The sequence below is a fragment of the Paenibacillus sp. GCM10027630 genome, from assembly GCF_042676305.1.
Taxonomy (GTDB): domain Bacteria; phylum Bacillota; class Bacilli; order Paenibacillales; family NBRC-103111; genus Paenibacillus_S.
The window spans coordinates 1-56,471 of record NZ_JBHTGY010000054.1 but is presented as its reverse complement, the minus strand read 5'-3'; the positions used below and the strand labels follow the sequence as shown (position 1 = coordinate 56,471).

The window sequence follows — 56,471 nt, the reverse complement described above, 5'->3', positions numbered from 1 at the left end:
TGTCAAGTCCTATTTTTCATCTTCAGGCAAAAAAAGAGCGGGCTATCTTTTCGATAACCAGCTCTTTTTTGATATTTAGCCCTATGCCTTAACTTAATGACATTGGCCGAGCGCTTCTCTCTTTTCTGTATGCTGCAAGGACGATGGTCCAAGATGAGCTCTTAGTATGGCAATAATATTCAGCCAACCAAAAGTTTTACAGCTCGTCATGCTAGTCTGCATAATTGTCCAAGTCCCCACATAGACATGTTATCAGTTGCTATTTACTATGTGCTGGAGGGGATTGAAATGCGGCGAGTCACGTGGGTGATTGCCTTAGTGATGTGCTTAAGCCTTGTGTTGGCGGGGTGCGGCAAGAAGGATGCAGGATCAGTAGTTAAGGATTTGGACACGATGTTGAACAAGTTGGACAGTTATCAAGGCAGTGGGCGTATGATCCTGCATACGGGTCAGGAGCCGCAGGAGTATCAAGTGGATGTATGGTATCAGAACCCTCATTATTACCGCATTTCTTTGAAAAATGATAAGAAGGATATCACACAGATCGTGCTGCGCAACGATGATGGAGTATTTGTTTTGACGCCGCATTTGAACAAGAGCTTCCGCTTCCAGAGCGATTGGCCAGAGAATCAAGGGCAGGTGTATTTGTATCAGTCTTTGGTTCAGAGCATTCTACTGGATAATGAACGTCAATTTACAACAGATGATAAAGGGTATGTGTTCGATGTGTTGGCGAATTATCAGAACGGTTCGTTGGCGCGGCAGAAGATTTGGTTGGATAAAAAGACTTATGCTCCTCAGCACGTTGAAGTATCCGACTCCAATGCAAATGTCATGGTAATTGTGGATTTCAATCAGTTTGAGTTTAGTAAGAAGTTTGAAAAGGATTCGTTCGATATGCAGCGCAACATGACAAGCTGGAAGATCGAGACTTTGCCAACTATGGCAGCCGCTCCAGCGGGCGATGCTAAGGCAGCTGATGCCGGCAAAGTCGGAACAACAGCTGCAAATAGCGGCAAGGCCGGGGCAGCTGGCGCAGCGGCAGGTCCAGCAGGCGCCACAGGGGCGGCAGCAGGGCAAGGAGCAAGCGCGGGAACCGCGGGCACTAGTGGAGCCGCAGCGGGTCAAGCTGCGGGAACTGGAGCCGCCGCAGCTACTGGAACGGCGGCAGGCAAGGACGGTGCCGCTGACCAAGGCAAGGCAGCAGGTCCGGCAGCAGCCACCGGCGCCCCAGCGGGCCAAGCGACAGGCGCAGGCACTGCGGCGGCAGGGCAAGCCGCGGGCACCAAGGCAGGAGCGGCAGCGGCACCAGGCACTGGAGCCAACGGTGGAGCGCCGGCAGCAGCTACAACCAGCAATGGAGCGCAGAGCAAGGCAGGAGCTGCTGCTACCGGCACAGCCGTTAGCGGAGCCGCAGCGGTCACTCCTGCAGATGCAGCCAAGCAAAAAGCAGCCGCTCAGAAGCAATTCGGAGTGATAGAGCCTTACTATACACCTAGCGGTGTAAAGCGCCAGGATGTTAATGAGATTAAGCTTGGCGAAGAGAAAGCGGTCATGCTGCGCTACTCCGGCAAATATAACTATACATTGGTGGAATCACATCCTCAGACACAGACGGTGTCAGTTCTTCCAGGGGATATCGTAGACTTGGGCTACACCTTGGCGGTTGTAACGGGTGATGAGAAAAAGACATTAATGTGGACTTACGACGGAGTGGAGTTCAGGCTGTCAACCGGGGATCTCCCGATGACAGAGATGATTAAGGTAGCTCAAGCAGTACAGGGCGAAATGGGCAAGTGAGGGAAATGAGCGGCTCCTTTCAATGGGGTGATCGTTTAATGCCGGAAACAAATTGCTTCTATAAATAAGCCCGCTGGATATCATTACCGAAAATGCAACTAACGTTTCCCTGATAATTTCCTATTCAATATTTTGTACATTGACACTCGTGTGAGATGGGATTACCATAAGTTTATTGAAAAAATCATCATACGGCACGTTGAGGGGGAAGCTCCCTGTACAGGGGGCTTCCCTTGATTGTCATAGAGAAGGTGGACTTATGGATTCGTTTTTTCGGCCAACGAGGGTAGAGATTTCATTGGATGCTTTACGAACCAATTTGAATGAATTTAGGCGGGTATTGCCTGCACATGTAAAAATGATGGCTGTGGTCAAAGCGGACGCTTACGGGCATGGAGCCGTCGAGGTTAGCCGAGAGGCGCTTCGCTGTGGTGTTGAGTACATAGCGGTAGCTTTTTTGGATGAGGGCTTGGAATTGCGCCAGGCTGGTATTACAGCACCGATCTTGGTATTGGGCTATACACCTCCAGAAGGCCTTGAGGCGGCTTGGGAACACGATATAACGGTTAATGTGTACAGCCATGAGGTATTGGATGTTTTTGAACGTTTAGAGCCACGAGAGAAGCCGCTGTCTATTCATGTGAAAATCGATTCAGGGATGAATCGACTGGGCTTATCTACGGAAGCTGAGGCTATTGAGCTTATAGAGAGGGCGCTTGCGATCCCGGGACTGAATATCGAGGGGCTGTTTACCCATTATGCATGTGCGGATGAAACAGATAAAACCTTTACCATAGAGCAGCATCAGAGGTTTGACCGGGTAGTGCAATATTTTCGCGACCGAGGGATAGAATTTGCATATGTGCATGCAGGCAACAGCGCTGCGGCAATTGATTCGCCTGAGCTAACGTATAATATGGTACGTCTGGGTATTAGCATGTACGGGATGTATCCGTCTAAAGAGGTTAATCATGAACTGATTGAGCTGCAGCCTGTACTTAGCATTAAGAGTGGGGTTGTCATGGTGAAAACAATACCGCCCGATTCAGGCATCAGCTATGGGACGATATACCGTACCACTGAAGAAGAAACGATTGCAACTTTGCCTATTGGATATGCTGACGGTTATTCACGCATGTTGACTGGGAAGGCTCAGGTTCTGGTAAAAGGGGAGCGGGTTCCGGTCGTCGGCAGAATTTGCATGGATCAATGTATGGTGAATGTGACGGGGCTTGCCGATATTCATAGTGAGGAAGAAGTAGTTATTCTGGGTATGCAAGGCACGGAACGGATAACCGCGGAGGAGCATGCTGACTGGTTGGGTACGGTCAATTATGAGATTACTTGTATGATTTCGCATCGTGTTCCTAGAATCTATATCCGTGATGGTGTCGTAGTGTCTACAGTCAACCCGCTGCTCCGGCAGGGCTCAAGTTCTCGAGAGTAGCAAGCTTGGTGTAAATTGCCAACCATTAATTTGTTAAAGCTGGAGAGGATTTTCAGGTTCAACCGCGAATAAGTATACTACATACTTCTGTGGAATTGAGATTATGTGGTGAAAACAGGTATAACATAATTGCTATACTTAGTGCATATACTCATTTTGTATAATTTTGCTGTATATTCGCCATAATGGTAATAAGGTTTGTATGTTTTTGGGGGTGCATGCTTGGTGTCCAACGCACATAACACGAAACGAATAATGATTAGCTTACCGGATTATTTATTGCAAGAAGTAGATGGTATCGTGGAAAAGGAAAACTCCAATCGCAGCGAATTTATTCGCCAGGCGATGAAGCTTTATTTGGTGGAAAGAAAGAAACGTCACCTGAGGGAATCGATGCAGCGGGGTTACATGGAAATGGCAAAGATCAATTTAAACATGGCCTCGGAGGCATTTCAGGCGGAGGAAGAAGCAGATAACACTCTGGATCGTTTAGTTAGCGGGGTGTAACTGTGATTGTCAAACGTGGCGATGTTTTTTTTGCGGATCTATCACCTGTCGTTGGATCGGAGCAGGGAGGCATCAGGCCTGTTCTGATTATTCAAAATGATATTGGCAATCGTTTCAGTCCGACGGTCATCGTTGCGGCTATTACAGCACAGATTCAAAAGGCAAAGCTGCCTACGCACGTAGAGATTGATGCGGAGGCGCATGGTTTTGACCGGGATTCTGTCATTTTGCTTGAGCAAATTCGCACGATTGATAAGCAGCGTCTCACAGATAAAATTACTCACCTAGATGAAGAGACGATGCGCAAAGTAGATGATGCATTGCAAATTAGCGTGGGACTGATTGAGTTTTAATGCATTTTATGGATTGAAGCGAGGGGCCGCGTGAGGGGCTTCTCTTTTTTTTGCTTCAGATTGTCGAAAAAACAATGTTTTCCTACTATAGAGGAGGTCTACCCTATATGACGATGTCGAAGGAAGAAGTGTTGCAGTTGGAAGAAACAAAAGACAAGGTAGAGATAACTGACGAAATGAAGGCGGCGATTCAGGAGAGGATTCAAAAGCAAATTGCCGCAGAACTGCAGCTGGCAATAGGCAAGGTGCGCACGACAGTTGGACTGCTGGATGAAGGTAATACCATTCCTTTTATCGCACGTTACCGTAAGGAAATGACTGGGGAGCTGGACGAAAATCAGCTGAGAGATATCGAGGAGCGTTTAACGTATTTGCGTAACCTGGAGTCTCGGAAGCTGGAGGTTATTCGGCTTATTGATGAGCAAGGCAAGCTGACGGATGAGCTAAGGGTATCTATAGAGCAGTCGGTCAAGCTTCAAGAGCTGGAGGACCTGTACCGGCCTTATCGTCAAAAACGCAAAACACGTGCCAGCGTCGCCAAGGAAAAAGGACTCGAGCCGTTGGCCCAGTGGATTTTGTCTCAACCTCGCCAAGGGGATTTACTGGTGGAGGCTGAGAACTATGTGAGCGAAGACAAGGGGGTAGCCACCGCGGCGGAAGCTGTACAGGGGGCTATGGACATAATAGCGGAACAAATCGCCGATGATGCTAAAGTGCGGGCATGGGTGCGTAAATATACATATGATCAAGGACTGATCCGGACTGAAGCAAAGAATGCAGAGCAGGAGTCCGTATACGAAATGTATTACAGCTATCAGGAGCCGGTTCGCAAGCTGCCGCCCCATCGTATTCTGGCAATCAATCGCGGAGAGCGCGAGGATGTGTTGAAGGTGGCGATGGACGTTCAGACCGACCGCATTCATGAGTATATGGGGCGTCAGCTGGTGAAAGGTCCTTCCGTCGTAAAAGATACGTTGACCGCCGTCATTGAAGATGCATACAAGCGTCTGCTGGCCCCGTCAATTGAACGTGAGGTACGTAATGAAATGACGGAAATGGCTGAGGAAAAAGCGATTGAGGTGTTTGCCGAAAATTTGCGTAACCTTTTGCTGCAAGCGCCGGTAAAAGGAAAGGTAGTGCTGGGCGTCGATCCTGCGTTTCGGACAGGCTGCAAGCTGGCGGTTGTTGATGATACAGGCAAAATGCTGGAAATCGCCGTAACGTACCCGACTCCGCCTAACAATAAAGTAACGGAAGCAAAAGCCAAGTTTCGCAAGCTGATTGAAACCTATGGAGTTGAGCTGATCGTAATCGGTAACGGTACGGCATCGAGGGAAACGGAGCAATTCGTGGCTGAGCTTATAAGTGAGATCAAGGATCGCAGCCTGCAATACTTGATCGTTAACGAAGCCGGAGCGAGCGTATATTCCGCCTCCAAGCTGGCAGCAGGGGAGTTCCCGGACCTGGACGTGGCTGAACGCAGTGCGATCTCAATTGCGAGACGTCTTCAGGACCCACTGGCTGAGCTGGTTAAGATAGAACCGAAGGCTATCGGCGTAGGCCAGTATCAGCATGATGTAACGCAAAAGCGGCTGGATGAGAGCTTAACCTTCGTAGTAGAGTCGGCGGTTAACCATGTAGGAGTAGATGTTAATACCGCTTCTCCATCGCTGCTATCCTATGTTTCGGGTATCAACAGCACATTGGCCAAAAATATTGTGAAGTACCGCGAGGAAAATGGCAAGTTTACAAGCCGTGCGCAGCTTCAAAAGGTACCGAGGCTCGGAGCGAAGGCTTATGAGCAATGTGCGGGCTTTCTGCGGATTAGTGATGGGAAAAATCCGCTCGACAGCACGCCGATTCATCCGGAATCGTACGCCGCGGTGGATACTCTGTTTCGCGAGCTGAAGCTCGAGCTTACACAAGTGGGCACCCAGCAGCTCAAGGAGATGCTGCAGCAGGTAGAAGCCGCAGAGCTGGCGACCAAGCTGGGCGTAGGGGTGCCTACGCTGCGAGACATTCTGGACAGCCTCCAGCGTCCTGGACGCGATCCGCGGGATGAGCTGCCAGCGCCGATATTCCGCACCGATGTGCTGCAGCTTGAAGATTTGAAAGCGGGTATGGAGCTTCAGGGAACGGTTCGTAATGTTATTGATTTCGGGGCGTTCGTTGATATTGGGATTAAGAACGATGGTCTCGTCCACATTTCTCAATTGAGTAATACATTCGTCAAACATCCTAAAGATGTCGTGTCTGTTGGCGATACGGTGACCGTATGGGTGTTGAGCGTTGATTTGAAAAAAGGCCGTGTCAGCTTGACGATGAAAAACCCGTCATAAGCTTGCGTTACACGTACACAAAAAAACAGAGCACGAGATAGGAGGGTTACCTTCCAGTCTGCTGCTCTGTTTTTTTCATTAAGGAGTCCTATGCTAATGGAGTTGAGAGGACGAAGATTCCTCCGCATCGCTCCGCCGCGTCCGATAGAAAAACCAACAGTCGTTCAACAGCCTTACTTGTCTGTGGTTTTTGTTGTAGAATGCGCGCATTAGTTGATTGCATAACCATTGTGGCAAACGTAACAGCCCCTTCCCGCTAACCTATTATGCGTGCTTAAAGGCCCTTCTCATGCTGCTCAAACAGGGGGCTTTAAACCGTTATCATAGTATAGGATATGGTCGGGTGGGCTTATGGGTGCAGGTCCTAATTAGCCAGTTCTTCTTCGTCCTCGTACCATTGCTCCAATTGAGCTTGCAGCGCACGAATTTCAGTTAGAAGGGATACTAACGGATAGGCTTCCTCCTTGATGGAGGAAAAGGTTTTTTCCAATTCATTAATGTATTCCAGACCGTGGTGCAGCTTGTGCTCTTCAGTAACAATATCCAGTTCATCACATTCCGCGATGACTTTGGGTAGAGCAGGTACATTGGATGCTGTTAATTTGTCGAGTTCTTTATGCAAACGTTTGTTTAGGGCGGTTAGTTGGTACGTATGTGTTGCAGGCAGCTCAACAAATTCAACGTGGTCGTTAAGCTGTAGAACAGCATATCTCATTTTGGACATGGGTGAGGCTCCTCTCGGGCGTTTGCTTGGGTTTATAGAAATTCCGATAGAAATAATACCTACTTGACAGTGTAGCCTATGATGCGGTTACAATTCAAGTGAGATTATGAAACAGACCGAGGTGGCAAGATCATGAAGGACGAGCAATTGCAGGAGTGGGTGGAACGAGTTTCAATAACATCGTTCGGGCGCCCTTTTGTGCACCAGGCCCGGTTCAATCGCAGGCTTACTTCAACTGGAGGCAGATATTTCACCAAGTCGCATGATATTGAAATCAGCTGGCAGCAGTATGAGCAGTTTGGTGCAGACGATGTCGAAAAAATTATCAAGCATGAACTGTGCCATTATCACCTGCACATACTGAAGCGAGGCTACCAGCATCGGGATGCGGAATTCAAGTCGCTGCTGCAGCAGGTAGGGGGCACACGGTTCTGCAAATCACTCCCGACAGCCAAGCGCCGCGAGCCATATCGTTACAAGCTTGTATGTACAAGCTGCCCGACCGAATATTTGCGAAAAAGAAAGATGGATCCACGAAAATATGCTTGTGGAAATTGTCGGGGTAAATTGAAGCTTCTGAAGCTTGACTTGAAGGAGCATTCATGATAAATTAAAAATTGTCTTTCCCTGATAGCTCAGTTGGTAGAGCACTCGACTGTTAATCGAGTTGTCACAGGTTCGAGTCCTGTTCGGGGAGCCATTTCTTTTTGGAGAGATACCCAAGTGGCTATAAGGGGACCCTCTGCTAAGGGGTTAGACTGCGTAAGTGGTGCGAGGGTTCGAATCCCTCTCTCTCCGTAGAAGAAGAACCGCCTGTGAAGGCGGTTTTTCTGCGTTTAAGGAGAGAGGTTCGAACCCGAGAAGAGGGGGCGTCGGAGCGGCTATGTCGGCCGCGAAGTCTCGCGATCGAAGAGCGAGCATCCCTCTCTCTCCGTAGAAGAAGAACCACCTGTGAAGGCGGTTTTTCTACGTTTAAGGAGAGGGGTTCGAACCCGAGAAGAGGGGGCGTCGAAGCGGCTATGCCAGCCGCGAAGTCTCGCGATCGAAGAGCGAGCATCCCGAATGTAAGAAAAAGCTTGTCATTCAACAGGCATTCCGCTATAATAACACTTGTCGTCAAAAAGAGACAAGATAGATTTAAGCAAATAAGGCCCGTTGGTCAAGTGGTTAAGACACCTCCCTTTCACGGAGGTAACAGGGGTTCGAGTCCCCTACGGGTCACCATATTCCTCGAATGGTAAACCGGCAAGCAATTGTTTTGAATTCATATTACGCGGTCGTGGTGGAACGGCAGACACGCCATCTTGAGGGGGTGGTGTCCCATGGACGTGCGGGTTCAAATCCCGCCGACCGCATACTCTTGGAAACCTTGCACAGTAATTTTTTGGACATTGCTCAATAGAAGAAAGATTATTAGATATTCGCAGTAAACAAGGCAACAACTTGAGAAGCAGTTAATTCGCTTCCTGGGTTGTTGCCTATTTATTTTTGAAAAGCTAATAACGAAGTTTAACTGCTGAAACGAAATGGCTTGAGTTTAAAGAAGACAAACCGGGTAATGACTTCGGTAAGCTTGGAATTATGTTCTTGCTATTGGCTATGGTTATAAAGGCAGTTGAATATGCCTGATTACAGCCATATTCTCATCGAAGATAATCAATGATGGTTATGATTATATAACTTAAATAAATGCGAACAGAACACTAAACCGTGGCAAACCCAGACGCTTTCATCTTTGGTCTCCCTTTCGGCTGTAAGTTTTGGTGTTCAGGTTTGCTCTCAGTATAGGAGTGAAGCGCAGGGGCAGCATATGTTTACTTTCTTCGGGGATGTACATTCTTTTATGATTGCTCCATGGATAATTTTCAGAAAGATGAATAGTTATTGCAAAGTGTGTAGAATGGCAGAGTAATCCTTACAGTCTGTGTTATAATGACATCATTTGGAAAAGGGAGGCTCTGACTTGCATAAGCTCTGGTCTATTCAACGTAACAAAGACAGCTCTGTTTTTATTCTGTCCTTATTCATTCTCGTCACCTTCCTGTATGAAAGCAGCATCCGATCCGAATATATGAAGGAAAGGGAATTTATTTACCAGAAATACCATGAGAAGGCATATTCTTCTCTATACTTATTCACGGAACGGCTGCAAACCTTATACCGTCAGGTACTTATTAAATTGGAGGCGACTGGATATGATTACCGTATTGCATGACCGTTTCAACCAATTCTCGATTGGACCATTTCCTTATGACCCGAAACATTCTGCTATCGGTGAATACCATTATTACCCCTCGGAAGGGAATAAGGGTGGGTGGTATGATCCTGTTGTTTATTATGGATGGCTCGGGCCTACATGGATTGTGACAGAGGATGCAGGCGTCAAGTATATGGAGCAGACTAGGCCTCAGGCGGCAATTACAGCTCATTGGCCACTACTTGTAAAGGGGGATGAAAGCTGGAGTGATTACACGATGGAAGCAACTGTAAGGCCGTTATCGACGGGCTCTCACGTGGGCATTCTATTCCGCTACCAGCATGGCAGACGTTACTACTTTCTAGGCTTTGAAAAGGGCAGGCTTATACTGCTGAAGCGAGATCAACAGCATATTACTGAGTTGGCTTCGATTCCGTTTGCTTATAATAGTGATACGTGTTATAGACTAAAGGTCGCTTGCAACGGCGCTGAACTCACTGCAAGCGTAGATGGCAAGGTATTGCTGCTTGTCGAGGATGCAAGCTATGAGAATGGGAAGATTGGGCTGTCATCACGGATGCCTGCCCAATATAGCGACATTGTCATAACGATGACCGAGCAGCAGCATGCGGACTGGATGACTGCAGTTAATGTCACTTCTTTGAAGCTGGCACAATTACGTAGTGAATACCCGCAGCCGCGCTTATGGAAAACGATTGATTTCAAGAACTTCGGAACCGCTCGCCAGATTCGTTTTGGCCATCTAAAGGGTGGGAATGAGCTTCAGCTAGTACTCGCTCAGCATCAGAAACGGGGTCATAAGGATGCCTATGCACATATTAGCTGCCTAACTGCAATTACGCTTGAAGGTGAAGTCCTCTGGCAGCTTGGAGAGCCAAGTACGTTGACTGACCACTTGTTGCTATCGGCAGATTTGCCTTTCCAAGTATGCGACATCGATGGTGACGGCTTCGACGAGGTGATTGTTGCACGCAACTTCCGTCTACAAATTCTGGACGGACGGACTGGGGAGGTTAAGCGTTCAATTCCGACACCGCTTTCCTCCGAGTCTACCGGAGAGCTGTTCAGTGTACCGTTCAACGAGTACGCCTTTGACCGGATTAATGTGGATATGATTCGGATTGCTAATTTCTCGGGCAAGCAAACACCTACGGATATTGTTATTAAAGACCGTTATAGCCGTGTCTGGGCTTATACCAACGAACTGGAGCCACTCTGGTCATTCCACGAAGGCATAACGGGTCATTTCCCTTATACGGCTGATGTGAACGGTGATGGCAAGGATGAGATGTTTGTTGGTTACCATCTGGTCGACCACGATGGCAAACTAATATTTACCTTACCTGTGGAAACTGATCATACCGATGAAATCTTGATCGGACATTGGGACCCGACCCGCAAAGAGCCGCTCATTGCCATCGCATCGGGAGAAGAAGGCTTTATGATCGCCGATTTACAGGGGAACTTGGTTCACAAGCATATGATCGGCCATGCCCAGCGTGTAAGTGTAGGCAATTATCGTCCGGAATTAGAAGGCTTGGAGTTGTGCGTCAGCACGTTCTGGGGAGAACAGGGCATTGTCTACTTCTTCGACGGTGAAGGACGACTTCTCCATCAATTCGAACCCACCTGCAATGGTAACGTCATTACTCCGGTAAATTGGACAGGTGACGGCAATGATCTTGTTTTGCTGAATGGAAACACGCAGCATGGAGGACTTATTGATGGACATGGCAGGCGAGTTGTTATATTCCCAGAGGATGGCCATCCCGACCTGTGCGCGGAGGTACTTGATCTGACTGGTGACGGGCGCGATGAGATTATGCTGTGGGACTCGCAGCGCATGTACATTTACACTCAGGACCGTGCTGCAACGCATAGCCCTGTTGCCGTGCCAAGCAAGTATCCCCTTTATAACGCATCGAACTACCGTGGAGAGTACCACTATCCTAAGTCTTAAAATGAGAAGCTGCTGTCTCCTTGCAACATGGTGCACTCATTGTAAAGGACATTTTTCAATCCAGGCATTTTGAAGAAGTTGATTTCTGTATTGTTGAACTGTGCCCCGGAGGGTGAACACTTTGAAAAAAAGTGCCCGCCCTCCGGGGTGCCATTCAAGCTTATCTAAAAAGAGAGACTCCCCAGCAAATATTTATTGAGGCTGGATTTCAGTTGTCGATCATAGGCAACCGAAAGCCTAATGAGTGCTTGAAACGTTGGCGGGCAGCTTATTCAGCGCTTGGAGAGAGTGGGCCTCTTGAAGAACGCCGTGATAAAGGTGCAAAGGGGAGAAAACCAGCTGAAGATTTGTCTATGGAAGAACAATTGAAACGTGCTGAAGCACGGATTCAATTGTTTGAAGCGGGGAATGACTTCAATAGAGGAAACATCCATTTTTATAACTCAGAACGTTACCAATGGGAATTAGAAAAGATGATCCCTGACGAATACAGGAATCATCTCTTAGTCGTGTAATGGTCCTAGGCGTTTATTTCAGCGTGTCTACAAACCGGGGCACAGTTCTCATGCAGCCTTTTTATTTCAGTGTGCTTTCAAACGCTCAACTTCCTCAATAGTCAGTCCAGAAAACTCAACAATCTCGTCCATGTCTTTGCCCTTAGCCAGCATCTTCCTTGCTACCTCAATGGCTTTCTTGTAGCGTCCTTCTTCTCGTCCTTTAGCTTCGCCTTCTTCGCGGGCTCCTTCAATCATCGACACCTCGTCATGCAAAGCTTTTTGACGCATTTCGTACAACCGCCGCGCTTCCGCATCCTGGCTTAAAAACTCCAGCGTATTCATCACTTTACGTAAGACTGGTTCGTTCATGGTCAGTACCTCCCAGTTCGATTTACTAGGACCCTTCAAAAACAGCAACCAATTCACTAAGCCACCCTCAATTGGGATAACTTGATCATCCAGTTTGGAGAGCTCTAGCATGTGAATTTCAATATCGTTAGTGAGTGGAATACCGCTGTGGTCTTCGTTTAAATGGAATACATTATGGTAACGATTATTTGGCAGGAAGGAGTAGTTAACAATATTAATTGTCACACACTTCTTCAACAGACGGTATCGTTGCCCTTCTACCAGTTGCCCAGAGTATTGTTTGCTCCAGTAGAACAATGTTCGCTTTTCGATCGTATTGGTTAAAGAGCTGCATCTCAATATTTATAAGTTCGCCCTCGGTTGTCTTTGCTTTAATATCAACGATGGATTGTTTGTCACGTGGTGAATCCTTATCTGTATAAGGATTCATTAGAATGATCTCCGTTAGCGGAGGCTCACCTGCTTCTACAAATGTGGTGTTCAAGAAAGTGAGCAGAACGTCTTTGTTCTCTTCACTGCCGAAAATCCGTTTAAACACGAAGTCATTTTTTGGATCAAGCAAGTCATTCAATATGATCAACTCCAATCCTCACTTATGAATATTATAACATAATAAACTTGTTCTGTTTTGTCACAAGATTGCTGCCGTAGTAGCATTAGCATACTGCAAATTATACTCGGAAATCAGGGTTTCAAAGGGGAAGGAAAACGTCCGAAAGCCTTATGGGAGCTAAGCTCTCGGATATTTACGGGCATCCGAGCCCCCCTTAAGAACGGCTCGACTAAAATCTAGTTATTTTTATTTAAATGCTGCTATTGTATAATATTTATACACTCGAATGGTAGGTGAACCGGATGAATGTAAACCATGCGGCAGTATTGCAGCAAAATTTGAACCTGACTATCACGCCAAAACTCATTCAATCCATGCATATATTGCAATTATCTTCAGCGGATTTAGTTAGCTACTTGCATGAGCAATCCTCTGAAAATCCGTTGCTTGAAGTCAGCTGGACCGAGAACAAGAGCCGTAGAAGCAAGGTAAAGCAAGCAGCTAACAATGGGAATATGGCTTTTGTAGAGCTTACCGCAAACGAACCCGATACGCTGGAGATGGTGCTGATAAGCCAGCTTCGCCTGACTGAGCTCAATAATCGCTCTTATAATATTGCAAAGTTTTTAGCTGGAAGCCTAAATGAAAGCGGTTTATTAGATATTTCACTTGAGGAAGCGGCATATTGCTTGCAAGTGGAGGTCACGGAAGTCGCAGTAGCACTAGAAGCCTTGCAAGCCTTAGAGCCTGCAGGGGTAGCAGCGAGAACGCTTCAAGAATGCTTGCTCATTCAACTCCAGCGGGCTGAGAAGGCCGATCGCTTGGCGGAAGTGCTGATTAGTAATCACATACATGAGCTAGGGTCTGGCAAATGGAAGCACCTGGCTCAAGTCCTGAATGTTTCTTTGGAGCAGGTAAAACAATCACTGGCATTTATTCGAACGCTAAATCCGCGTCCAGGTCTTCCTTACAGACACGAGCGTCAAGTTGATCTAAAACCGGATGCCACGATACAAAAGAAAAGCGACGAGTACGTTATTATGCTGCATGAGGATGGAATGCCTAAAGTGTCTTTAAATACACAAGTCCAGAAGCTTTGTGCTGAGAGCGATTGCAAGGAAACGGGAGATTACGCAAGAAAGCGTATTCAGACCGCGACGTGGCTGATCCAAAGCTTGGACCAAAGAAGGCAGACGCTTTACCGGGTGATTGAGGCGATTACTGAAGAGCAGCAGCTTTTTTTGGATAAAGGGTTATCTTATTTGAAGCCAATGAATTTGAAAACGATTGCTGATAAACTAGAGCTCCATCAATCCACGATAAGCCGCGCTATCCAGAACAAGGTGGTCCAAACGCCGCATGGCATGTTTGAATTGAAATTTTTCTTCGCGACTGGATTAATAACTGCAGATGGAGAAGCTGCTTCCGCTGAACGGATCAAATGTCGAATTCGGGAGCTAGTTGATGCAGAGAATAAAAGCAAGCCGCTCTCGGATCAACTGCTTACCGATACGCTAACCAGGGAGGGCCTTCAAATTTCCCGGAGAACGGTCATGAAGTATAGGGAGGAAATGCAAATTTTGTCTTCGCGGTTACGAGGGGCAGAGAGTGTAAACTAGCAGAGGCTGGAAACGAGAGTTTATTTCCAAAGTAAAGCCTTATCATACAAGTAGGAGGCAGATCAGAATGGCTTATTCTTTTGGAATTTTGACCGTTGATGACGAAGAGGATTTATGCCGTATCATCTCCCATAAGCTGAAAAAGTCAGGTTTTCGAACGTTTCAGGCGATAACTGGGGATGCGGCATTACAAATTGTCAAAGAAGAGGATATAGATGTTGTGATCCTTGATTATATGCTTCCTGACCTTACTGGACTAGAAGTGCTTCAGAAAATTAAAAGCGATTTTCCCCATGTGGAAGTGATAATGCTAACCGCATACGGAAATGTAGAGAATGCTGTTGATGCTATGAGGCTGGGGGCATTTGATTATCTTAATAAACCAAGCGAACTGGAATTGATTAAAGAAATTGTTGGGAAGGCATGCGATAAAAAACGTCTTCAGCTCGAAAATCGGGTTCTAAAGGAGCAGCTTGCGTCAACGAGCGACCACGAAGAGCTGGTATTTCAAAGCGAGAAAATGAAAGGTGTCCGTGAGCTTTTTAATAAAGTGAAGGAGACGGATGCATCCATCTTAATATTAGGGGAAAGTGGAGTTGGGAAAACAGCCCTATCCAAGTGGATACACAAGATTAGCCAACGCAAGGACAAGCCCTTCGTTTCCATTAATTGTGCGGCCATTCCTGACTCATTACTGGAAAGTGAGCTGTTCGGATACCAGAAGGGTGCTTTTACAGGCGCAACAGAATCAAGGGCAGGGAAATTTGAGGCTGCCGACGGCGGTACTATTTTTCTCGACGAAGTTGGGGAAATGCCTCTAGCCATGCAGGCGAAAATGCTCCACATCATCGAGGAAAAAACATTCATGAAGCTAGGGAGCAATTCCTACCGAAGCGTTGATGTGCGAATTATTACCGCAACGAATAAGGACATTAAGAAGCTTGTCAAGGAAGGGCAGTTCCGACAAGATTTGTATTACCGTTTGAATCTGGTTGAAATCGAAGTGCCGCCGCTAAGGGAACGAAGAGAAGATATTCCATACATGATTATTAATTATATCCATAAGCTTAATCATAAATACGGCAAGCAGGTGCAGCTGTCTGACGAAACGATTGCAATGCTTACGGCTCACGATTGGCCTGGGAACATCCGAGAGCTTCTCAATATGCTCGAAAGAATGCACATTGTTCATTCAAGCGGCATGATTCATTTGCATGAGATTTCGGGTGAACTCTTTTTCCCCCAGCATGTAGAGACTGAGCCTGTGGGCACCCGTAAAATAAAATCCGGTCAGTTGAATTTGCAGAAGGCTAGCACATCCTGCTGCTCCATGACCTCCTGCTTGAAAAATTCTCCCGATCGGATAATATTGCTGGTGCGATCATTAGTACAATATAAAATTTTAAGCTGGGGCATAGTACCACTCCCTCATAGTCCGTGATCAAAAGGGGGCTATTTAAACAACCCCTTATACTAATATAGAATATGCAGTAATAGATTGCTTGCTCTATGCTTAAGACTAAATAGAGTAGATTCAGGACATAACCCAGATCCATAACAACTTGCTGGCAAGTGTAAAAACGAAATAAAACCTCCCCCTGCTCATCAAGTAACACTGTAACGGAGTTACGATGTTAAGTGAGCATGGAGGAGGCTATTTGTTCGCGAGAAGAGCTTCAACCGGGTCAACCTGTCTCTGACCGATGAGTACAACTCAAAGTTGAATAAGCTATCAGTCCATTGCAATATGCGTACCATGACTTTGGCTGAGGTTATCGTTCGTCTCTGCCTGAACAACACCAACATCATTCAATATAGCCAACTTAGATGCAATATAAACCTGGAATGCTAAATTTATTAAACAAAATAGGGCTCATATACCTCATGCACCTTCAATAAAGCTTCAGGCTTGCCACTAAACCATGCCCATTCTCCCACACGCGGCTCCCCAGCTGAAGAGTAACGTATGGATTCATCCGGTTGGGACAACAAACGGCAGCGGTATAGAAAGGCGATAAAATGTCCCCTATCCCGTTTACTGATATCCAGATCCTGAACAAATCTGCAAGGCTCCAGATCGAAAGCGAGGTTGGCTCCCAGTTCAATCTGCCCTACTTTAATGATACGGTCCTCGAATCGCTCGTTATGCCGGATAACGCCGCCCGGAAGATGCCAGCCTCTACCGAATATCTCATCATCTCTCCATGTAAACAGCGTTCGATCCTCATCGTCTTTGATAAGCAGGTCTACAGAAATAAGGGGGGTCAACCGGCTCACAAACAAAAATAAATCCTCGGGAAGACCATCCCTGTCTTTAGTAACTTGGTTCTCAAGAAAATATATAGCTTCTTTATTGTTCATACGAGGGTTCCTCCAATGTTATAAAAGCATTCTGGCATCTATGTGAGAAGAATATATAAAAATCTTAATAAACGGAGCCGATATTTGCAATGGGTGGCACAGCTTTTTCATGCAGGTGACTTTTTGCACAACGAAAGATTAGTCTACTATTATTGGAATCCATTAATCAGGTTGTTATAATAAATAAGCAATCCGTAGGAGCAATATCGACCATCCATGATTGGAGGCTTGGCAATGGCAGTACTGGTTACAGGCGGAGCAGGCTATATAGGAAGTCATACATGTGTCGAGCTGCTTAACAACGGTTATGAAATCATAGTTGTGGATAGCCTAACGAACAGCAAGCCGGAAGCTTTGAAACGTATCCGTGAGCTTGCAGGTAAAGACTTTCCATTTCACCACTTGGATCTTTTGGACCGCTCGGCTGTTGAAGAGGTATTCGCTCACAGCAGCATAGAGGCGGTTATCCATTTAGCTGGACTTAAGGCCGTGGAGGAGTCGGTGGAGCTTCCTTTGCGCTATTATTATACTAACATTGCTGGAACGCTCATCCTTTGTGAAACGATGCAAAAGTACGGTGTCAAAAAACTGGTGTTCAGCTCTTCAGCTACCGTATATGGAATGTCGGAAAACGTTCCGATATCAGAGCATTTTCCACTGGCGGCAACCAATCCTTACGGACAGACGAAGCTTATGATCGAGCAGATTCTTCAGGATCTTTACATATCAGATAACAGCTGGAGCATTTCGCTTCTGCGTTATTTTAACCCTATTGGGGCTCATGCCAGCGGAAGAATTGGTGAGGACCCCAATGGAATACCTAACAATCTGATGCCTTATATTTCTCAAGTTGCGGTTGGAAAGCTGAAGGAGCTTATTATATTTGGCAGCGATTATCCGACAATGGACGGAACCGGAGTTAGAGATTATATTCATGTGGTCGATTTGGCTATTGGCCATTTGAAGGCGCTTGAAAAGGTAACGGTCAGCAGTGGAATCGAAGCCTATAATCTAGGTACTGGAAAAGGCTACAGTGTGCTGGAGATGGTTCGTGCATTCGAGCAAGCTTTTGGGGGGATGATTCCTTACCGTTTTGCAGAGCGCAGATCGGGAGATGTGGCCGTATGCTACGCGGACCCGTCTAAGGCAGAAGCGTTATTGGGTTGGGCTGCGGTTAGGGGAATTGAAGAGATGTGCGAGGACTCCTGGCGCTGGCAGGTCAATAACCCTAATGGATACGATGATTAATGCTTAATGGGATGAAAAGGTAACAGGCTAAAATATTAACACTGTAGCTGCAGTGTGTACGATGCCGTTTCTTTAGTAAAGTGTTGAACTATAAAGAGTCGGAATACCGCAGCCGATAATAAAGTGTGGGCCCTTGCTATCCCTTGGTATGCATCCAGAAAAAGAAATGAGTGATGACAATGGAAATCAACAGCGCTTTAGCCGCCGTGAGCAGCGGAGATGCCCTTCAGCAGGCGGTTGGAATCACCTTGCTTAACAAGGTGCAGGATACTCAAGCAGCCCAAGCGGCAGTGATGCTGCAGGATTTTGCTGCCGCACAGCATCCTTACCTGGGCAAGTCGTTGGACATTAAAATTTAATGCCCCTCAGAACCACCCGAAGAGCCTGAATCCCTTGGAAACAAAGGGTTCAGGCTCTTTGGCAATTAAGCTGATTCACGCTTAAAGTAAGTGGCTTACATATATAAATCATGTTCAATTCCACCAGGCTTTCTTGTTATAATAAATACATATAGGTCAGTGACCATTGTTTGTAAATTCGAAGGGCGGGGAACGGACATGAAAACTATTTTGCTGTCCAAATATTTTTCGCGATTGTTTTGGTACAGCGTGTTCATTGTCATCCTTCCCGTCATTGTGCTGGGGAGCTTCTCCTACTACAAGTCATCTGGCATCGCGCTGCAGAAAGTAAATGAAGGCAACTCGCAGATTACGCTGCAAACCGAACTTCGCGTTGAGCAATTTCTGAAAGCGGTTGATGCCGCATCGATGCAGCTCGTCACTTCGCCATTGGTAAATAACTCGCTGGATCGTGAGCTTTCTTACCGTGAGTTTCAAATGATTCAGGAGCTTCGTGAGTTCATGCAGCGTATTCAATCTTATGATCTGGGGATTCAAGATGTTCAACTCATTAACATGTCGCAAAAGTGGATTATTGAAAATAGCGGGATGTACCGTTTTGACGACTATGCAGTGAATATGGATATGGTATATATCAAAAACAGTAAAAACTCCTTCTGGTCTGCCTCATTCTCCAACAATCCCTTAACCTCAACGATCGGGAAAGGCTACGGTATTCATTTGATCCGCAAGCTACCCTTAAATTCCCAAGCTCCCACAATGGTAGTCGTTATTAAAATCGCACCAGGTGAAATCAGTAAATTAGTAGAAAATATTCCGGGAGGCGGCAAAACCTACGTTTTGGATGAGAATAATACCGTCTTGTCCAGTCCGGATGGCTCCATAAATGGACAGCACTTTCCCATGGATGAACCGCTTGGCAATATTATGAATCAACCAAACCCTCCGAACACATTCAAGGCGGTATGGATGGACAAGGATGTGTCCGTTAACCTCCTTCGATCTTCATATAATGATTGGAAATATGTTACCATGGCGCCCATTGTTGAGGTTACCCGCGAATCGAGAGCCATCGGCTGGATTACATTTCTGATTTGTTTAGGCATTGTTGCGGCTGCTTCTGTTATCACTTACCTGCACTCTAGGAGATTGTACCGTCCGATACTCAAGCTGTATGAAGCTGTCAAGGGAGCATCCGATCCAGACTCTGTTCCTCTAAGTGATCTGAGAACGCAGGACGAATTCCAGTTCATCAGCGAACGCTTCCAAACGATGAAGCTGACGCAAAATCAAATGGAAACGCAAATGCAGAGACATCTTCAGCAGTTGAAGGACTATTTTGTTGTCAAGCTGCTTCAAGGTGAGGTTATGACGACAGATATTAGTGAAAGCCTGAAAATGTTTCATTCTTCATCCGCTTGGAAAACCAAAGCTGTATTAGTCACCCAAATCGACACCTTCGAGGGCTGCCGATTTCGCGAATCAGATAAAGATTTATTGCTATTTGCTATCAATAATATGATTAGCGACATCATCCCTGCAGAAAACAGACTGAGCCCGATTCTGATCCATCCGTCACAGGTCACGTTGGTTGGGAGCGATACGGATGACAGGGAGGCATTTAAAAACAGCCTATATGTGACGGCAGAAAACATCCAGGCTACAATTCGTGGCTTCCTCGGACTCAAAATCAGTATCGGCGTCAGCCGGCCATACTCCAAGTGGAGCGATATGCCAAGAGCGTATCAGGAAGGTCTGGAAGCGCTAAAATACCGGATGAGAATAGGGCAGGAAGCGGTTATTTTTATTGAGGATCAACAGCCGGTCCAGCGTGTTAAGCCTAATTATCCGGAAGCTATTGTCGGGGATATGTTGGATGCGATTAAGCTGTTGGAAATCGAGCGGGTTGACGAGCTGCTCAGCCAATTTATTAAGGATGTTTTTTCCAAGGAATGCACCCATCAGGATTATCAGGTTTTTTCTGCAAGGCTTCTCATCGAATTGATCGATTTGGCTAACCAAATGGGAGTTACTTGGGATCTCGCGGGTGAAAGGCATCAATCGCTTTTTGAAAGACTGCTTGAAATGAATTCAGCATCCGAGATCGAGCATTGGTTTCGTGAAGACATTATCGGCAAGGTTGTTGAAGCGGTGGAGCAAGCAAGAGCAGCTCAGGATACAACTATAACCGATAAGGTGCTGAAAATAATCCACGAGTCGCTCGAAACGGACTTGACGCTTGAGGCGTGTGCGGTGCGGCTGCATTTTCATCCAAGCCATGTGAAGAGGGTGTTCCGCCGTGATGTGGGGGTCAGCTTCAGCGAATATGTATCGGCACATAGGCTTCAAACAGCCAAGAAATGGCTCACCCAGACGCAAATGAAAATAAATGAAATAGCGGAAAGGCTGCAGTACAACAATGCCCAGAATTTTATCCGCTACTTTCGCAAAATGGAAGGCATGACCCCAGGCAAGTACCGGGAGCAGTATAAAACCTGGATGTGACGAATGATGAAGGTCAAGGTCAAATAAGAACTGCTGGGATGAATCCGCATGTAAGCTATGTGCGGATTTTTTTCTGTTGAACGAGAGCGTATTTGGCTTCGTTCAATTAGTTACCACCTAATCGGCAGGCTAAAGGAACTGGAGTGCGTTAATTAGCTATGCAGACGCGATTATTCAAGTGAGACGGAACGTTGATCACTTATTTGCTTGAAACGGGGCATTTCGAGCCGGGCGGAGATGAAATAAAGCATTGTAGTTCCGTGTAATTATGAATTTGAAGGCTTGCAGGGCAAATAGAGGAATGACGTTCCGTTAAGAGCTTGAGTCGGAGCGAACGATCCCTACAGAGCAGATCGATTATCGAGGAACTGGTTGAATGTCCATTCCCCACTGGAGAATAAGGAAGCAGCACAGACCGAGTAGAACAAAAGAGGGAATGGGTATGGGGTGGAAAAGCGACAGCGTCCGCCTTTGAAATCGTATGTGTACCGCTAAATAAATTCATAGCATACGATTTCAACAGCGATTGGAACCCCATACCCAATTCCCTCCCAACGCACAAATGTAGGGGTCTGCACCCAAAATTCGATGATCTTCCCGGAAGTTTTTTCGAAATAGACTGCGCTCCTCTCGCACTACCGCTGCATTTATTTCCAAAATGATTAGATGATCTCAGATGATTATTGCTCCCTCCGTAGACTCGAATGATCTCTAGAGATTGTAGACGTTACAGGCGGGAGCCTCTATATTGATGGCAAGCGGCTCACTAATGCAGAATGGAGGGGTTAACCCATTGGATCGTTTGTACCTGCTCTCTTATGTATCCAAATATCGCTGGCTGTATTTGATGCTGGCACCCGGATTTTTTTACTTTGTCATCTTCAAATATATACCGATGTGGGGAGTTTTGATTGCTTTTCAAGATTATCAGGTGTTTCAGGGTTTTTTGGCTAGTAAATGGGTAGGGTTGAAGCATTTTGAACGTTTTTTTGAAGATCCGGTTTTTTGGATGCTGTTTCGCAATACATTCGTGCTTGCCTTCTATAACCTGGTCTTCTTTTTCCCTCTGCCTATAGTGATTGCTTTGATGCTCAATGAAGTGAGAAAAGAGCTGTTTAAGCGTACGGTGCAGACACTTATCTATATCCCCCACTTTATCTCATGGGTCGTTGTAGTCGGAATCGCCTATATCTTCTTCACAACAGAGGGCGGTATCGTAAATGAGTGGATCGCAGCACTTGGATGGGAGAAATTGAACTTTCTTGTTAGTGAAGCCTGGTTCCGTACGATGGTCGTTTCGGAGCTGATGTGGAAGGAAACCGGATGGGGAACAATCATTTTTCTCGCAGCACTAGCCGGGGTTGATCCACAGCTTTATGAAGCTGCACACATGGACGGCGCCAATCGGCTTAGACAGCTGTACCATATTACACTTCCGGCCATCCGCAGCACGATCATTATTTTGTTAATTCTTCGTCTGGGGAGCTTTCTTGACACCGGTTTTGAGCAAATTTTTCTGATGTTAAACCCGCTAAACCGTCAGGTAGGGGAAGTATTCGATACTTATGTGTACAGCATTGGTATACAGCAGGGGCTTTTCAGCTACAGCACCTCTGTTGGATTGTTCAAATCCGTGATCGGACTCGTTTTGGTGCTGAGTGCGAATTACATCGCCAAAAGGTTCGGGGAGGAAGGAGTTTACTAGCGGGTGGAAACTATGCAAAAGCAAGCTAAGGCCGGACAGAGGCCGTATATCGCGGTAAAACGAAAAGGTGGCAAATCGGTGGGCAGCCTGTTGTTCGATGGGATCAATTACTTGCTGCTGACAATGTTCGCGATTGCAACGATCATTCCGTTTCTTTATATTTTGGCAGGCTCTCTGACACCAGCGGACGAGTTAACTAAACAAGGCTTTGTCCTTATTCCTTCCCGTCTGACGTTAGACGCTTATAGTTATTTGTTGGCTTCCGAGGCGGTTATTCGGGGGTTAGGGGTTTCCATTTATATTACGGCGGTCGGTACTTTCATCAATATTTTGTTTACTGTGCTGATGGCTTACGCGTTAGCCCGCAAAGAACTGAAGGGTCGACAGCCTATCCTGCTAATGGTCATTTTCTCAATGCTGTTCAGCGGGGGGATGATCCCAACCTTCCTGATAGTCAAAACGATGGGGCTGCTGGACAGCTATTGGTCATTGATGATTCCCGGGGCGATTAACGCCTTCAACCTGATAGTTATGAAAAACTTTTTCCAACAGCTGCCTGAAGGCTTGGAGGAGTCGGCCAAAATGGACGGCTGCAATGATCTGGGTATTTTATTCCGTATAGTGATCCCCCTCTCGTTGCCGGTCATTGTCACCTTCGTCATGTTTTACGCAGTAGGCCATTGGAACAGCTATTTTACAGCCATCCTGTACATTAACGACACTGAGAAATGGCCGCTTCAGGTTCTTGTTCGGCAGCTGATCATTTTATCTCAGGGAGGTCTTGGCGAATCGAATCAGGACAGCTTTAACATTCCAGCGCAAACCGTGAACATGGCCATGATTGTCCTTTCCACACTTCCTATATTGATGGTGTATCCTTTTTTGCAGAAGCATTTTACCAAAGGGATTTTGCTGGGATCGGTTAAAGGTTGAGTCGTTTAAAAGTCCGTTTCAAAATGTAAGCTCAATTTAATTTATGGAGGGAAAGCAAAATGAACAAGAAGAAGCTTTTGTCCAAAAGCATAGGCTATATCAGTCCGGTTATTGTGCTTGCGGGTTTGCTGGCAGGATGTAGTGGGGGGAGCAACGCCGGTGGTGGGAAATCGGCAGATAAAGGTACGCCTTCCGTAGACGCTAATGCGCAGCAGACGAAGACTCCGCCTAAAGAACAAGCTAAAGAGCCTAAGAAAATCAGCCTGATGATGGTATATTATTTTGCCGAGCCACCTAAGAAAGACAACATTATGGTCAAAAAGATTGAAGAGATGACCAATACGAAGCTGGATATTACTTGGGTTCCGAACTCTGCTTATGATAATAAGGTGAATGCAACTATAGCCTCGGGCCAGCTTCCGATGGTAATGAATGTGCAAAACAACAAGCTTTCTACGATTCTATCCGGTGTTCGCTCCAATATGTTCTGGGAAGTTGGCGGTTACCTGAAGGACTATCCGAATTTAAAAAGCTTGTACAACGAGCAAACAACCTACAACGCCTCTATCGATGGGAAGCTGTACGGCATGCCGCATCAGCGTCCGCTTGGCCTGCAGATGCTGCTGTACCGCAAAGACTGGCTGAACAATCTGGGTATGAAGCCGCCGGAAACGATAGATGATGTTTATCAAATGGCCAAAGCATTTACGGAGCAGGACCCGGATAGGAATGGTAAAAAAGATACCTACGGGCTGGTCGAATTCATGCCCAAGCTGCTCAGCCAACAAGGCTTCGGCAACGCTCTCGCCTGGTTTGGGGCTCCTAACGGTTATGGGGTGAAGGATGGTAAGCTGTTCCCGGATTTCACCACGGATGAGTATATGGAGGCTATGAAGTTTTACCGTAAAATGTTCAGCGAAAAGCTGATGAACCAGGACTTCGCAGCCATTCAACAAGGGCAGGCATGGGATGCGATTGCCAAGGAAAAGGCGGGTCTATATCCGGCGGTTGTCGCTCATGCTACTATTCCTAACTGGGCGGCCTTATATCAGGCTAACCCGAATGCGAAGCTGGACTTCGTCACACGTATCAAAGGACCCAAAGGGGAGAGGGTGTTTGCCTCCAATGGATTTAACGGGATGTACATGTTCCCCAAATCAAGCATTAAATCGGAAAGTGAGCTGAAGGATACGCTTGAGTTTATCAATCAATTATCCGATCCGAAGGTGGAGCAGCTGCTCGTTAATGGTATTGAAGGGCGGCATTATAAGATGGAGAACGGCAAGCCGGTTCGACTCGATCAAAAGCTGTACGACGAAGAAGTAACATCGGTCATCGAGCTGCTGATCACGGATTGGAAGCCTAAGCTCATGACGGGTTCTCCAATGGATGAGAAGGTAAATAAAACGTATGTGGAAAACACATCTATAGCCGTAGCTAACCCGACTCTGCCTCTTGTCTCGAATACACAGATCGAAAAGGGCAGCGAGCTGGATAAATTAATAAATGATGCACGTGTCAAATACATTTATGGAGAGGTGGACGATGCTGGCTGGAAGAAGGCGATCGATCAGTGGAAGAGCAACGGGGGAGACAAGATCATTGATGAATTAAACGCGGAATATGCCAAATTTACGAAAAAGTGATATGTAAAGCTCAGGCGGTGCTGCTGTGGAAGGAATCATTAAAAACCGTGAATGAAAGCATGCTTTCAAAACAACTGCAAAGGAGCGAATCTCTTGGAAAATGGCTTAGGATCAGGAGTGAAGCCTAATGTGATCCTGATTACATCCGATCATCACCGCTGGGATTATATGGGCTGTGCAGGCGAGGAATCAATTAAGACCCCGAATTTGGACCGTTTGGCGGCTCGCGGAACAATGGTTAACCGGACTTATTGCAATGCCCCGCTCTGCGTTCCTTCACGTATTGCGATCACATCAGGCCGGTATCCAATGAATACCGGCTGCTTCACTAACCGCCATGCGATAAATCCGCAGATCCCGACGTTTCTGCATGCCTTGAGAGGGAATGGCTATCACACGGCGATGATCGGCAAGCTGCATCATCATGTCCATGTTTGGGATGGCGATTTTATCGCACATGAAGCGGATGTTCACACACTTGGATTCGAGCATGTGCACGAAACCTCAGGCAAGATGGGCAGCGGCAGCATCGGCTGCGAATGCCAATACACCCGCTTTCTGCGGGAGCAGGGCCTGCTCGAAGCCTACAGAAGCTGGACCGGCCGGTTCCGGCAGGGGAACGCTACGATGCAGCCGGAGGAGGCATGGCCCTGGGATAAGGAATTTACCCAGGATGCTTACATCGCTCGCAAAGCTTGCGAATTTCTGGAGCAGGTTTCACCGCATAAGCCGTTTTATCTTCATCTTGGTTTTGTTGGGCCACATGATCCTTATGATGCGCCACAAGCCTATAGGGATCTAAATGTAAGCGATATCAATATGGGGGATCGGATTCCTTCAGGTACAGCAGGGGAGGGCAGACGCCGTGAGCTCGCCAAGTGGCAAGCTTATGCTGCCTGCATTACGGAGGTGGATGATAGGATCGGGCGAGTGCTGGGCACCCTTGAGGTGGCAGGGAAGCTGGATCACACGGTCATCTTGTATACTTCGGATCACGGTGACAATGCAGGGGACCATGGCTTTTGGGGGAAAATCAATCTGTACGAGGGATCCGTTCATGTTCCGTTTATCGCCGCGGGTCCCGGGATTAGGCAAGGTGCAGCTAGCGAAGCGATTGCCGAGCTTATCGATATTGGGCAGACGGTATGTGATTTTGCAGGCTGCTCAAGCCATTATTTGGATCAGGGTTTGAGCTTGAAGCCTCTGCTGACAGGGGATGTGGAGACTCATCGGATGGATGCCTTCTGTGAGATGGGCAGCGATAAAATGCTCTATGACGGCAGATACAAGCTGATGTACGGCGACTTGACCCGGGACACGCGCAAGGAGCTGCAGGCGGCACCCTATCATGGCCCGGCCTTCGGGCGGCCGGTGAATTTGCCGCCCGATCGGATTTCGCTCTACGATTTACTCGAAGATCCTTACGAGCAGCGGAATCTTGCTGATGATCCAGAATTCCGCGACATTGTAGCGGAAATGAAAGAGAAGCTGCTGAACCGGCTGCTTCGCAATATGCAGAGTGTTCCCGATGACGCGGGAAGTGTTTTATAGATAGGTGAATGAGGAGTAAGTAAGTGAGGAGAGGGGAGCTTGAACAGTGAAAGATAATTGGTTCAGCAGTCATATACGCCAGGTGCATGTCGATTTTCATATGCCGGAATTTCCTTATGATGCGATTAAGGATTTTAATGCCGAGACCTTCGTAGCTGAGTTTGTCCGGGCAAAAGTTAACGTTATCGGTATTTTTACGAAATGTCATTTCGGTAATGCTTTTTACGACAACCAAGTAGGTCACAAGCACAGGGGGCTTGCTCAGGACTTTTTCGGAGAAGTGCTGGAGGAGGCCCATAAACACAATATTAAGGTGATTGCCTACTATTCATTGGGGACGGATGCTTATGCCGTAGAACATAACCCTGATTGGTATCAGATTGATAAGGACGGCAACAAACGTGGAGGTAAAGGAACGGTATGGGAGCTTCCGTGCATCAACAGCCCTTATCGTGAGGAGCTCGTGATCCCGCAGCTCAAAGAAATTACAGAGAAATATCCGATGGACGGTTATTTGATCGATATTCCCTATCTGTGGGATCACCATTGCTTCTGCCGGTATTGCCAAAAGAAGTTTTCAGAAGAATACAGTATGGAGCTGACACCTGAGCTGCTCGCATCCAACCCCAAGCTGGTCAATGGATTTGCGAAGCAATCCGCCGCCCGTTGTATGCAGGAAATTTACGATGTCGTTAAGGCTATTCGTCCGGAAGTGCTCGTTAACTGCAACGGTGCCTGGAAAATGGGTGAGCCTGCAGAAATTAATGCGACAAGCGATTACGGTCTATGGGAATCTCAGCCTGCATCGGGTACGTTTCTATGCCACTCAATCCGAGCTCGCTTTGTTCGCAGCCTTCCTGTTCCGGTCCAGATTATGACCGTACGATTTACGGAGGGCTGGGGGCTGATGAGCTGCAAAACAGCGGAGCAGCTGAAGTATGAGTTTGCGACAATTATGGCAAACGGCGGTGTCATTAATATTGGCGATCAGGTGCTGCCGAGCGGCAAGCTTCAAAGCGGTGTATACGATATTATCGGGGACGCTTTTTCGTTCATAGAGGAGAGGGAGCAGCTGTGTATCGGCTCCACTGCGACGAAGCACATAGCGCTGATTGGAAGCTACACGGAGAACTGGTATTTCGAGCAGGGTGACTCGGCGACTCTGGGTGCTGCCAAGATGCTGATTGAAGGGCATCACCAGTTTGACATTTTTTTCAATGATGACTTTCCTAATCTGTCGGCATATAAGGTTGTTGTACTGCCCGAAACGGTACGGTTAAACCAACAGTCTACTGAAAGGCTTGCTGAATTCGTGCGTCGGGGAGGTTTGCTGCTGGCGGCAGGGGAAGCTTCCTTGAACCAAGGTGGAGGCGGGGGGAGGACCAACTTCTTGTTGGCCGAGGTGCTTGGCGTGGATTATCTGGACAGAACTCCATATCCTTTTGCCTACATGACCGAAAATACTGAGCTATGGGAGGGTACCGCAGCGATCCCTCAGCTTGTTGAAGGGCCGTTTCTCAAGGTGAAATCTTCTACTTCAGAGGCTTTAAGCTACATACAGTGGCCGTTAACTGTTCCGGCGCCGCAGAGAGCATTCCGTCACCCTATTCCACCTGCGGGCAGGATCAGTGATTTTCCGGCAATCACCGCTAACCGATTTGGCCTTGGTGATGCATTGTATATATCAGGTCCTATATTTTCAACCTATTGGGATAACAACCACTTTTGGCTGCGGCGGATCGTCAATAATTTGTTGAACAAATACGATAGGGATAGGCCATTTACCGTTGAAGCTCCGCCTACTGTAGAAGCGAATCTGATGGAGAAGGACGGGGTTCGTTATCTTCATCTGATCAATTTCCATAATGGCCATTCAGGCAGCCGTAAACAATCATTTTATGATCCCATTGAATCCATAACTCCTGTGCACGATGTTAAAGTGATGTTTCATGATACCGCAATTAAAGAGGTCATCCAGTGGCCGGAAGGGGCGGTTTTGGATTTAAGCTTAGACTCAAAAGGCAATGGAATCCAAATCATTGTGCCAAAGCTTCATATTCACAGCGTTCTGGAGATGCGGTATTAGACGGAAAAAAGCAGTTGTCTGAGTAAGAGTACGATGAAGGGGTTCATGCCGTAAATAGTAGTGAAAAGGGGCTGTCCCAAAAGTCATTTTGAGACAACTCCTCCACCATTTTATCCTGAATAGATGGTTGCAAAAGAGCCCTCAATTCCACTTTAATAGATTGAAGGCTTTTTTGCACATTCTTGTGTATTCTTAGTGATGAATAAGATGAGGTCGCTTTCCAGCGCGTACTCATCGCGGGTATCGGGTTCGTNTGCTCACTCTGTGCAATTATCAGGAAAATGTCAAGTTAGTTACTCCGAAAATAGCGTTCCAAGTCTTATAGCTGGAATTCCTCCTGCTAATTCTACGTATTTTGGCTGATATCCACCATTTCACCTCTATTAGAGTTAGTTTTTCCAGTTAGATTGATTTCAGGCGATATCCACGCTGGATTAGCGTTACAATTTCCATCTATTTTCTTTCCTTCCGCAGCGGCCCCGACAAATCCTCAAGATTGAAAGCAGCCTTTGAACATCGCTTCTCGCCCCATCACTTAAGTAACATCCAAAAAGCGGCCGGACTCATTTTTGGATTTTCGCCCCCCCACTCTGATGGGAATTTCCCTACAAAAAAGACGCTTCCATTTCCGCTTATATGGTGGTTTTGGAGGCGTCTTTGTATATAGTTTGGGCTGATTCATTCACTGATACCCTTTTGGGAAAGCCTCTTGCGATTTTGCGTACAGCGGAGTGTGCGATCAAAATGGTGCAACGCTTGTGAAGCGGCTATCCTTTCAGCAGATGCTTAAATGCGCTGTAATCGACCTGCTGCTTATCTAAGTATGAAGTAAGGCTCCGATAATCCCGTTTGGGAGTTGCCAGAATATATCCTTTAATACAATGGTCCTGCGTGATCTGATCAGCATGGCTTTCCAGTGCAACTTGACCGATTTTGGCAGCAATGGAATGGCGTGCAATATCGCGAAATGGCGTAGGTACCGGATCGACGAGCATATTAAGAAACGTCTTGGAATCCTCCGTCCACAAATGGCGGGATGATTCAACGTAATGATTTTGCCAGTCGAGCTTGGATTTGCCGTCTTCCTTGGGCAATACCTTCATAAATTTGCGGAACATGAAGAAACCGCCTATGGACATAAAGGTAATGAGCACAAACACCCAAAAGAATATAAACCACATAAAAGCATTGTTCATCGTTAATGTCACCTCTAGATCCATTATACCTTAATTGGTTCTTCTTCAAAAGTAGTCTATCGTATCAGGAAGGGGCAATTATAAGGCGTTTTTTTGGAAAAAGGTGGAATCTATTTGTTATTTCTAGATTTATTCCGGCAATGCTAGTAAAATAGAAATAGTGTAAAAAACAAAGGAGTTGAACTTTTACGATGCCTACTATTGGTTCTCATGTATCGTTTTCTGATAAAGGTTTGTTGAATGCAGCGGAGGAAGCTATTTCCTATGGTTCGTCTACATTTATGATTTACACTGGAGCACCGCAAAATACGCGTCGCAAACCGATCGAATCGCAATTTATTGAAGAAGGCAAAGCATTGATGGACAAGCATGGCATTGGCGAAATAATCGTTCATGCCCCTTACATTATTAATTTAGGCTCTTATAAGGAAGATACCTTTGAGCTCGCTGTGCGCTTCTTGCAAGAAGAAATTCGCCGCACGGATTATATCGGTGTTAAGCAGATTGTTCTTCATCCAGGGGCTTACACGGAAAAAGATGCTGAATATGGCTTGAATCGGATTGCCGAAGGTTTGAATGAAGTGCTGGCAGGCGTTAAAGATACGAATGTAAATATTGCGCTGGAAACGATGGCGGGTAAAGGTACGGAGATGGGGCGCAGCTTTGAGGAGCTTGCTGCGATCATCGATAAGGTTGCCGATAACGGGAAGCTGTCCGTTTGTCTCGACACATGCCACGTTCATGATGCCGGATATGATATCGTTAATGATCTGGATGGCGTATTGGAGCATTTTGACAGAATCGTTGGACTGGATCGGATCGGGGTTGTGCATCTGAATGACAGCAAAAATCCGAAGGGCGCGAGCAAGGACCGTCATGCTCCGGTTGGAGCGGGATGGATCGGGTTCGAAGCGATGAATCGGGTTGTGCATCATGACAAGCTTAAAGCTTTGCCGCTTATCCTGGAGACCCCTTGGATCGGTAAGGAAGATAAAACGCAGCGTCCAATGTATGAGGCGGAAATCGCACTGCTGAGCGGAATGGCTGAGAAGCGTTTTGGCTCCAATTTCTTGGAGGATGTTGAGCGCATCGCCCATTTCTTCAATAAACGCGAGGTACATTCGAGAGACTATGTGCTGCAAACCTGGGAGGTTCTGAAAAACGACGCCAAAGCGAAAAAAGCGGATGGACGCGAGCCGATGGAACGCTTATTCGATCAGCTTGCTGAGGATCGCTTGTTCCCAGAGCTAAGCGAAGAACAAATCAATCACCGCTTAACAGCATGGCTTGCCGGTCAAAAGGTATTCCAGCTGTAGCAGCAATCTATGAAACTATGAGGAGCAATAATCTATTATGACACCGAACATAGCAATAAAAAGCAATCGGGAGGATCTGAAGAATCGCGCGAGGATGCTCGTATCCTGCCCGGACCAGCCTGGGATTGTTGCCGCTGTATCCCGGTTTTTATATGAGCATGGAGCTAATATCGTGCAATCTGACCAGTATACGATGGATCCCGAGGGCGGAATGTTTTATATCCGTATCGAGTTTGATTTGGAAAACCTGGATGCTCGACGCGAGCAGCTGAAGACGGATTTTGCGTCCGTCGCCGCTCAGTTTCAAATGAAATGGAGCATCAATCGTGCAGGACGCAAGAAGAAGCTTGCGATCTTTGTTTCCAAAGAGGATCACGCTTTGCTGGAGCTGCTGTGGCAGTGGCAGGCGGGTGATCTGGAAGCCGATATTGCGATGGTAATAAGCAATCATAACGATATGCGGAGCTTGGTTGAATCCTTTGGTATCGAATACCACCATATTCCGGTAACGGCCGAAACTAAGGCGGATGCGGAGAGAAAGCAGCTGGAGCTGGTAGTAGATCAAGTGGACGCAGTGGTGTTAGCGCGGTACATGCAGATCATTACGCCGAAATTCATAGAGCATTTCCCTAATCGTATCATCAATATTCACCATTCCTTCCTCCCTGCCTTTGTCGGCGGCAAGCCTTATGCGCAAGCACATAATCGCGGGGTCAAAATCATCGGAGCCACTGCGCATTATGTGACCGAGGAGCTGGACGGAGGCCCGATTATTGAGCAGGACGTCCAACGTGTCAGCCATCGCGACAATGTTGACGACCTTAAGCGTATCGGTCGGCATATTGAACGGATTGTGCTGGCGAGAGCGGTGTCGTGGCATGTAGAAGACCGTGTCATTGTGCATGGCAATAAGACGGTTGTGTTTAATTAATGAGAGCTGTCATCCTATCGATTTCATAATATAAAGCGGATTCGTTAACCCGGCAGGCAGCTGGGGGAGTGGGTCCGCTTTTTAATTTGTATTAATGTACTCCATGATCGGGGAGGGGGTGCGGATGCATCGAAGTCTGCTAGGAGCGTCTAAGGGTTTGAACGGAGCAAAAATTTCCGTTATTCCGTCTCCCTCCTCCAATTTGGGGCGATAGCGGAAGGCCGAATTCCTTTATGTAGGGCGAATACGAGTGCTATGCTCAAAAACAGAGTGATAACGGAACTCGCTATTCCGTTATCGCTCTGTTTTTGTGAGCTTTCCGGGTGATAAGGAAAAAAATACTTCCGATATGTACGACTTCCTTGGACGGGGCAGTTTTCGCTCTCAGGTACCCCAGATGTGAGTTTGCACATAGAGAAGGGTGATTTTTCATAATGGTCTGAATTGGAGGGAGTCGATACTCTTGCTTTATCCCGAATCTAGGCAGGTATGCTCGCTTTAGAGAGGAGGGCTGCCAGTTTTTTTATCCTCTATGGAAAATAAAAGGTAATTTTTTGTATGCTTTTTACCAAAATCGACATACTAAGACATGCCCCATTTTCTAAAACAAGGAGAGAACCTTATGAAAAAGAATCAATTCGCTAAACAAATGGTTTTAGCAACGATGATTGCTTCGACACTACTGTTTGTTGGCTGTAGCAAGGCTAACAATAAGGTCCAGCAGCAAAGCACCAATATGAACAATGGAACCATTCATCAGCAGGCAGCCACGGATAACCGAATCCAAATTGCCGACCAAGCTGTAGCGAACATTTTGAAACTGAACGAAGTTCGGCAAGCGAATGTGCTTGTTACAAACCGCAATGCCTATGTGGCTGCTGTATTGAAAAGTGGAGTTGAACTATCACGTGCTGAGGAGGATAAGATCGCTGCGCAGGTCAGAGCGGCAGACTCCAACATTCAAAATGTATACGTATCGACGAATCCGGATTTTGTAGGGCGCATCAATACGTATGTACAAGATGTTCGCCAAGGCAAACCCGTCTCCGGCTTCTTCAACGAATTCAGTGAAATGGTAAAACGACTATTTCCAAGCGCTCATTAAACAATAGCCGGAAAATGCATAGGGGCTGTCCCAAAAGACATTTTGAGACAACCCCTCCACCATTTTATCCTGAATAGATGGTAGCAAAAGAGCCCTCAATTCCACTTTAATAATTGAAGGCTTTTTTGCACATTCTTGTTCTTGTATATTCTTAGTGATGAATAAGATGAGGTCGCTTTCCAGCGCGTATTCATCGGGGGTATCGGGTTCGTGGTTCGGTTACGGCATTGCATGGCAGTCTGGCGCACTTCGTGCAATTATCAGGAAAATGTCACGTTAGTTATTCCGAAAATAGCGTTCCAAGTCTTATAGCTGGAATTCCTCATGCTAATTCTACGTATTTTGGCTGATACCGACCATTTCATCTATATTAGAGTTAGTTTTTCCAGTTAGATTGATTTCAGGGTGATATCCACGCTGGATTAGCGTGAGGATTTCCATCTATTTTCTTTCCTTTCGCAGCGGCCCCGACAAATCATGGTCTCCTCCAGATTGAAAGCAGCCTTTGAACATCGCTTCTCGCCCCATCACTTAAGTAACATCCAAAAAGCGGCCGGACTCATTTCTCGATTTTCGAACCCCTCACTCTGATGGGAATTTCCCTACAAAAAAGACGCTTCCATTTCCGCTTACATGGTGGTTTTGGAGGCGTCTTTGTACATAGTTTGGGACTCATTCATTCACTGATACCCTTTTGGTAGCCTTTTATTTGTTCACAGAGTCCCTAATCCTTGGTTGGGTATGTAACGTTTGGCTCCCAGCAAGTTCAAGAATGCTTAAAAACGAATGATCAACTTATCCTTTTAATCGAATGTTCGTTAATCAAAAATAAACTCAAATTAATGTTATATAAACTTACATAAAAATATTGAAATATTCGTTCAATTCATATAAATTAATAATATACGTTATTTTATATGACATGGAAGTTAACTATTTTTATTTTAAATCTATATATGGCTTTTTTAATGCAATTTAGTGTTATGTTCGTGTTATAAATGTAGTGAGGTAAAAAATTCGTAGGCTACAAAAGGTTCTTATAAGATCCGTTATTAAAAAATTATTCCTGGGGTGATAGTGTATGGAACGTTTATGGATAGCTAATGTAGATGACATTCCCAAGCTCAGATCAAGAACGGTACGAGTAGGGGGCACAGAGATTGCCATATTTAAGCTGTCGAACGGTGAGTTTTATGCGGTAGAGAATAAATGTCCTCACAAGAATGGGAAGCTTTCGGAAGGCATAGTATGCGACCACCACGTATTCTGTCCACTGCATGATTGGAAAATCGATGTGAAGGACGGCTTGGTGCAATCACCAGATGAGGGGTGTGTGACCACGTTCCCGATAGAGGTGGAAGCATCGGGTCAAGTGTATTTGATTGTGGGCAAAGACAGTTTATCCGCTTAGGATTCACGATCACATCATTCTATGTAAAAAAAGAGATTGACCATCGATGAAGCTCATTGATAGTCAATCTTTCTTTTTGCTCGTTGCTTTTGAATGGATTTTGCGATGGATAAGCTCATAACAGGCTGTACGGGCAGGCCGAACTCTCAGGAATCGGTAGAAAATCAACATTTAACAGCAGGGTGTAGACGCCGTTCCCGGTCAATGATTGGACAGCTTTAAAAAAGCTGCCCAGTATGCACCCTGCCATCAAATCGAACAGCATGCCGAGTGCCAGCCACAATCTTAAGCTTAAATCATTCATCTCTCAAGCGCCTTTAGGGTCACTGATTAAGGAATGCACAACGGTTTTGTTTTTGCCGGTACGTTTGGCTGTATAAAGGGAAGCGTCGGCGCCCTTGAACAGCGCCTCTTTACCATCGCCTTTGGCATAATTCTGCAATCCGATGCTTAATGTTGCCGCTTGGGATTCTAGCTCCGGATGAAGGCTCACGGCCAGCTTTTGGCGGACTTGCTCGACGATGGCGAGGGATTCCTCCAATGTTTTTTCGGTGAAAATAACAGCAAATTCCTCACCTCCGTAGCGCGCCACAAAATCATTGGGTGTGACCGTTTCTTTAATGATATTGGCTACCCGCTGCAGCATGATATCACCGACCCAATGGCCGTATGTGTCATTAATTTTTTTGAAATTATCGATGTCCATAATAGCCAATTGGAGTGAGAGCTGGTTGTGTTCGTTTTGCTCCACCAGCTTTTCCAAATATTCATGGAAGGTTTTATGATTGTAGAGATCGGTTAATGCATCGATTTTGGAAAGCCTGTCCATAATAATATTTTTTACCAGCAGCTCTTGTCTGGCTTCGGTTGCATGCTTCAAATTGTCGAGCAGCTCGATGCCGCTTGTAGTTATCGATAGTGCGATAATAGTTACGCCGATATACAAAAACAGTACTCCAAAAATATGGATGGGCTGCATAGAGAAACGAAGATCGGGAGATAACGCATACATACAGACAAAGCAAAGTAGAGTCAGTGAGAAAGCAAGCAGAATTCGGGTCTTGTTGAAGGAGAGAACAGAGGTCAGGATGGGAAAAATGTATATCGCTGGAACGATGCCGATAGTAGGATTGATATATATGATCGATGAGGCGTAGATGATTCCGGTTATGAGCAGCAAATTATCGCTTTGTACCTTGCGGTAACGGTACAGCATTTCCGTTATGCCAGTAACTGCGGCGAGCCCCAGGGTTTGAAGAATTAGCTGTTGCGTGAATATATTGGATACGGTTGAAGGCCCTAGACGGTGAATCCAATGCTCTAAAAGTACCGTTAGTATAATGGTCATCCAATATAAATTTAGCATCTTTCTATAGGTTTGACGTTTGTTAGCCAGTTCTACCAATAGATGGTTCATGATCGACTCCCATCGCTCAAAATAAACATAAAGCTCAAATAATCAAGTATTATATATTCGCCAGATTTTTGGCAATTCCTTCGGGTTTTGATTTATATTTTATATCATTTTTTCATATGTATTACTTTTTGAGTGGCAAACTGAAATGGACAATGGTAAAATGGTGCAAGTGAAATCTAGTGCGTTAGGTTTGTGCACACGTTAACATTAAGACCGACGCTTACAGTTTTAGTAAAAAACTGGTTTCCGGCTCTGCCGTCACACTAAAAACTTTAGGAGGTTCTATTAATGACAGTAGTTAATAAAGCGATCGAGCAATTGTCGATCGACACGATCCGCACGCTTTCCATAGATGCAATTGAGAAGGCCAAATCGGGTCACCCTGGTATGCCTATGGGCGCAGCGCCTATGGGATATTCGTTGTTTGCTAAATTTATGAACCATAACCCGGAGAATCCAACTTGGATTAACCGTGACCGTTTTGTTCTCTCTGCAGGACATGGCTCCATGCTGTTGTACAGCCTGCTTCATTTAAGCGGTTATGACCTGCCTATCGAAGAGCTGAAGCAGTTCCGTATGTGGGGAAGCAAAACACCTGGGCATCCGGAAGTTGGACATACTGCAGGGGTTGACGCTACAACGGGTCCGTTGGGACAAGGTTTTGGTATGGCGGTAGGTATGGCATTGGCTGAAGCCCAATTGGCAGCTACTTATAATAAAGGTCCATTTAACGTTGTAGACCACTACACCTATGTAATTTGCGGAGACGGAGACTTGATGGAGGGTCTTTCTTCAGAAGCGGCTTCTCTGGCGGGACACTTGAAGCTTGGCAAATTGGTAGTTCTGTATGATTCCAATGATATTTCCCTGGATGGAGAGTTAAACCTTTCATTCTCTGAAAATGTTATGAAACGGTTTGAAGGATACGGCTGGCAAGTGCTTCGCGTAGAGGAAGGCAACGATCTGGACGAAATCGGCAAAGCCGTTCAAGAAGCGCAAAATGATGACCGTCCGACACTTATTGAGGTGAAAACGGTAATCGGCTTCGGTAGCCCGAATAAAGCAGGTAAAGGTGGACATGTTGGTCCTCACGGTTCCCCACTTGGTGTTGATGAAGTAGCTTTGACTAAAAAAGCATACGGCTGGCCGGAAGATCAGCATTTCTATGTTCCAGCTGAAGTAAGCGCACATTTTGGCGAAGTGAAACAAAAAGGTATCGCAGCGAATGCGGCTTGGGAAAGCAAATTTGCTGAATACGCTAAAGCTTATCCAGAGCTTGCAAAGCAATTCGAAGCGGCTGTTAGCGGCGAGCTTCCAGAGGGCTGGGATAAAGACATTCCTGAAGCGGCTCCAGCTGAGAAAGGTACTCGAACTGCATCCGGTATCGTTCTAAATGCAATCGCTAAGAATGTACCTTGGCTGGTGGGTGGTTCCGCTGACTTGGAATCCTCAACGATGACACATTTGAAAGACCTTGGCGTAGTAACGGCTAAAGACTATAGCGGACAAAATGTATATTTTGGTGTACGTGAATTCGGTATGGGCGCAGCTGTTAACGGTATGCTTCTGCACGGTGGTTTGAAAGTATTTGGCGGTACGTTCTTCGTATTCTCCGACTACTTACGTCCGGCTATCCGTTTGGCTTCGATTATGGATGTACCAGCTATTTATGTGTTCACACATGACAGTATCGGCGTTGGCGAAGACGGTCCTACTCACGAGCCGATCGAGCAATTAGCGGCGCTTCGCGTAATCCCGGGTGTAACAGTTATTCGTCCTGCGGATGGCGACGAAACAGCTGCGGCATGGCGTTATGCAGTTGAGAACAAGAAGGGCCCAGTAGCTTTGATCTTCTCCCGTCAAGCAGCTCCTAAGCTGGCAGGCAGTGAGCAAGCCAAAGCATCCCTAAGTCGCGGAGCTTATGTATTGTCCGATGCTGCAGACGGTAAACCACAAGCGCAAATTCTTGCGACAGGTACAGAAGTTCAGCTTGCTATCGGCGCTCAGAAGCAGCTTGCAGAAGAGGGCATTCAAGTGCGTGTCATCAGTATTCCGAGCTGGGAGTTGTTCGACAAGCAGCCTCAGGATTACAAGGATTCCGTCCTGCTACCTGATGTAAAAGCGCGTCTAGCTGTTGAGATGGGCCATTCCTTCGGATGGGACCGTTATGTTGGCGATCAAGGCGAAGTGCTTGGCATCAATCGTTTTGGCGCTTCAGCTCCAGGTCCAATTGTTATTAAAGAATATGGCTTTACGGTTGAAAATGTAGTTGCTCGCGTGAAGCATCTTTTGAAATAAAGGTTTAGGCTGTTAAGTAAAGAAAATTATGAAGAGGCCGGACCTGATGGTTCGGCCTTCATTCCAAAGGAGAAAAGCAGAATAATGTCTCAATTCGAACAAGTAACGGTTGTCAAAAAAGCTAATATTTACTATGACGGCAAAGTAACAAGCCGCACAGTTATATTCGCAGATGAAACGAAAAAAACTTTGGGTATTATGCTTCCTGGAGAATATGAGTTCGGTACCGATGCAAAAGAAATTATGGAGATTCTCGCCGGTGAATTGACGGTTCAGCTTCCGGGTTCTACAGAATGGATTGAAATTAATGGTACGGGTGAATTTACAGTTGCTGCGAACTCCAAGTTCAAGCTAGTTGTGAAAACAGCGACGGACTATTGCTGCTCCTATATTGCTGAGTAAGCCGGTTATCCTGGCAACGCTTGCTATTGTTATAGCTTATGCTGCATCAAAAAATACCCTGTAACGCACGAGTTTCGCGCATTCACAGGGTATTTTTCTTTTATATATAGTTATAGCTTGCTTGCAAGGTATTCTTCGATTTTCAGGCGTACATAGGGAGCAAGTCCAGATAGCATGCAGCCGTAACGGAACTTCTCATTGTCGTTCTCGATGCGGATAACTCTGGCTGTAATTGGAGGAAGCTCGGCTTCCTGCGGGAAGTGAATAACAATGAACATATCTTGAGCCAGTGGGAAAGAGGATACGATCTGAATTCCGGATTCGGACAAGTCGTAAAGCGAGCCTTCGATGGTCTGGCCGGTAAAGGAACCTTCTTGCTCCCACTGATGCACCGACAGGTGCAGCGGAATATCCAGATGGACGCGAGTATTACGCCGTCTCTCGGCTCCTGAGAGCTTCTTGCCGACCTGAGCGTTCATCCATTCCTCATAGCATTGCACGATAGCGGACAGGTCATCTTCTCCGAAGCCTTTGCTAAGACCCATTTGGAAAACACCGGTAGCTGCTTTGAGCATAGGAGAAGGAAGCTGAAAATGGCTCGATACTTCGCTTGCCAGCAGCAAATCCTTAAGCATCAGCTGAAGCGAGAACTGAGTGCTGAAGTCACGATTCAAGATTTTATCGCTCTTCATCTCGGTGATACGGCTGTTAGCGCCACCTGATTTGACGATCTGCAAGAACTGCTCGGCGTCGATACCGGCTTTGGTAACAATGGATAGCCCCTCAATCAAGCTAAGTGCATTGATGGCAACCATAGTGTTATTAGCTAGCTTCGCATAAGCTCCCGAGCCTGAAGGGCCCAAATGAATGATCTTCGTTCCCATAGCTTCGAATACAGGGCGCATGTTCTCCGTTGCGGCATAGCTTCCTCCTACCATGAAGGCAAGAAGTCCAGCTTCTGCTTGCGGCTTGCTGCCGGTTACCGGAGCATCCAGAAATTCTACGGAGCGCTCAGACATAGCTACATGAATTTGCAGGCTTGTCTCAGGGGATACTGTGCTGCAGTCGATAACCGTTTGGCCTGCTTTAATTTCTTGTATGACACCATTAGGGCCCAATACTGCATCCAGAACGGCAGCATCGTTGCTCAGCATGGTAATGACCACGTCAACACCCTTCGCTGCTTCAGCAGGAGTGCTTGCAACGGTTGCTCCAAGCGCGACGAGCTCAACCGCTTTTTCTGAAGAACGGTTATAGACTGTGACGGTAAAGCCTTTGTTCAACAAGTTGGCAGCCATAGGCTTGCCCATAGTTCCCAACCCGATAAATGCTATCGTTTTCATCGAATCACCTCGAGTTTTATTGTAGCACTTCCCGTAATCAGTGTGAATGACATACTTGCTTTTACGTTGCCAATTAAAGTATTCTAATTTAAGTGTTAAATATGATTCTACTACGAAACAAGATTCTGCTCGTAGAAATAGGCAAGAAAAGCTTACCGCCAAGATACTCATGTATCTTTATTGAAAGGCTTTGAATACAAGCATTTCTTACAAAAACTATAAGGAGGTTGTTTTCATGAGCAACAAACTTACTTTTGACTACAGCAAAGCTCTTTCGTTTATTCAACAGCATGAGGTGGATTACTTAGCCGAGCCGGTTCGAATGGCGCATGAGCAATTACATAATCAAACGGGTGCGGGTTCTGATTACCTGGGATGGGTTGACCTGCCGGTCAACTATGACAAGGAAGAGTTCGCTCGTATACAGAAAGCGGCCAAGCAGATTCAATCTGATTCCGACGCCCTTGTAGTAATTGGTATTGGCGGTTCTTATCTGGGAGCGCGTGCAGCTATTGAAATGCTGACCCACTCTTTTTATAACCTGCTTCCTAAGGGCGAGCGTAAGACGCCGGAAATTTATTTTGTAGGCAATAATATCAGCTCCACCTATGTAACTCATTTGCTGAAGCTATTGGAAGGAAAAGATATTTCGGTTAACGTTATTTCCAAATCGGGGACAACGACCGAGCCAGCCATAGCATTTCGTATTTTCCGGGAGCTGTTGGAGAAGAAATATGGTAAAGAAGCAGCTCGTAAACGCATTTATGCAACAACTGACCGTGCGAGAGGCGCGTTAAAAACTCTTGCTAACGAAGAAGGCTACGAATCCTTCGTTATTCCTGACGATGTGGGTGGACGCTATTCCGTATTGACAGCAGTTGGACTGCTGCCGATTGCTACTGCAGGTGTTGATATCGAAGCTATTATGCGCGGCGCGGCGGATGCCAAAGAGGTTTACTCGAATCCGAGCTTGAGCGAGAATGAAAGCTATCAATATGCGGCAGTTCGTAATGCACTGTACCGTAAAGGTAAAACGACGGAAATCCTCGTTAACTACGAGCCGTCCCTGCACTTTATTTCGGAATGGTGGAAGCAGCTGTTCGGGGAAAGCGAAGGCAAAGATTACAAAGGGATTTTTCCTGCCGCTGTTGACTTCTCTACGGACCTGCATTCCATGGGGCAATTCATCCAGGACGGAAACCGGACACTTTTTGAAACGGTCATTCAGGTTGCTGAGGTGTCAGAGCAAATTACGATCGGGACGGATGCCGACAATTTGGACGGCTTAAACTTCCTGAGCGGTAAAACGATGGATTTCGTCAACAAAAAGGCATTCGAGGGAACCATGCTGGCTCATACGGATGGCGGCGTGCCGAACCTGATTGTGACACTTCCTGATACAAGTGCATACACATTTGGATATATGGTTTATTTCTTTGAAAAAGCTTGCGCTATCAGTGGATACCTGCTGGGTGTCAATCCTTTTGACCAACCGGGCGTAGAAGCATATAAAGCGAACATGTTCGCGCTGCTGGGCAAGCCGGGATACGAGAAAGAAAAAGCTGAGCTGGAAGCAAGATTGACCAAGTAATGTACGATGACAAAAGCGGTTCACCTTGAGGGTGTACTGCTTTTTTTCAGTTGATATCTTATAGTGGTTGTGAAAGAAAGGAGGATCATATTTATGCTGGCACATTATAAAACGGTTAAACAGTTTGGCGTCTCGGAGATTGTAATCAAAAAGTCTCGTTTTATCGGGCATGCGAAGCCTGTCTCGACGGAGGAGGAAGCTATACAGTTTATACAGAGTATCAAAAAGGAACACTCGATGGCTACACATAATTGCTCCGCTTATATGATTGGGGAGCGCGATGAGGTCCAAAAGCAGTCGGATGACGGTGAGCCCAGTGGAACGGCAGGGAAACCCATCCTTGAAGTGATTAAAAATCAGGGCTTGAAAAATATCGCAGTTGTGGTCACCCGGTACTTTGGCGGCATTATGCTCGGGGCAGGAGGCCTGATTCGCGCATATACCGATGGGGCTGTGGAAGGTATAGCCGCGGCAGTGCCGGTATATCAAGTTCTGCACCGTGAAGTGCATGTAGAAATTGATTATACGTGGCACGGGAAGGTGGAGAATGAGCTGCGCAGCCGCGAAATGCTGATGGGGGAAACGGCATTTACGGACAAAGTAACATTGACCTGCTTGCCAATTGCTGCAGAGGCGGAACATTTTGCGGCATGGATGACCGATGTCACTCAAGGGCAAGGAGTTATTGCGCTCGGAACGCAGCTGTATGTTGAACATGATGAATGGCCGCTGCCCTAGGTGGCGGAACTCTATTAATCTCTCTATTTTCTCTTGCGTTGCAGCAATAAAGTGATAAACTATTAAAGTGAGGGAATTATAGACGAGAGCGAGTTGAATCGTGTTGGCTAGAAAAGTAGTGGCGCAGGAACTTAGCCGAGATCGGATATTGGGGGAAGCGCGTCAGCTTTTTGCTGAGCACGGCTATCACACTTTAACGATGCGCAGCATCGCCAAAGAGATGGGATACAGTCATGGGGCGCTTTATTATCATTTTAAAGAAAAAGCGGAATTATTCTATGCATTGGTGACGGAAGATTTCAAAATGCTGTTGCACAGGCAGAAGGATATGCTCAGTCGAACCCGAATGGGCGATATAGGTCAACTGGAGAGGCTGATGCAAGAGTTTATCCGTTTTGGGCTGGAAAATCCTTATCATTATGAGATTATGTTTATGATTGACGATGTGGAGCTGCAGAATTACTCAAGAACCGAACAAGCGCAATGTCTGGAGCTGTTCGCTACGGTGGTGCGTTCAGTTATCGCACGTCAGCCGGGTAATGATTCTAAAATGTATAGTCTTCCCTGGAGCTTGTTCATGTCCATGCATGGCTTTATTTCTTATAATATCCGCTACCGCCAATCGTATGACGATGTCAAAAAGCTGGCTGAGCATCATGTAAGGTATTTATGCGAGGGATTGAATTCCAAATAGAATGAAGCCGCCTGTTAATAGGGCAGCTTATTTAACAATTAATATTAGATTGAATCGTGGAAGCGCATTATTATTCGCCAGCCTATCCCAATTGTCAGCTATGTATAAATTGAACAAGGCAATTGCGTGCCCTAGGTCCATCAAATTCGCAGAAGTATATACCTTGCCAACGACCTAGAATGAGGCGGCCCCCAGCGATTAATACAGTCTGAGAGGTGCCTGTGGTGATGGTCTTGAGATGTGCTGCAGTGTTGCCTTCCGCGTGCAAATACTTAGGATGCTCCCACGGGTATACTTCATCCAACCGCATCAAGATGTCACGTTTCACATCAGGATCTGCATTTTCATTAATAGTAATGCCGGCTGTTGTATGTGGTGAGTAAATGACAGCCATACCGTCATCGAATGACTCCTGCTTCAAGAGCTCAATGATAAGTTGGGTAATATCAATCATTTCATCGCGCCGTTTGGTTTGAATATGCAGCGTATGAATCATACAATCATCTCCTTATCCGTGTAAAAATCAGGTTGTATCGATGAATCATCAGCCTGATCCCATTATAATACAATGCGCGGTTCACCTCAAAACATGCTACAATGGAAAATATCTATGAAGGCGAGAGAGAGAATCGAGCTCAGCAGTCATTTGCAAGGGTTATCGTATTGTGCAGGAGAGGATGATAGTAGAATGGATTTATCGGAAAACACATTGGTGAATACCGAGTTTATGATGGAGGAAATAAAAACCAAGCTGCGGATGGCAACCGGAGCTGCACTTAGAGCTACTCAGCTTAACAATGAGCAATATGTCGATTTGAAGGATATCTATGAGATGGTAGCTAGTAAATCTCAATTCAGCATTAGTGAAATTGAAGCTATTACGACAGAGCTGGGCCGTCTGCGTAAACCGTAATAAAGCATGTATGTCAAAGGCTGTTGAGGGATTGAATTATCTCGGCAGCCTTTGACATATCTTTGGCCGATATGGGACAACTGAACAAGCAATATGCACTTTACCCCCGTACAATATAGCGTAGTTCCTTTTTATTATGGGTTAACAACCCGTCGCTAATATTAATGGAGGTGGACTCATTGCACAAAGCGGTTCGTAAACAAAATGTTCGCAAGTTGATTGGTAAAACCGTATATGCTCTGAAGAAGGACGGCAGTACGGTAAGTGGCAAGCTTGTTCGTATTAGTGGCAATCAACTATTTCTAGCACCGACAAAAGGTAAGCAAGTTAGAACTACAGCGCTAGTCCCGCTCGTTTTATTCGACTTGCTGGCTATCGGTACTTCACCGTTTGTCGGAGGTTTTGGAGGCTTTGGCGGTTTTGGTGATGGCTTTGGCTTCGGTCGACCGTTCGGCGGGTTTGGTTTCGGCAGCCCATTCTTCTTTTAAACGCAAAAAAAGCTTATCCGATATGCCCAACGGCAATCGGGTAAGCTTTTTTTTATGCAATTTATATGTTTCGGGGTGAGCGAAGCTTACCCCTTATTTCGATTTTCGCAAGGTAGAGGTATGGACTCGAACGTATGGAAGCCAATAGGTCTCGACGAGCCTACGGGTCTTCGACCGGTACGGATAGCACAAATCTATATACAGTATAGAGGAAGTCTCTCTCTCTTGCGGGGGTGGGAACATGATGAATATTTTTATCCACCTATGCTATGTCTTAGGATCCTCTAACATGAATTCCGCTGATTAACGGAACGTCAATGCTCTATTGTTTGAAAACCCATCCCATTTCATGAAGTCGCGGAACTACGATGCGTTATTCCGACTTTAATAGACTGAAATGCGATATTTTAAACAAATAAGAGATCGTAGTTCCGTTTCAGTTGAATAATAACGTTAAAACAATGAAATAGCGCACCTCACTTCCTTTTAAGCGAGTGATTTGCAGCTCGCAGCGCTATAGGGGATGAAGACACGCGACCGCTTTAGCTTTGGAGGTACATAGGGAACACTACAATGGGCAATAGGACTATGAATACCGGATCGAAGACCGGTTAGGAAGTAAGGAAGCAGCCCAAAGCTCAGAGTAGAACAAGAGAGGGAATGGGTGTGGAGTGGAGGAGCGGTAGCGTTCGCCTTTGAAGTTCGTGTTCCAACCGCTGCAAGCCAATAATTCAAGGAACACGACTTCAACAGCGGCCGGAATTCCATACCCAATTCCCTCCCCACGCACAAACGTATGGATATCCACAATAAAGGATCTAGCGGTGATCTGCCGCTAGGTTTTTCTTACGTGGAACCGAATACTTGGTTTCGCTGCTCTTTGCAGCAATTTTTAAGCTCGCCTCAAAGCAGCGCGAAGCAGACAAAGGAAGCTGTAACTTTGGACATAAACTTGCAGATGTTATGTACCGGCGTTATACAGCTTTTTGGAAATATATCGGACTGGATGAAACCGGACATTTTTGGTCATCGTTGAGACAGGCCATTCCCCAGGGCCATGCGCAGTATGTAAGGAGTCAGTGTATCGACAGGACAGGAACGGCTCAGTGAGGCAATTGAATGGTAAGTCATGAAATGTCCGTTTTTTGCTTTTTCATATACATCTATAATCAACTGTGTAGAGCAGCACCGAATAAGAGGAAAGAGCTGGAAGGAGGATTTATATGGCATGGTGGCATAATAACCAGCTGCGATTGATTCAGAATAATTTGAGAGAAATCGATGCGGATCTCGATGTCGATCTATTAATATCTCAGCTAAAACAATTTGATGCGAATGTGCTGATGCTTAACGCTGGAGGAATATTTGCATTTTATCCAAGTAAGCTGGAGCATCATTATGTGACTCCCTATTTAAAGAAGGATTTGCTAAGGGAGGCAATAGACAAGGCTCATGCGAATGGGATGCGTTTTATCGCCAGATTCGATTTCAGTAAAACCCATGAGAGCCTGTTCGCAGACAAGCCGGAATGGTATTACCGGACTAAGGAAGGCAAGGAAGTCAATTATCACGGGATTGTGCATACCTGCATTAATGGTGGCTACCAACAAGAGCATTCGCTAAAGATTATCGAAGAGGTTCTCGATAGCTACCCGGTTGACGGTATTTTCTTCAATATGTTTGGCTATCAAACTAAAGATTACAGCGGGAATGATTATGGTCTCTGCTATTGTGACAACTGCAAGCGAAGATTCCGGGCTATGTATGGCACTGGGTTGCCGGAGAACAGGGACCCGGACAATGAGGTATACCAGCAGTACAAAAAGTTCCAGGCCATTACGACAAAAGAAATTTTGGATTCCGTACATGAGCTGGTCAAACGGAAGAATCCGGAGATTGCGTTATGTACGTATCATACCCATCAGGTGGATATTGTCCGTAATGAATCCAACACCGCCCTTCACAGGCCTCATCCAGTATGGCAGTACTCAGCTTCAGAGAATGTGAAATCGATTGAGGACGGCTGGGATGACAAGCTGATCAGCAACTGCTGTATCAATGCGATTGATTTAACCTACCGGTTCACCGGCGTATCCGCCAATGAAGTGCAAATCCGGCTGTATGAAAGTATAGCCAGCGGCTCGGGGCTGGACTTCTGCATCATTGGCATATTTGATGGCTATCCGGATCAGGAGAACATAACAGCGGCACAGGAAGTATACCGGTTCCATAAGGAGAACGAGAAATATTTCGGGAGCTTGGGCTCCATGGCTGACGTGGCTCTGATCAAGCCCGACTCATTAGACCGTGCGAATCCGCAGGAATATTTCGGATGGTTCAAAATGCTGAAGGAGCAGCATATTCAGTTCGATGTCGTGCCTCAAGGCAGGCTATCGGCCAAGCTGGAGCAGCTTAAGGGCGTTCAAGCGGTAATCGTGCCGGGCATTCGAAATATGGACAACGCTCAATTAGCCGCCCTGAAGGAGCTGCAGCACAGCAGCGGTGTACGCATTATGGCTACAGGACATGCGTTGACAGGGGATGAACGGAACCGGGACATGCTGTACGAGCTGTTCCAGGCCAAGTATAGAGAGACCATAACGGATACGATTCCGGCATATTTGGAAACATCGGATAAAGAGGTGTTCCGCAGCTTTCCTGCTCGCGATTGGGTAATTGTCGGCGAAGGATTCAGCAAGATGTCCTTCGAGGGAGATCAGAAGACATTGCTTCCTTTCATGCTGCCATCGACCTTCGGTCCTCCTGAAAGAGCCTACGGACATCAGAGGTCGTCCGAGTATGGAGCGGGAGTCAGCAAAAAGAGAGGCGCCTACTTGCCATGGGAAGCGGGTACCCTATACTACAGATACGGCTATGAAGACCACAAGCGGGTGCTGACCGACTTGCTCCATTACATGCTCGACGGCCGCTATGCCGTAACTACGGATGCGCCGCAGGCAGTGGAGTTATTTTATAATAAGATCGACGATAGCAAGCATATGCTCCAACTGTTGAATTTGACAGGCTTTAACGGAGTGACCTACAGCGATCCGATTGCTGTCGCAGGCATCCAGATTGTGGTGGGGCATGGGCAAGCTGGAAAGAACTGCAAGGCGTATAGTTTGATGCGTCAGCAATATGTGCCGACTTGCTCTAATCAGGAAGGAATCACCCTCATTGTAGAAACACTGGAGCTGTACGATGCTATTGTACTGGAATTCAGTGAGTAGCCTGGACGATATAATTTTTTTGTGAAGGAGGTTCCTTAATGCAGCAATCGACTGTCGTAAGCAACAAAACGATTAACGGAGCCAAGGCTAGAAGCGGAAGCTCGTCTCTCTTGAAGCGAATGGCTATGTACAAATATATGTATTTGCTTGCATTGCCCGGTATCCTATATTTTATTATTTTCAAATTTATTCCGTTATGGGGATTATTGCTGGCCTTTAAGGAGTACAACCCCTACTCTGGCTTCAGTGGCAGCGAATGGGTAGGCTTTAAATATTTCACTGAGCTGTTCGCTGACGCTAACTTCTATATGATGATGCGCAATACATTTGCAATCAACATTTTTGGGCTTATCTTTTTATTCCCTATTCCGATTCTGCTGGCCTTAATGCTTAACGAGGTACGGCATGAGACGTTCAAACGTTTTAATCAATCGATTGTTTACATGCCCCATTTCTTGTCCTGGGTTGTTGTTGCCAGTATGACCTTCTTCATTCTTTCGGCGGATGTAGGCATCGTGAACAAGGTAATAAGCGGCATGGGGCATGAGACCATTTCATTTTTATCCAATCCGAATTACTTCTGGGGACTTTTGACAGCACAAAGCATGTGGAAAGAGGCAGGCTGGGGAACGATCATATTCCTGGCGGCAATGGCCGGCGTTGATCCGCAGCGTTATGAAGCAGCTGTAGTCGATGGCGCGAGCCGTTGGCGTCAAATCTGGCATATCACTTTACCGGCTATCCGACCGACCATTATCATTCTTTTAATATTGAGGCTTGGTCATATGGCGGATGTTGGCTTCGAGCAAATATTGCTTATGATGAATCCGCTCGTATTGTCTGTCGCTGAAGTGTTCGATACGTATGCCTATACCCATGGTATTTTGAAAGGCCAGATCAGTATGGGGATTACAGTGGGGATGTTTAAAGGTGTTGTCGGGCTTGTGCTGGTATTGGCGAGCAATTATATTGTGAAAAAACTCGGGCATGAAGGAATTTATTAAAGAAAGGAGACAGATGGTATGAGCTTTGTAGCTAAGAAGCAGATGACGTTGTTTGACTGGGTGAACTATACGCTCCTGGCTTTGATTTCGATAACCTGCATATTTCCTTTTTTATATGTATTCAGTGTGTCCTTTACCGATCCTAAGGCTTACATTCCTTTAAAATTTTATGTGTTTCCGGATTCTTGGTCATTGGCCTCCTATAAGTACATCTTATCGACGAACAGCTTCTTGAATGCATTAAAAAGCACGGCGTTTATTACAGTGGTCGGTACGGTGTTCAATATTATCGTTTCCTTCACACTGGCCTATGCTTTGACTAAAAAGGCGATGCCGGGCCGAGGCGTTATGATGAGCGGAGTTATCTTCACATTGGTGTTCAGCGCAGGAATTGTCCCGAGCTACTTGCTGGTTAAAGAGCTGGGGCTGCTGAACTCATATTGGTCGTTAATATGGCCTTCGCTTACGAACGCTTGGAGCTTGATCGTTATCAAGAGCTTTCTCGAGTCGCTGCCCGCTGAGCTGGAGGATTCGGGTAAAATTGACGGCTGCTCGGATATCGGAGTGTTCTTGCGGATTATTATTCCGCTTTCCATGCCGGCTATCGCCGCATTCACTTTGTTTTTCGCTGTGAGCCATTGGAATACATATTTCAATGCCCTCATTTATATATCGGATTCCAAGAAGTGGACTTTGCAAGTGTTGGTTAAAACATTGGTTGTTGATTCCGATTCGACTGGAGTTGGGCAGGCTGGTGCGGGCGGCGATGACCGGGTGATTCCTCAGGAAACGATCCGGATGGCTTCGATTGTTATGTCGATGGCGCCGATCCTGCTGATCTATCCATTCCTGCAAAAGCATTTTGCCAAAGGGGTTATGCTCGGCTCCGTTAAAGGGTAGAAAGCTGCCTTGGAACAAGCCGATTGAATCACATATAAAGGTTGGGTTGAACAAACGCTAAGTAAATCAATTTGGGGAGGAAACAAAGATGAAATCGAATCAAATGAAAAAGAAGCTGCCGGCTGTTCTATTGTCCGTAGTCATGGGAGGATCTTTGCTCGCAGGCTGCTCTTCAGGCAGCGGAACGGCCACCAAGGATGGTGGTGCCAAAACAGATCCTGCTCAGGACAATAAGCCATTATCAATCAAAATGTTTGCCGGTCTGTATAACGAGGTGCCCGACATGAATAATGCCTTCTGGACCGAATGGCAAAAAAGAACGAATAGTAAGCTGGATATCGAATGGGTGCCGGACGGTGATATAAAAACAAAGGCGGATCTGCTGTTCGCATCCGGCGATCTCCCTGAGGTTGTATCCTCCCCGGACGCTACTTGGCCGACGCTTCGCAGTGCTGTTAAGAACGGAGCCTTCTGGGATCTGACGCCTCTTTTGGGCGATTTCAGCCAGTACCCGAATTTGAAGAAAAATATGGCTCCTAACTGGGAGAAGTATTTGTCCGTAGACGGCAAAATTTATGCAGTACCACGTTCGCGTTCCAGGATTGACCAAGGGATGAAGATTCGTAAGGACTGGCTGGATAAGCTGAATATTCCGGTACCGACAACATTGGATGAATACGGCGCCGCGTTGAAAAAGATCGTAGAAAGCGATCCGGACGGCAACGGCAAAAAGGATACGCTTGGCTTGATCGGCCACGGTGTTATTGTCAATGATGGCGACTTGGCGTTTGCGGCAGGTTTTGGCGCTCTGGATCCGACCTATAACCAGGAGGGCGGTATGATTGATACCCGACTTACTCCTCAATATGCCGAAATGGTTAACTGGTTCAAAGGCTTGTATGCGGACGGCGTTTTGTCCAAGGAATTTTCGGTAACGAAGAAAACACAGGCTGAGGAATTGTTCAAAACAGGGAGAGCGGCATCTTATGTGCGCAGTGTATGGTGGGATAAGGAGTGGGAAGATTCCATCGCCAAAACACAGCCTAACCCCAAAATTCTTGAGCTGACCTTGAAGGGACCTAAAGGAGACGCGGTTGTATTATCTACAGGCGTATCCGGGGGCTATTATATCTCCAAAAAAGTACCGGAAGCTAAAGTGAAGCAATTATTGAAATACTTTGATCAAACAGCATCGGATGAAATTACAGATTTCGCTTACTACGGCCTAGAAGGTATACACCATAAAGTAGTTGGCGGACAAAAGGTATTAACCGATCAAGGGGTCAAAGAAGTAAATACAACGAGCAAAGGTGCTGGCGTTCTTGCTTATGCCAAGTGGGGGAAGGTTGAAAGCGCTTCGGGAGACAAGGCGTATAACGATATTAAGAAAAAGGAAGTTGAAGCATACGATACTATAGGTAAAGTAGATCCTTACCGCTATTCGGCAACATTCAACAGCACATGGCCCAAATATGAAAACGAATGGAAATCAATGGTTACCAAAGCTATCGTAGGCCAGATTTCAATGGATGAGTACAAAGCATTTGTCGACAAAATTAATAATTTGCCTGAAATGAAAAAAGCTTATCAGGAAAATAAAGCTTCTAATGATGAATTTAACGGCAAAAAGTAAGCATTCCAATTTAAATGCAGAGTTGTAGGGATACGGCTGGAACAGATTGAGGAACACCAAATCAACCACGAACGGCTGCCGAAGCTGCCTTTCGGCAGCCGTTTTCAGGAGGCGCTTTATGGGAAACATGGCTAAAGCTTGGTGGCAAAAGCCGCTTCGCGTCATTCAACCGAATTTGCAAATTAAAGACACCGCACTAATCAATCCGGATAAACTGGCCTCGCAGATGAAAGAAATGGGAGCTAATACGATCGTGTTTAATGTTGCCGGGATCTACGCCTGGTATCCTACGAAGGTTCCTTTTCATACCGTTAACGAGTATTTGCCTCAGTCATCCGATTTGCTGAAGGAGGTTATAGAAGCTTGCCATAAACAGGGGCTTCGCTTTATCGGACGATTCGATTTTAGCCGTGCAGAGGATTCGATCTACCTGCAGAAGCCGCAGTGGTTTGCCAAGCAAGCGAATGGCGAGCCCGACATTGTCGGATTAACAAGACCCGGACCTTGGTCTATGCTGATGAATACATGCATTAATGGGGCTTATCGCAACGAGGCGGTTGCGCTCCCTGTTCTGGATGAAGTCATAAGCAACTATGATCTCGATGGTATCTTCTTCAATGCTCCAGGCTACAGCGATTGTTGGTGTGAAGCTTGCCAGCGGAAATACCTCGCCAAGTACGGACAGCCGATCCCAGCAAGTAAGAAGGACTTCGCTGAGGATTGGGCATCATCGTGCATGCGCGATAATATGGACCAATTTTATTCCTTGATCAAAACTAAAAATCCCGATATTCCTATGATTCTGTACTATAACCTGTACCACGACAACCTGTTCGACCGTGCAGAAACGACGGATATGCTGTGCACGGAGCCGCAGGATATTTTATCCCTCGGTCATCATCATATTCCTGAGTTCTGGAAGCCGGCGCTCAGTATGAAGCTGGGGCGATCGCTTCCGGACAGACCGATTCCATTCGGCATCGTTCACTCCTCGCCGGGCATGGACTGGAGGCATACAGGGCTCCCGCCGGCTGAATACCGCTTCTGGCTGGCGCAAATTCCGGCGCATGGGGGAAGCATCTGGCATTCCTTGACGGGTATTCCCGATACAATCGGAGATAAGCGGATTCTTGATGTTGTTAGCGCATTCAATCATGATGTGCAGCAGATCGAGCTGGATATGGAGAATGCGGAACCGCTGTCTCAAGTTGCTCTTATGTGGACAGCCGACGCTTCCGCTGAAGGCATGGCGGATGGCTTGATTAATCAACAGGTTCCCTTCGATGTGCTGTTGACGGAGCAAGCAGTTCCAGAGCGGCTGTCCCGTTATAAAGCGCTGATAGTTCCCGAGGGGATGAAATATACGGATGGGTTCATTGAAATCCTGTCCGCTTATGTGGAGCAGGGCGGTTGCGTCATCATCGAAGGGAATGTTCCGCGGAATGAGAAGCTTCTTGCTTTGCTGGGCGTTAGCGACGATATTTATGTCAGTCAGTCTTTGACAGCTTCCTACCTGCGGTTTGAAGGAAACGACAATCCGCTGCAGAAGGGCCTTGAGCATACGGAGCTGATCGCTCACCGGGGTAAAGTGGCGTATTGCACACCGATAGGTGAGAATACGAAGGTGTTGGCGACATTGGTGCCGCCATTCTCGCCTATGGATGGGGTAGGGCGTCCTCCGGAGCGGGCTTCGCTGCCTGTCAGCCATACGGAATTGCCGCTCGCTCTAACCAACCGGACAGGAAATGGAAGCGCTCTGTATCTTCCCTTCTCCTTGAGCCATTTGATTAATGAATACAAATTGGTTGAACATTACCAGCTTCTATCCAATGCGATCGATTATGCATTGGGAGAGGATAAGCTGATCGAAGTAACGCATATACCAGGGCTTCAAATCACGTTGTTCGAGAAGGAAGGCAATCTGCTGATCCATATGGTCAATGGCGCAGGACGACGGCCATTGACGGCCAATATCCCGCTTACACAAATCGAGGTCAAGCTTCGTTTGCCGGGCAATGGCCAGGTGAAGTCGGTTCACCAGCTTATTTCAGGACAATCCGTGTCTTACTCGAAGGAAGAGTCAGGCAGCCTCGTATTTACGGTTCCTAATCTGCTTGTATGGGACTGCATTCGGGTAGAGATGCAATAAATCCCGATTCCTTCTTGAACTGGATGATTAAGGGTGAGGAGGCTATGCCGCGGTGCTAAAATGCTGCCCGGCCGGCCTTCTTCTTCCCATTTAACCGCTTTGTATATGCTATAATGTACTCAGAATTTAATGGGGTAAAGGAATGATTTTGCCGTCTATCCTTGGGGCTCGGAGGTAACAACATGTTGAGTAAGTGGATGGATCAGATTCGAAAAGTCATAGCTCCGCTGCTGCCGCGAGCCAATTATTTGAACCGGCTAATTTGGTTCGGTTGTTTGTCCGTATCCATTCCAATCGTTCTTGCAGGCAGCGCCTATTATCACTTTTCCATAGTGAAGCTAACGAACCAGTTCAAAGTAGATAACTTGGCTTCCTTAACGCTTCTAAAAGACAGGATGGAGAATGTGCTGACCAGCATCGAGCATGAATCTCTCAAAATATCATCCAATTCCCTTATTAAGGGCACACTGGGTACGCCTGATTTTGATGATTATGCGCTTTATGCTTCGATTATAGATACGTTTCAGGTTAGTAAAAACTCCAGCAGCTTAATTAGCGAAATCATGGTTTACGACAAGCAATCGGGTGCGGTTATAACGAACAACTACGGCTTTTTGCCCTATAAAGAGTATAAGGATCATGAGGATATCGACCAGATTCTGAAAATGGAGGGCACCGGCAAGTGGGCTTATTTGCCCTCTGCAAGCAGGGAGGGGTATTTGTCCTTTGTCAGAAAGCTTCCTCTTATGACGGTTGACCAGCAGGCGCAAGGCGTTCTCGCCATTCACGTAAAGGAAGACATACTGGAAAAAAACCTGGTGAACTACACATTTGCCAAAGAACAATCCCTTCTGCTGCTGGACTCAAACAACCAGATTGTTTTGCATTCCACCGACAAAAATAATTTGGGTCAGTCCGCTGAAAGACTTACAGGTTTGCAGGATATTTTAAAAGATGAAGACAGCACCGGAGAAACCGTTGTTCTTGGTGAAGACCAAGAGCGGTATCTGGCGGTTTATTATAAAACAACGTATGGGCGAACCTATATTTCGCTGCTGCCGGAGCGTGAGCTGACTAAGGAGCTGACATGGGTCCGCTGGGTTATTTTCCTGTCTGTGACGATCTTTCTGGCCTTTGGTGTGCTGCTGACATTTTTCGCCTCCAAGAGGGCCTATAACCCGATAGAGCAGCTAATTCGCTATGGAGAGAATATTGGAAGCGGTCAGCCGTTGTTACCGAAGGGCAATGATATTGAGTATATCAAATCTTGCTTAAGCTATCTGAACGAGCAATCGGAATCATTGAATAATTACTTGAAGAAGGTTAGCCCGAATATACGGGATCAATTCCTGCAGAGGCTGTTATCAGGGAGCAGCATAAGCCGAGCTTCTTTGCTCAGTGAATGCGATCATCATCAAATTCCAGTGCAGGGCACCTATGTGGTATTGGTCGGAATAATAGAAAATTTGTTTAAAGAAAAGCGATTTTTGCCAAATGAAGGCTCTATTGTAATATTCGCCGTTACGAACGTGATGAACGAGCTGCTTGCCAAATCATCGCTTAACGGCTTTATCGTGGAAAAAAATGAACGTGAAGGCATCGCAATTCTGCATTTCGACAGCGAGGAATCACATGAGCGCGTGCTGGAGCAGACGAGAATGTTTGCCAAGGAAATTCGTGAGGCGCTGAGAACCTATTTGTCCTTCTCCATGTCGGTTGGTGTAGGGAGATCGTATCAAGAGATCACATCTGTGGCGGAATCGTATCGTGAGGCTAAGCTGGCGCTGCAGCACCGGATATTCAATGACAGCCATCCCGTGCTGTTCTTCGAGGAGATGGAGCAGACTGGCAGACAAAGCATGTTCTTCTATCCGAACGAGCAGGAGAAAGTGATTGTTGAAGCGTTATCCCGAGGCGAGATTCAACTTGCAGAGCAAGCATTGGAGCAATTCGCCCAAATTGTGCGGGGCTCGGAGTCTTATAATACGATTTACCAGTGCTATCATGTGCTCTTGTCCTCGATCATTCAATCGTTGGAGGAGAAGGGGCCGGGTATGATCGACTCACTGGAAGACAATTGGTTTGATCAGCTCAAGGCTAGGCAAACCTCGCGTGAAATATATGAGTGGTTTATTGAGCTAATCTTTCCTTTGTACCGTCAAATTACGGAAGAAAGCCGTAAAAAGGGGGCCAAGCTTGCGATTCAGATCGTTTGTAAACAGATCAAGGAGAATGTCGGCGTCAATCACTCCCTCATCGAATTCGCAGATCTGGTCGGGCTCAGCCCATCATATTTAAGCAAGCTGTTTAAAAAGGAGCTGGGTGTTTCTTTCGTTGAATATGTTATGGAAAGCAAAGTGAGCAAAGCCAAAAAGCTGCTGGAGGACACCGAATACAGCGTAATGGAAATAGCGGAATTGGTTGGGTATTCCGAGCGCAATTTGAACCGGGCCTTTCAACGCTATGTGAATATGTCGCCGAAGCAATACAGGATGTCGCATCGATAAAAGGAGCATTTTGAAGCCCATCTAGAGAGCTTGCTGTTTACAGTTCAGCTTACTCAGATGGGCTTTTTTATCGTGAGGGGCTGCTCCTGACTCGGACCGGGGATAGGTTGTTGTATAAATGCACCCCTTGCGTAAAAGATTCGACCGACGGCCGTGCAACGTCGCAACGCGCGCCTGGGATTCGTGCATTAGGAATTAGCTGGAAAACCTCATGCAAATTTGGCTCAAACTTCCGCAGTGGGGGAGATAGCTGGAAAACCTCCATCTAAAAGGGTGTGTATGTAAGAAAAAGTTCCGATTCGATACAATTAACGGGATCATTTCAGGCTGTCGAGAAAGTCTCGGCAGTCTTTTTTTTCTTTAATATAATTCACCAATTCACCGCGTTAATTTGATATAATATAGTAAATAATTTGGAAAGTGGT

Annotated in this window: 44 protein-coding genes, 4 tRNA genes and 1 pseudogene; 40 read left to right on the top strand and 9 right to left on the bottom strand. The window is 46.4% G+C overall.

Annotated features, from left to right (window positions below; all coding sequences use genetic code 11):
• Window positions 1–288 precede the first annotated feature (288 nt).
• The 5 genes from ACFQ0C_RS26035 (at window position 289) to ACFQ0C_RS26015 (ending at window position 6,446) form a co-directional block, all read left to right on the top strand.
• Window positions 289–1,800, top strand: a complete 1,512-nt coding sequence (locus ACFQ0C_RS26035; protein WP_379370933.1) for an outer membrane lipoprotein-sorting protein — start codon at window positions 289–291, stop codon at window positions 1,798–1,800.
• Between the two features lie 259 nt (window positions 1,801–2,059).
• Window positions 2,060–3,247 (top strand): alanine racemase, encoded by a 1,188-nt coding sequence (alr, locus tag ACFQ0C_RS26030; protein WP_379370931.1) that lies wholly within the window; start codon window positions 2,060–2,062, stop codon window positions 3,245–3,247.
• 225 nt (window positions 3,248–3,472) lie between these two features.
• On the top strand, window positions 3,473–3,754 hold the full coding sequence (locus ACFQ0C_RS26025) for a CopG family ribbon-helix-helix protein (protein ID WP_076235529.1): 282 nt from the start codon (window positions 3,473–3,475) through the stop codon (window positions 3,752–3,754).
• Between the two features lie 2 nt (window positions 3,755–3,756).
• Window positions 3,757–4,107 (top strand): type II toxin-antitoxin system PemK/MazF family toxin, encoded by a 351-nt coding sequence (locus ACFQ0C_RS26020; RefSeq protein ID WP_014649298.1) that lies wholly within the window; start codon window positions 3,757–3,759, stop codon window positions 4,105–4,107.
• 176 nt (window positions 4,108–4,283) lie between these two features.
• Window positions 4,284–6,446, top strand: a complete 2,163-nt coding sequence (locus ACFQ0C_RS26015; protein WP_379370940.1) for a Tex family protein — start codon at window positions 4,284–4,286, stop codon at window positions 6,444–6,446.
• 93 nt (window positions 6,447–6,539) lie between these two features.
• Here the strand turns inward: ACFQ0C_RS26015 and cmpA are convergent, their stop codons facing one another.
• Entirely contained in the window at window positions 6,540–6,683 is a 144-nt protein-coding gene (cmpA, locus tag ACFQ0C_RS26010) for a cortex morphogenetic protein CmpA (protein ID WP_258217541.1), read from the bottom strand.
• A 127-nt stretch (window positions 6,684–6,810) separates the two neighbouring features.
• Complete coding sequence (locus ACFQ0C_RS26005; protein WP_379370928.1) at window positions 6,811–7,170, bottom strand: hydrolase/acyltransferase; 360 nt, start codon at window positions 7,168–7,170, stop codon at window positions 6,811–6,813.
• A 132-nt stretch (window positions 7,171–7,302) separates the two neighbouring features.
• On the opposite strand from ACFQ0C_RS26005, the gene ACFQ0C_RS26000 reads away from it, so the two are divergent.
• The 8 genes from ACFQ0C_RS26000 to ACFQ0C_RS25965 all read left to right on the top strand — a co-directional run bounded on the left by ACFQ0C_RS26000 (window position 7,303) and on the right by ACFQ0C_RS25965 (window position 11,863).
• Window positions 7,303–7,776: a SprT family protein gene (locus tag ACFQ0C_RS26000; RefSeq protein WP_258217543.1), complete on the top strand. Its 474-nt coding sequence runs from the start codon at window positions 7,303–7,305 to the stop codon at window positions 7,774–7,776.
• A gap of 18 nt (window positions 7,777–7,794) precedes the next feature.
• Window positions 7,795–7,870: transfer RNA gene (locus tag ACFQ0C_RS25995), tRNA-Asn, on the top strand.
• Window positions 7,871–7,879: 9 nt separating this feature from the next.
• Window positions 7,880–7,968, top strand: a tRNA-Ser gene (locus ACFQ0C_RS25990).
• Between the two features lie 351 nt (window positions 7,969–8,319).
• Window positions 8,320–8,394: transfer RNA gene (locus tag ACFQ0C_RS25985), tRNA-Glu, on the top strand.
• Window positions 8,395–8,443: 49 nt separating this feature from the next.
• A tRNA-Leu gene (locus ACFQ0C_RS25980) sits at window positions 8,444–8,525 on the top strand.
• A 608-nt stretch (window positions 8,526–9,133) separates the two neighbouring features.
• Window positions 9,134–9,385 (top strand): hypothetical protein, encoded by a 252-nt coding sequence (locus ACFQ0C_RS25975; protein WP_379370926.1) that lies wholly within the window; start codon window positions 9,134–9,136, stop codon window positions 9,383–9,385.
• Window positions 9,366–11,348, top strand: a complete 1,983-nt coding sequence (locus ACFQ0C_RS25970; RefSeq protein WP_379370924.1) for a rhamnogalacturonan lyase family protein — start codon at window positions 9,366–9,368, stop codon at window positions 11,346–11,348. Before ACFQ0C_RS25975 ends, ACFQ0C_RS25970 begins: the two co-directional genes overlap by 20 nt.
• 212 nt (window positions 11,349–11,560) lie before the next feature.
• On the top strand, window positions 11,561–11,863 hold the full coding sequence (locus ACFQ0C_RS25965) for an IS3 family transposase (protein ID WP_379370922.1): 303 nt from the start codon (window positions 11,561–11,563) through the stop codon (window positions 11,861–11,863).
• Between the two features lie 66 nt (window positions 11,864–11,929).
• Here ACFQ0C_RS25965 and ACFQ0C_RS25960 read toward each other — a convergent pair.
• Window positions 11,930–12,785: pseudogene (locus ACFQ0C_RS25960) on the bottom strand (Rpn family recombination-promoting nuclease/putative transposase).
• Between the two features lie 284 nt (window positions 12,786–13,069).
• Here ACFQ0C_RS25960 and rpoN point away from each other — a divergent pair.
• The gene (gene rpoN, locus ACFQ0C_RS25955) at window positions 13,070–14,386 is read left to right on the top strand and encodes an RNA polymerase factor sigma-54 (RefSeq protein ID WP_379370919.1); all 1,317 of its coding nucleotides are present in this window, start codon (window positions 13,070–13,072) and stop codon (window positions 14,384–14,386) included.
• Between the two features lie 67 nt (window positions 14,387–14,453).
• A complete protein-coding gene (locus ACFQ0C_RS25950; RefSeq protein WP_379370917.1) occupies window positions 14,454–15,827 on the top strand; it encodes a sigma-54-dependent transcriptional regulator in 1,374 nt (457 codons plus the stop codon).
• A 416-nt stretch (window positions 15,828–16,243) separates the two neighbouring features.
• Here the strand turns inward: ACFQ0C_RS25950 and ACFQ0C_RS25945 are convergent, their stop codons facing one another.
• A complete protein-coding gene (locus ACFQ0C_RS25945) occupies window positions 16,244–16,747 on the bottom strand; it encodes an NUDIX hydrolase (RefSeq protein WP_379370915.1) in 504 nt (167 codons plus the stop codon).
• 234 nt (window positions 16,748–16,981) lie between these two features.
• Between ACFQ0C_RS25945 and galE the strand changes: the two genes are divergently transcribed.
• The 8 genes from galE to ACFQ0C_RS25905 all read left to right on the top strand — a co-directional run bounded on the left by galE (window position 16,982) and on the right by ACFQ0C_RS25905 (window position 28,780).
• A complete protein-coding gene (galE, locus tag ACFQ0C_RS25940; protein ID WP_379370913.1) occupies window positions 16,982–17,995 on the top strand; it encodes a UDP-glucose 4-epimerase GalE in 1,014 nt (337 codons plus the stop codon).
• A 179-nt stretch (window positions 17,996–18,174) separates the two neighbouring features.
• Window positions 18,175–18,354 carry a YjfB family protein gene (locus ACFQ0C_RS25935; protein WP_379370911.1) on the top strand — a complete coding sequence of 60 codons (180 nt, stop codon included), beginning with the start codon at window positions 18,175–18,177 and terminating at the stop codon, window positions 18,352–18,354.
• Between the two features lie 198 nt (window positions 18,355–18,552).
• Entirely contained in the window at window positions 18,553–20,859 is a 2,307-nt protein-coding gene (locus tag ACFQ0C_RS25930; RefSeq protein ID WP_379370909.1) for a helix-turn-helix domain-containing protein, read from the top strand.
• 847 nt (window positions 20,860–21,706) lie between these two features.
• Complete coding sequence (locus ACFQ0C_RS25925) at window positions 21,707–22,564, top strand: ABC transporter permease (RefSeq protein ID WP_379370938.1); 858 nt, start codon at window positions 21,707–21,709, stop codon at window positions 22,562–22,564.
• A 12-nt stretch (window positions 22,565–22,576) separates the two neighbouring features.
• Window positions 22,577–23,497 carry a carbohydrate ABC transporter permease gene (locus tag ACFQ0C_RS25920; RefSeq protein ID WP_379370936.1) on the top strand — a complete coding sequence of 307 codons (921 nt, stop codon included), beginning with the start codon at window positions 22,577–22,579 and terminating at the stop codon, window positions 23,495–23,497.
• Between the two features lie 59 nt (window positions 23,498–23,556).
• On the top strand, window positions 23,557–25,143 hold the full coding sequence (locus ACFQ0C_RS25915; protein WP_379370907.1) for an extracellular solute-binding protein: 1,587 nt from the start codon (window positions 23,557–23,559) through the stop codon (window positions 25,141–25,143).
• A gap of 93 nt (window positions 25,144–25,236) precedes the next feature.
• Window positions 25,237–26,694, top strand: coding sequence for a sulfatase family protein (locus tag ACFQ0C_RS25910; protein WP_379370905.1), 1,458 nt, complete (start codon window positions 25,237–25,239; stop codon window positions 26,692–26,694).
• Window positions 26,695–26,740: 46 nt separating this feature from the next.
• Complete coding sequence (locus ACFQ0C_RS25905; RefSeq protein ID WP_379370903.1) at window positions 26,741–28,780, top strand: family 10 glycosylhydrolase; 2,040 nt, start codon at window positions 26,741–26,743, stop codon at window positions 28,778–28,780.
• A 767-nt stretch (window positions 28,781–29,547) separates the two neighbouring features.
• On the opposite strand, the gene ACFQ0C_RS25900 is transcribed toward ACFQ0C_RS25905, so the two are convergent.
• Window positions 29,548–29,976: a DUF2621 domain-containing protein gene (locus ACFQ0C_RS25900; RefSeq protein ID WP_258214083.1), complete on the bottom strand. Its 429-nt coding sequence runs from the start codon at window positions 29,974–29,976 to the stop codon at window positions 29,548–29,550.
• 191 nt (window positions 29,977–30,167) lie between these two features.
• Between ACFQ0C_RS25900 and ACFQ0C_RS25895 the strand changes: the two genes are divergently transcribed.
• The 4 genes from ACFQ0C_RS25895 to nirD all read left to right on the top strand — a co-directional run bounded on the left by ACFQ0C_RS25895 (window position 30,168) and on the right by nirD (window position 34,739).
• Window positions 30,168–31,292 (top strand): deoxyribonuclease IV, encoded by a 1,125-nt coding sequence (locus tag ACFQ0C_RS25895; protein WP_379370901.1) that lies wholly within the window; start codon window positions 30,168–30,170, stop codon window positions 31,290–31,292.
• A 37-nt stretch (window positions 31,293–31,329) separates the two neighbouring features.
• A complete protein-coding gene (gene purU, locus ACFQ0C_RS25890; protein ID WP_258214085.1) occupies window positions 31,330–32,223 on the top strand; it encodes a formyltetrahydrofolate deformylase in 894 nt (297 codons plus the stop codon).
• Window positions 32,224–32,845: 622 nt separating this feature from the next.
• On the top strand, window positions 32,846–33,328 hold the full coding sequence (locus ACFQ0C_RS25885; protein WP_379370898.1) for a YhcN/YlaJ family sporulation lipoprotein: 483 nt from the start codon (window positions 32,846–32,848) through the stop codon (window positions 33,326–33,328).
• 1,081 nt (window positions 33,329–34,409) lie between these two features.
• The gene (nirD, locus tag ACFQ0C_RS25880; protein WP_379370896.1) at window positions 34,410–34,739 is read left to right on the top strand and encodes a nitrite reductase small subunit NirD; all 330 of its coding nucleotides are present in this window, start codon (window positions 34,410–34,412) and stop codon (window positions 34,737–34,739) included.
• Between the two features lie 115 nt (window positions 34,740–34,854).
• Here nirD and ACFQ0C_RS25875 read toward each other — a convergent pair whose 3' ends face one another.
• On the bottom strand, window positions 34,855–35,043 hold the full coding sequence (locus ACFQ0C_RS25875) for a hypothetical protein (protein WP_379370894.1): 189 nt from the start codon (window positions 35,041–35,043) through the stop codon (window positions 34,855–34,857).
• Between the two features lie 3 nt (window positions 35,044–35,046).
• Window positions 35,047–36,156 carry a GGDEF domain-containing protein gene (locus tag ACFQ0C_RS25870; RefSeq protein WP_379370892.1) on the bottom strand — a complete coding sequence of 370 codons (1,110 nt, stop codon included), beginning with the start codon at window positions 36,154–36,156 and terminating at the stop codon, window positions 35,047–35,049.
• Between the two features lie 288 nt (window positions 36,157–36,444).
• Here ACFQ0C_RS25870 and tkt point away from each other — a divergent pair, with 288 nt between their 5' ends.
• Together tkt and ppnP are read left to right on the top strand one after the other, a co-directional pair.
• Window positions 36,445–38,454, top strand: coding sequence for a transketolase (tkt, locus tag ACFQ0C_RS25865; RefSeq protein ID WP_379370890.1), 2,010 nt, complete (start codon window positions 36,445–36,447; stop codon window positions 38,452–38,454).
• Window positions 38,455–38,538: 84 nt separating this feature from the next.
• Entirely contained in the window at window positions 38,539–38,856 is a 318-nt protein-coding gene (gene ppnP / locus ACFQ0C_RS25860; protein WP_379370888.1) for a pyrimidine/purine nucleoside phosphorylase, read from the top strand.
• Between the two features lie 110 nt (window positions 38,857–38,966).
• Here ppnP and ACFQ0C_RS25855 read toward each other — a convergent pair whose 3' ends face one another.
• Complete coding sequence (locus ACFQ0C_RS25855; protein WP_379370886.1) at window positions 38,967–40,199, bottom strand: NAD(P)-binding domain-containing protein; 1,233 nt, start codon at window positions 40,197–40,199, stop codon at window positions 38,967–38,969.
• Between the two features lie 235 nt (window positions 40,200–40,434).
• On the opposite strand from ACFQ0C_RS25855, the gene ACFQ0C_RS25850 reads away from it, so the two are divergent.
• The 3 genes from ACFQ0C_RS25850 (at window position 40,435) to ACFQ0C_RS25840 (ending at window position 43,222) form a co-directional block, all read left to right on the top strand.
• Window positions 40,435–41,790: a glucose-6-phosphate isomerase gene (locus ACFQ0C_RS25850; RefSeq protein ID WP_379370884.1), complete on the top strand. Its 1,356-nt coding sequence runs from the start codon at window positions 40,435–40,437 to the stop codon at window positions 41,788–41,790.
• Window positions 41,791–41,883: 93 nt separating this feature from the next.
• Window positions 41,884–42,528, top strand: a complete 645-nt coding sequence (locus tag ACFQ0C_RS25845) for a YigZ family protein (RefSeq protein WP_379370882.1) — start codon at window positions 41,884–41,886, stop codon at window positions 42,526–42,528.
• Between the two features lie 103 nt (window positions 42,529–42,631).
• Window positions 42,632–43,222 carry a TetR/AcrR family transcriptional regulator gene (locus tag ACFQ0C_RS25840; protein WP_258214266.1) on the top strand — a complete coding sequence of 197 codons (591 nt, stop codon included), beginning with the start codon at window positions 42,632–42,634 and terminating at the stop codon, window positions 43,220–43,222.
• Window positions 43,223–43,316: 94 nt separating this feature from the next.
• On the opposite strand, the gene ACFQ0C_RS25835 is transcribed toward ACFQ0C_RS25840, so the two are convergent.
• Window positions 43,317–43,718, bottom strand: a complete 402-nt coding sequence (locus ACFQ0C_RS25835; RefSeq protein WP_258214094.1) for a secondary thiamine-phosphate synthase enzyme YjbQ — start codon at window positions 43,716–43,718, stop codon at window positions 43,317–43,319.
• A gap of 192 nt (window positions 43,719–43,910) precedes the next feature.
• Here ACFQ0C_RS25835 and ACFQ0C_RS25830 point away from each other — a divergent pair, with 192 nt between their 5' ends.
• The 8 genes from ACFQ0C_RS25830 to ACFQ0C_RS25795 all read left to right on the top strand — a co-directional run bounded on the left by ACFQ0C_RS25830 (window position 43,911) and on the right by ACFQ0C_RS25795 (window position 56,046).
• Entirely contained in the window at window positions 43,911–44,135 is a 225-nt protein-coding gene (locus tag ACFQ0C_RS25830; protein ID WP_258214095.1) for a DUF1128 domain-containing protein, read from the top strand.
• 179 nt (window positions 44,136–44,314) lie between these two features.
• Complete coding sequence (locus tag ACFQ0C_RS25825; protein WP_379370879.1) at window positions 44,315–44,623, top strand: hypothetical protein; 309 nt, start codon at window positions 44,315–44,317, stop codon at window positions 44,621–44,623.
• A 1,223-nt stretch (window positions 44,624–45,846) separates the two neighbouring features.
• A complete protein-coding gene (locus ACFQ0C_RS25820) occupies window positions 45,847–47,853 on the top strand; it encodes a family 10 glycosylhydrolase (RefSeq protein WP_379370877.1) in 2,007 nt (668 codons plus the stop codon).
• 38 nt (window positions 47,854–47,891) lie between these two features.
• Complete coding sequence (locus tag ACFQ0C_RS25815) at window positions 47,892–48,857, top strand: ABC transporter permease (protein WP_379370875.1); 966 nt, start codon at window positions 47,892–47,894, stop codon at window positions 48,855–48,857.
• An 18-nt stretch (window positions 48,858–48,875) separates the two neighbouring features.
• On the top strand, window positions 48,876–49,757 hold the full coding sequence (locus ACFQ0C_RS25810; RefSeq protein WP_379370873.1) for a carbohydrate ABC transporter permease: 882 nt from the start codon (window positions 48,876–48,878) through the stop codon (window positions 49,755–49,757).
• 88 nt (window positions 49,758–49,845) lie between these two features.
• On the top strand, window positions 49,846–51,390 hold the full coding sequence (locus ACFQ0C_RS25805) for a type 2 periplasmic-binding domain-containing protein (protein ID WP_379370871.1): 1,545 nt from the start codon (window positions 49,846–49,848) through the stop codon (window positions 51,388–51,390).
• A 118-nt stretch (window positions 51,391–51,508) separates the two neighbouring features.
• A complete protein-coding gene (locus tag ACFQ0C_RS25800) occupies window positions 51,509–53,539 on the top strand; it encodes a family 10 glycosylhydrolase (protein WP_379370869.1) in 2,031 nt (676 codons plus the stop codon).
• 182 nt (window positions 53,540–53,721) lie between these two features.
• The gene (locus tag ACFQ0C_RS25795; RefSeq protein WP_379370867.1) at window positions 53,722–56,046 is read left to right on the top strand and encodes an AraC family transcriptional regulator; all 2,325 of its coding nucleotides are present in this window, start codon (window positions 53,722–53,724) and stop codon (window positions 56,044–56,046) included.
• Window positions 56,047–56,471: the final 425 nt, after the last annotated feature.

Coding starts and splice junctions, on each gene's coding strand:
- ACFQ0C_RS26035 (WP_379370933.1), top strand. CDS start 289: ATGCGGCGAGTCACGTGGGTGATTGCCTTAGTGATGTGCTTAAGCCTT.
- alr (WP_379370931.1), top strand. CDS start 2,060: ATGGATTCGTTTTTTCGGCCAACGAGGGTAGAGATTTCATTGGATGCT.
- ACFQ0C_RS26015 (WP_379370940.1), top strand. CDS start 4,284: ATGAAGGCGGCGATTCAGGAGAGGATTCAAAAGCAAATTGCCGCAGAA.
- ACFQ0C_RS26005 (WP_379370928.1), bottom strand. CDS start 7,170: ATGTCCAAAATGAGATATGCTGTTCTACAGCTTAACGACCACGTTGAA.
- ACFQ0C_RS26000 (WP_258217543.1), top strand. CDS start 7,303: ATGAAGGACGAGCAATTGCAGGAGTGGGTGGAACGAGTTTCAATAACA.
- ACFQ0C_RS25970 (WP_379370924.1), top strand. CDS start 9,366: ATGATTACCGTATTGCATGACCGTTTCAACCAATTCTCGATTGGACCA.
- rpoN (WP_379370919.1), top strand. CDS start 13,070: ATGAATGTAAACCATGCGGCAGTATTGCAGCAAAATTTGAACCTGACT.
- ACFQ0C_RS25950 (WP_379370917.1), top strand. CDS start 14,454: ATGGCTTATTCTTTTGGAATTTTGACCGTTGATGACGAAGAGGATTTA.
- ACFQ0C_RS25945 (WP_379370915.1), bottom strand. CDS start 16,747: ATGAACAATAAAGAAGCTATATATTTTCTTGAGAACCAAGTTACTAAA.
- galE (WP_379370913.1), top strand. CDS start 16,982: ATGGCAGTACTGGTTACAGGCGGAGCAGGCTATATAGGAAGTCATACA.
- ACFQ0C_RS25935 (WP_379370911.1), top strand. CDS start 18,175: ATGGAAATCAACAGCGCTTTAGCCGCCGTGAGCAGCGGAGATGCCCTT.
- ACFQ0C_RS25930 (WP_379370909.1), top strand. CDS start 18,553: ATGAAAACTATTTTGCTGTCCAAATATTTTTCGCGATTGTTTTGGTAC.
- ACFQ0C_RS25925 (WP_379370938.1), top strand. CDS start 21,707: ATGCTGGCACCCGGATTTTTTTACTTTGTCATCTTCAAATATATACCG.
- ACFQ0C_RS25920 (WP_379370936.1), top strand. CDS start 22,577: ATGCAAAAGCAAGCTAAGGCCGGACAGAGGCCGTATATCGCGGTAAAA.
- ACFQ0C_RS25915 (WP_379370907.1), top strand. CDS start 23,557: ATGAACAAGAAGAAGCTTTTGTCCAAAAGCATAGGCTATATCAGTCCG.
- ACFQ0C_RS25900 (WP_258214083.1), bottom strand. CDS start 29,976: ATGAACAATGCTTTTATGTGGTTTATATTCTTTTGGGTGTTTGTGCTC.
- ACFQ0C_RS25895 (WP_379370901.1), top strand. CDS start 30,168: ATGCCTACTATTGGTTCTCATGTATCGTTTTCTGATAAAGGTTTGTTG.
- purU (WP_258214085.1), top strand. CDS start 31,330: ATGACACCGAACATAGCAATAAAAAGCAATCGGGAGGATCTGAAGAAT.
- ACFQ0C_RS25885 (WP_379370898.1), top strand. CDS start 32,846: ATGAAAAAGAATCAATTCGCTAAACAAATGGTTTTAGCAACGATGATT.
- nirD (WP_379370896.1), top strand. CDS start 34,410: ATGGAACGTTTATGGATAGCTAATGTAGATGACATTCCCAAGCTCAGA.
- ACFQ0C_RS25875 (WP_379370894.1), bottom strand. CDS start 35,043: ATGAATGATTTAAGCTTAAGATTGTGGCTGGCACTCGGCATGCTGTTC.
- ACFQ0C_RS25870 (WP_379370892.1), bottom strand. CDS start 36,156: ATGAACCATCTATTGGTAGAACTGGCTAACAAACGTCAAACCTATAGA.
- tkt (WP_379370890.1), top strand. CDS start 36,445: ATGACAGTAGTTAATAAAGCGATCGAGCAATTGTCGATCGACACGATC.
- ppnP (WP_379370888.1), top strand. CDS start 38,539: ATGTCTCAATTCGAACAAGTAACGGTTGTCAAAAAAGCTAATATTTAC.
- ACFQ0C_RS25855 (WP_379370886.1), bottom strand. CDS start 40,199: ATGAAAACGATAGCATTTATCGGGTTGGGAACTATGGGCAAGCCTATG.
- ACFQ0C_RS25850 (WP_379370884.1), top strand. CDS start 40,435: ATGAGCAACAAACTTACTTTTGACTACAGCAAAGCTCTTTCGTTTATT.
- ACFQ0C_RS25845 (WP_379370882.1), top strand. CDS start 41,884: ATGCTGGCACATTATAAAACGGTTAAACAGTTTGGCGTCTCGGAGATT.
- ACFQ0C_RS25835 (WP_258214094.1), bottom strand. CDS start 43,718: ATGATTCATACGCTGCATATTCAAACCAAACGGCGCGATGAAATGATT.
- ACFQ0C_RS25830 (WP_258214095.1), top strand. CDS start 43,911: ATGGATTTATCGGAAAACACATTGGTGAATACCGAGTTTATGATGGAG.
- ACFQ0C_RS25820 (WP_379370877.1), top strand. CDS start 45,847: ATGGCATGGTGGCATAATAACCAGCTGCGATTGATTCAGAATAATTTG.
- ACFQ0C_RS25815 (WP_379370875.1), top strand. CDS start 47,892: ATGCAGCAATCGACTGTCGTAAGCAACAAAACGATTAACGGAGCCAAG.
- ACFQ0C_RS25810 (WP_379370873.1), top strand. CDS start 48,876: ATGAGCTTTGTAGCTAAGAAGCAGATGACGTTGTTTGACTGGGTGAAC.
- ACFQ0C_RS25805 (WP_379370871.1), top strand. CDS start 49,846: ATGAAATCGAATCAAATGAAAAAGAAGCTGCCGGCTGTTCTATTGTCC.
- ACFQ0C_RS25800 (WP_379370869.1), top strand. CDS start 51,509: ATGGGAAACATGGCTAAAGCTTGGTGGCAAAAGCCGCTTCGCGTCATT.
- ACFQ0C_RS25795 (WP_379370867.1), top strand. CDS start 53,722: ATGTTGAGTAAGTGGATGGATCAGATTCGAAAAGTCATAGCTCCGCTG.